The organism is uncultured Dokdonia sp., assembly GCF_937910895.1.
GTDB lineage: Bacteria > Bacteroidota > Bacteroidia > Flavobacteriales > Flavobacteriaceae > Dokdonia.
This window is the reverse complement of sequence record NZ_CALEMI010000161.1, coordinates 1-57,671: the sequence shown is the minus strand read 5'-3', so window position 1 is coordinate 57,671 and position 57,671 is coordinate 1. Positions and strand designations below refer to the sequence as shown.

The following is a 57,671-nucleotide window of genomic DNA, read 5'->3' as shown; positions in this document are numbered from 1 at the left end:
GTGGCGGGAATCAATCAATTACCAATCAGATTCCTCCTATCTGGATTGTGAATGGTACGCCTTATCAAGATCCACCTAACTTTTTAGATGTGCAACAGATCGCGAGTATTTCGGTATTAAAATCATCGATGGCGACTTCTCGTTATGGTAGTCTAGCTGCAGGTGGTGCCTTTTTAATCAAGACCAAAGAGGTTAGTTTTCAAGACAAGGCAAAGAAGGCTGAGAAGTCTGCTTTGGTCAGTGGTAATGAATATACCGAGTCCTCTACCCGAACCTTAGATACGTCTAGCTTGCCAGAATACATTCTTCGATTACGAGCGATTCCGAATCTACAAGAGCAGTTTGAGTTGTATCAGCGTATGTCTAGAACCCAAGAATCTCCCTTAGAATTTTATGTAGATGTGGCAAATTATTTTGATGGTATCAACAAGAAGATGGCAGATAAGGTGAGAGCCGATCTTGCGTATATTTCAAGGAATAATACAAAAGCACTGCGTACGCTGTGTTACATCTATGAAGCGGCTGGTGATTATGAAAAAGCGGCTTTGGTGTATGAGCGTATTTTAAAGGTAGCCCCATCAGAAGCGCAGTCGTATAGAGATTTAGCATTGGTGTATCAAGAGATTGGCAAGTACAATGAGGCTTTGGAGTTATACTACAATATGCTCGGAGAGCAGATCAAGGGAGTTAACTTTAAGGGATTAGAAAAGTCATTAAAAAGTGAGCTGAGCCATTTGTTAGCCTTACATAAGGATCAGGTGGATTATGAGCGTTTTCCTAATGAGTGGTTACGTACCGATTTTGATATAGATATCCGTATGGTGATTGATTGGTCAGATCGTACGGTGCCTTTTGAGTTTCAGTTTGTGAACCCTGAGAAGAAGTTTTTTAAGTGGACACATACGTTACAGGAGAGTAGAGAACGTCTGGAAGAAGAGCAGGCACAGGGATATCAATCGGAAGCGTTTATTATAGATGACGCACCTCCTGGAGAGTGGCTGATTAACATCCAATATTTAGGAGACGAAGGTGATTATGTATTGCCTCCCTTCTTAAAATATACAGTATACAAAAATTACGGTACCCCACAGGAGACCAAAGAAATCAAGGTAGTGAAACTCTTTAAACAATCTGATAAAGTAACGCTAGGGAAAGTGGTTTTATGATTTTTTACGCTTTCGCGAAAGCGTAAACAGAACCTATCAAATTTTGGAATGTATACTTATAACTTCCCTTCCCACTCCGCATAAAACTGTTGTAGAAACGCCTCCATATATTGGTGGCGTTTTTCTGCTATAGCACATCCTGTCTTTGTGTTCATTTTATCTTTAAGAAGTAATAATTTCTCATAAAAATGATTAATGGTAGGCGCTGTTGATGCTTTGTATTGCTCAGGAGTCATCTCAAGATCAGGCGCAATAGACGGATCATACATCTTTCTATTTTTAAACCCACCATAATTAAATGTTCTGGCAATTCCGATAGCTCCTAGTGCATCTAATCGATCTGCATCTTGTACCACATCTAGTTCTGGAGAGGTAAATGTTTGCTGTGTATTTCCTCCTTTAAAAGAGATATTTTTTATAATCTGTACGACATGTTCTATTACGGCACTATCGGTGTTTTGGCTTAGTAAAAACTCACTTGCCATTTTCGGAGCGATGGTTTCGTCTCCATCAAAGAACTTTGAATCTGCAATATCATGTAATAAAGCACCTAGAGCAACAATAAGGGAGTTTACATTTTCGCTCTGAGCGATATGAATCGCATTTTTATACACCCGTTCTATATGAAACCAATCGTGACCTCCTTCGGCAGTGGCAAGTGTTCTCTTTACAAAAGAAATGGTAGTATCTATAAGTTGTTGATCTGTCATGTTTGCTACTAAGCGTATTTTTTTTGCGAAAGCATAAAAATATAGAAACCTTTTGTAAAAGGAAACTTAGTTAATAATGACTTTTTTTATATGACGATCATTTCCTGATACGACCTCCAAAAAATAAATACCAGTAGCATAGGATTGTACATCAATGATACTATTTTTTTCTTGTGTGTTTTTTGAAAGTAATTGTTCTCCTAACGTATTATAAAGACGAATGATTACTTGAGAAGAACTGATATTTTGAAGGCTTATGTTTAAGTAATCGCTAGAAGGGTTAGGACTTATAAATGACAGTAATGTGTTTGGGTCTTCAACACTAAGTATTTCTTGTATAGCATTAATTGCATTTTCCATATTAGGCAGAGGTCCTATATGCACGCCTTCTCCTTGAGGGATTCCCGTTTCTACTAATAAATCCCTTAATTGAACACTAGAAAGGAATTCAGCAGTAAGATCATGATAATACCCTTGTAAAACAGCTACACAACCAGAGACAATAGCTGTGGCAGAACTGGTTCCTGCAAATCCATATCTATAGGTTTGATTTATATCATTCCCTATTTCAATATCACCTATTCCAGTTGTAAAGACCTCAAAGCCCCAACCTTGCACATCTACTCTACTTCCAAAATTACTAAAAGATAATGCCTCATGATTAGTATCTGGAGTACCAGCTCCTATTATAATAGCGCCACTATCTCCACGATCTATATATTCCTGATAAAATGGATCGTCAAGATTCAGGGATCCATTTCCTGCCGCTGCTACAATAATAATTCCAGCATCGGTTGCTGCTTTGGTTAGATCCCACACGACTTGTTCATATTCTCCAGGTTCAAAATCAATTGTTTGGATTTCAAAAACAATAATGTCTCCTATAGTGGCATCTTCTATAGCACTTGAAATGGCGCGTACTCTATCTATATTTTCTTCTTGCGTCCATTCAGGATATAATATAAATTCTTCTGCACCATACCCAAGTCCACTTGCGCCATAAAATCCTCTATCAGATATTATAATCCCAGCCACAGATGTTCCGTGGTTTTGAAAAAGCTCAGGGACATCTGGATGAACGGTAAATCCCTCTTCAATCGTTACATTTTGATCATTCAAATCTTCATGATTCATATTGAGTCCGTACTCAATATCTTTAATATGAATACCTGACCCAATAATTCCGAGACTCCAAGCATACCTCATATCTACACCAGGATCGCTTTCTATATATCCTTGTTCTAACTCAAAATTTGGTGTTACTGGAGGAATATCACTAGGAGGAAGCATAGGTGTAGAAATGCTCTTATAACAATAGACTACATAAGGAAGCGCTTTCAAACCTTTAACCAATGCATCTATATCCTGATTTGGATTTACAGATTCAATTTTAAAAATATTCTTTAGAGAGTGTCCATTTTTTGATAAATCTTCTATTTTTTCATTGGACAAAGCAAGCCCTTTTTTTATAGTAAAGCTATATTGAGATTGCAATGCGTCAAAACCTGAGATATCAGAAAAATTTTCTGTGTTTTGAAGATTAATATTTGGATCAAACTTGATGTAGATATAATCTTGATTTTGGCTATAAATAGTACTACATACGAAGTAAAAAACAGCGACTACTAATGAACGCATATTTATATAGATTTAGAGTAAAGAGGAATAAGATACAAATTATATCTTATTAAAGATTCTATGATGATTGCTACAGAAATGTAATTCCATAAAAAAACCGCTCTATAAAAGAGCGGTCTTTATCATTTCTCAAAGATTGACTAGCAATGCTCGTCAAAAGCTTCGATAAGATTTTCTGCGATCATCTCTGCAGGACGACCTTCAATGTGATGACGTTCTAGCATGTGTACAAGCTCTCCGTCTTTAAATAAAGCCATAGAAGGGCTAGAAGGAGGGAACGGAACCATAAAACTACGAGCAAGATCTGTTGCTTCACCATCTACACCTGCAAATACGGTATAGATATTATCTGGTTTTTTTCCGTTTTGTATAGCATGAACGGCTGCTGGACGTGCATTACGAGCAGCACAACCACAAACAGAATTTACAACCATAAGGGTTGTTCCTTCTTTTTTCATCGCTGCGTGTACGTCGTCTGTTGTATGTAATTCTGTGAAGCCATTTTTGGTAAGGTCTTCACGCATTGGTTTTACTAAATCTGCTGGATACATAATCAATTTATTTTGAGTACAAAGGTACAAAAAGTGTTCCTTACTATTTATAGTGTAATTATGTCAGGCAATTTGTATAGACTATGCAATGCTAGCAAATTCTCATTCTTATTTTTAACAAGTCTATCTTTCTTTTACAAAGAACCTTATCATAATAAGAAAATAAATTTAAAGTATTAATATATAGTTAATTAACTTTTGTTTAGTCTTGCTCATAATCAATATTTATTATTTTAAAGAAACTAAAAAATCTATTAATTATGAAAAATTTATTGAAAATTGGAAGAAGTTTAAGTACGACAGAGTTAAAAGAAATTACAGCAGGTCGCAATGTACTCACTCATGAAGGAGATTGCAGTCCATATTCATGCCCAAGTGGTTATGCTTGTAATGTTTATGGAGACGAATGCATTCCGAATGGTGGTGGCGGTGGCGGCGATATTTGCCCAGAGAATGTAGGGATGCAATGCTAAGAATAGAATATTTATTTTATTACGGGTGTACCTTTTTGAAGGTACACCCATTTTTTATCAAAAAAGCCACAGAATGATGTTGCTTCTTTTAAATCATCAAAATTTTTATAGCTGACAGTTATTTTTCGTAACAACCACAGGAATCTTACGTCATATATACTAGAACCCTTATTTTTGTGGTTCTTTATACATTAGGTAAAATTATACATGGTTAAATATATAGGCGCAGTTATTGGATTTTTCGTACGTGGCGTATTTGGTGCTTTAGCGGGCTATTTAATAGGAAGCCTCATTGATAAGTTACTATCACCAAATAAAGACGGTCAAGCAAGAAGAGGTTTTAAAGATATTTTTGAGCAAGCGACACAGCAAAACGTTTCCCCAGGAGATTTTGAATTAAACTTACTTTCACTCGCCTCTATTGTCATCAAGGCAGATGGTACCGTAAGCCAGACAGAACTAGACTATGCCCGTCAGTACTTTGTAAGAGCCTACGGAAAAGAACGTGCCAATGCCACCTTTAGAACCTTTAACGAAGTCATTAAAAATCGAGATGTATCTGCAGCGCGCATCTGTCAGTACCTAAATATGCGTACACGCTATGAAGTACGCTTACAGATTTTACACTTTTTATTTGGAATTGCACAAGCCGATGGGAATGTGAGCGAACCAGAAGTAAAGGTAATGTCTGAAATTGCAGGCTTTTTTAGAATCAACCATCAGGATTTTGAAAGTATCAAAGCCATGTTCTTTAAAAATGCCGATAGTGCTTACAAAATCTTAGAAATACAAAAAGACGCTACCAATGACGAGGTGAAAAAAGCCTTTCGTACCATGGCAAAAAAATACCATCCTGATAAGTTAATGGATATGGATGAAGCCTATCGTGAAGGTGCTGAAGAGAAATTTAGAAAAGTACAAGAAGCTTACGAAACGATCCAGAAGGAACGTGGGATGTAGAGCCCTCACAAGCCCTCACCCCTAAATCCCCTCTCCCAAAGAGAGAAGGGACTTTTCATTCCCACGAAGGTGGGAATCTCATTTTTTGTTTACGATAAAAAAATAGAGTAACACTCTATTTTATACAAGTTATTTCTAATACTGTCCGCTTTCGCGAAATTTTTCTTAGATTAATTCAAAATTTGAGATCACATAATCTATTTTGAAAAGAACTAAAATACATACAACCAAAAAATTAGAAAAGGTCGTTAAGAAACTCATTGTAAATGACCAAAATGCGGATTGCGGACTATTAGGAAAATGGAATGCCACCATTTTTTATGTAGATCGGAAAAAATGTTGGCTTTTCACAAATGGATTGACCGTATATAATGTCATCCTGACAAACATCAAAGCCTCAGATTTAGGTGCTATTGAAGAGATTTTTAAAAACACATTCTATACCCAACTTATTTACGATGGTATCGTCATTGAGTTTGAATATTTGGACGCAATCGTTGGCAAGCTTGATTTTATGAAAACTGATAATGATAGAAGGATGACAGGATTTCAGAATCAAAGGCTTTATGAACTTGACTTATGGAAGGATCAGTTCGGAAGCTTAGATACGATGCCTATAAAAGAACTCACAAGTCGAATGAATAGTGGTATCATTCACATTGGAAAAAGCCGAAGGATGGAGGATTATACAGATGCGATTGCAGAAATGAAAAAGCGGTTAGCAAAGTAAAAAACACAATAGATTTGTAGAGAAAATTTATATAAAGAGCCTCAATTCGTTTCCTAACCTAAAGCCTCACTTAAGGAAGAGGGCTTTTAAAAACGACTATCTTTACACCCATTAAAAATTAATTTGTTAAATTGATAATTCTCTTTGGTAAAATGTATATTTTTAGTTTTAATCATTAAAAATCATCAAATGAAAAAACAAAAACAAAATATGTTAGGTTTTAAAAAGTTTAAAGTAGCTTCTATAGGCAAAGAAAATAGCAAGATTATTATTGGAGGTAATGATGACTCAACAGTAATAACAGATTCTTCATTAGCGTGTAATCCTAACACTACTTCAAAAATATGTGAGCTACTTAACAAATTTAAGTAGGATCATTATTGTCCAATTTATAGTATTTTAGTTTTTGCACAAAAGAAATGCTGTAAATAAAAATGCACTTTTTATTGGACATCACACTATCAAATAATAATTAAATCTTATTAGTTGGATTTGAGCATTTTGTACAGTAATATTATACTTCCTATAATATGTTTAGAGATTATCAATCTGGCTACTATCAGTGTTTTTAGCGGTATTCTAAAGGAGTTGGAAATAATTTTAAAAAAAAAGGGGATATTCATAATCGGAACAACCGACTAAACACTGCCTTCACAAACTCCTTTTTAGGTAAGCTCCAGATAATCTGTAATTCTTCTTTAAATGTCGTTTCATCATCCAGAAACCTAAAAATCCGATCGGTTGAATTGTTTTTAAACATCTCTGCAAAAATAGGCCCTCCTAAATGATTTTTACGATACAACACATCTACAAGCAGTAAATCATACCACCAGAAACGTGTCCGCTTAGAGAACAAACGTAAATCTTTTTCTGTTTTTAAAAATTCAACAAGCGCGGCTGTCTTTTTTAACGTGTGTTTAAAGGTAAATCCTGTACTTGCTTTGGTCCACCCACCGGCGCTCCCGATGTGTAGAATATTTTTAGAAGCTTGCGTATCAAAACGATACGAAGACATAGGAATATTCCCTCGCTCTTTACGTTCAATGTGATATTGCAATATCCCTTTTTCTTTTAAGTATGTTTCAATAGCGGTTTCATATTCGGTGTCTTCGAGAAGGTCTTTAGAAAACAACGTGTACTCAAATAAGGCTTGCGTTGTTGAGGTGGGGAGCACATACATAAATCTACAATTTCCCTTTTGTGGCACGGTAAAATCCATAAAGGTGGCTGCATCAGGATCAAAAGTAGGAGTCTTTGTTTTGATAAACCACCCAATAAAATGCTGTTTAAGATATTGATGCTGTGTCTGGTTAGAAAGCACTTCTGAATTCAGAATACTATTAAATACTTTCCCGCCCGAAAGCCTTTTTTTATCTGTAATGATCACCACTTGGTCTGACTGATTTTCAACAGACAGGACGGTTTCCTGTAAAAAGGAAATATGTGGTTTTGTGGCTACGTACGCTTTCGCGAAAGCGTAAAAATCATCTCCTTCAATTTTTTTATACTGATAGGGTTTTATCGCAATATCATCTGAAAATACAGGACTTTTAAAACGTATGGTGGACCAGCGATGAGAAACAATCTCTTCAAAAATATCAGGTTGAGATTCCCAAAAACACCAGGTACGGTCGTTTTCTTTTTTTGCAGACTGATCTATAATAAGAATAGAAGTGGTATCAAAAAATGCATCTTGAGCCATCCGATAAGCTAAAGTCAGCCCAGAAAGACCACCACCAATAATGATATAATCATAGTGAGTTTGCACAGCACGAAGTTACGTATTTTCTCTTATCTCTGTATTGCTTTTCCTAAAGGGAGCAGGGACTTTTTTTGAATAATACAGAAACAATCTATAAGTCTCAAAGGTCATTATTGCTAAAATTTAGGAGCTGAGTCTTCTACTTTAGTAAGAGGGGTTAGGGTTGTGTTTTAAAAATAAATATCCTGCGCCTGTCTAAACGTGTTGGAGTGAGCGTCTATAATGATTTTGATGTCCGGAGAATAGCCACCCCCCATACTACACTGCACAGGGATTTGAAGATCATGACAGGTTTGTAACACATACCGATCTCTTTCCAGACAACCTTGAAGCGTGCACCCTAATTTTCCTAGTTTGTCACTCGCAAGAATATCAACACCACAGAGGTAAAAGATAAAATCAGGTTGCTCTTGTGAGATAAGTTGTGGAAGGGTGTCTTTTAAAATTTTGAGATAGGTTGCATCATCAGTATTGGTGTCTAAAGCAATATCAAGATCAGAGGTTTCTTTTTTAAACGGATAATTTGCTTGACCGTGCATAGAAAATGTAAACACGGTAGGATCATCCTGAAAAATTTCTGCGGTACCATTGCCTTGATGTACATCTAGATCGACAATGAGTATTTTTTTGGCAAGTCCTTGTGCTTGTAAATACCGAGCCCCAATCGCCTGATCATTGAGCATGCAAAAAGCTTCTCCGTGATCTGTGTAGGCATGGTGGGTGCCTCCCGCAATATTCATCGCGATGCCGTGCTCTAGTGCATATTCACATCCCAAGATGGTACCCTGCGCAATGATGAGTTCGCGTTGTACCAGCTCTTCAGAAAGAGGAAACCCTATCTTCCGAGCTTCTCGACGCTCAATGGTTAATGCTTTCAAGTTGGTAAGATAGTCTTGGGTATGACAACGCAAAACATGCACATCGTCTATGACTGTAGGTTCAAAAAAATTGTCTTGGGTGCAAGTCCCTTCATGTAGAAGTTGACGTGGCAGCAAATCATATTTTGCCATAGGAAATCGATGTCCGTCGGGTAAGTGATGTTTATAAATGGGGTGAAAGGCGATTTTGAGCATTTATTATCTTCCGCTGTAAAAAGAGATTTCCCCAGTCTTTATGTTTAAATATCCATATACGTACTCGTCTTTGACTTTAAAAAACGCATTTATCTTTTTAAAATCAGCCTTTTGAGAAATAGCCCCAAGACTAGCAAAAATGGAAGGTTCTAAAGGTTTTGAAATAAAATTAAAATCCTTATCAAAGTAGGCGTGAATTTCGTTTCGAGTTGCAAGGTCTGTATAAGACATGAGAGGAGGAAGAAGTATTCCAGCTCCATTGAACTCGACAGGTGACAAGAGACCTGACTCAGATGCTAGGGCTCTGGTAGCTCCAATAACTATTAAAAATGTATCATCAATTTCTTTAACAGAAATTCCTTTTGTTCCTCTTGTATTATTTTTCAGTGTTTTTTTAGTTTTTAGTAATGCATACTGATCTTCTTTCGTGAGCGTAGTATCTATCGTTGGATTCTCAAAAAACAAATCTTCTTTTTTGTTAAATGATATTTCTTTAATTTTCTTTCGCTCTCTCACATTCCATAAATCAATATATAATTCATTTGCATTAGTAGATAGCATATATATCGTATCTCCATCTAAAAATGAATTTGTTCTTGTGACTAATGAGGAATTACCTAATGCTCTTTTTGCAAAAGCTGTCACATCGCCTTCAAAAGTGTTGAGATCTACCGTAACGATGTATGTAAAAAGTGGATTTCCGTCTGTCGTAAGAGTAAGTACTGAATCATTAAGGTATATTTTTGAGAAATGACCACTAGCAGAAGAAGGGGTTGGAAATACATTTGTTATTTTAGGGATTGAGAAATGAAAATCATTTGTAAACAACATGTTGCTATACAAGTTAGATTCTCTTCTCTTTTCATCCCTAAAATAATCAGGGAGAACTACTTCTTTTCTAGACACATTATTTTCGGCATCTATTTGATATATCACTAGGGTAGATGATTTTAGTAGGATATTGATCAAATAAAAATTAGTAGTGTAGGTAAAAGCTTGGAGAAAGTATTCGTTGTTCCTTGAGAGGTTTCTTTCGTATGAATCATTTGAAGTACCACCACTAACCCTCAGACTTTGTATAAAGGTTTTTTTTGCAATAGGTATTTCAATGTATGTAGTGTTTGATGTATTGTTATCAAAATCAAAGGTTAATATATCTAACATTTTATCTTCCTCATGTAAAAAATAGAGTGTATACGTATTGTTTATATATGCTTTTTCTACCAGTTCCCTACCTGAATTAGCATTATAATCAATAGTTAGTTGATTTTTCACTTGATATGTTGCATCTACTTGAAGAGCAGTAATTGTATTGTTTTTTATAATTACAGAAGCAAATTCCTGTTCTTGATCATTTGGAATCGCAAAAAAGGCATCACTTTTTACAAAATCTTCATTTTCTGGCAATGTTAATGTAGGCTCTTGAGCTGCACTCAAAAAGGAACTAAGAATTAAAAACAGGAAGACAAATACTCTCATAGATTTTAGTTAAATAGGATTATGTGTTGTTAGTATCGTTTTAGATGGATATGTTACTAGAAAACAATATACTAAAATAAAGATAGTAAATCGAATCCACTCATAAATAGGATTTTAAAATAGCACGCATCCTTACCTATATACTTTATACGCTACTGTCTGCCGACAGGCAGGTTCACGAAATATTAACCTCGACTATCTCGCTATCAGAAACCGACGCTATCTGTTAATGAGTGTTTATTAATAGAATGGTAAGCGATTTTGAGCACGTTCTAAAATGTAAAGAAATTGAGGGTGTTTGTTTTCGCGTTAAGCGCGCCCCAAATATAAGAGTCTTTAAGTTTAAACACGGTTTGTATGACTTTTGGAGATGTTTCTTGTGTAAACTCACCGATCTCATCAAAAACATTGAGCGGTATTTCTGCATCAGGAACAAACTGTAAATCACGATCAAGTACCATTTGAAAACGAGCACTTTTAGTATACGTATATGCATTGTATTGATAATAAGTTGCATTTGCAATTCCAGTAATAACACCACTTACAAGAGCTCCTGCAAGTCCTCCTCCAACGACAAAAAAACCAGGACCTCCGTTACTTATTTCTTGGGTAGCCCCCAAAGTAATAATATAGTGATCATTTTCTTTAAAAACCGTAATAGCAGGATTGGATGTGGCTACTTTACGTAAAAACTTAGACGTTTTTTCGAGTTCGCGATAAGAATCTAATTGACCTCCTTCCTGTATAATAGGCGTGTTTTTAAAGGTAATAGGAGTTCCTTTTCGAGCCGAAAAGGAAGCTAGATTTTCCATTGAATCTAGGTTATAAATAGAAAAATCCATCTCATCAGAAGAGACTTTTAACGTAAAAAGCTTGTCTTCAAAAATAAAGGAGTTAGATCTAGCGCTGATAATATCCTTATCAAAAGAAGCTTTAGAAATGGTTTGAGTACTAGACGTGTTATTTTCTAAATCAAATTGTAAATAAAAGGTAGTATTCTTTGAAGAATCTATCGTAAGGGTCACAAGTGCTTCCTCTTGATAGAATTTAACGTTCGACTTTGAAGATTCTAAGGCAATAGGTGATTCACTATCTATAATAGCGACTTCTCTCGAAAAAGAACCCTGTAGCAAACGATCTAGATTAGGAATGGTACGTCTTCCTCCTCCAAAATCAACATCTTCAAAAGAGAATGTTTGTGTAGTTATGGTTCCTTCTGAGTCCATCACATATACTTCAAACGTAGATGTATCTCGTTGTACCGTAAATAAATAGTGTTTGCCATTGTAGGTTAACGATTCCAATATGCGATCTCCTTTTATATCGAGTTTGGCTTCTTGAAGATTAAATGATTTATATGTAAAATCTAATGTAACAATCGCCCATTTCTTTTTGTTTGTACTAGACAGAAATAATGTATAGGTACCATTCTCTTGGATGTATCCTCCTATATTTGGATATTTTTTTGCAAAATTAGGAAATGAAAATCCTTCTGCCGTTTCTTTCCCATTTTCATCAAACTGATAGACAGACAATTGCTTTGAGTCTTCTATAAAAATTAAAAAAGTATCATTTTCTGGAAATACAGCCGAAAAAAGCTGGGTTGGTTTTTTGCCGAGTGTGTTTACGTTATGATCAAAACTTAGAAAAGGCTCTTGAGCGATCACTAGTTGGGATAAAAAAAACAAAAAAAGAAAGATAAGACCTCTCATAAGTATAGTAGATAATATGATTTTAGGATGATGTATGTAATTTTAATTGAATCCGCTTTCGCGAAATGTCAACCTCCAATACTTTGACAATAATTTGTTGTTGCAGACTTACATGCGCCGAAACATCCGACACAAAACCATCGGCGAGGTTTGAAATATGAATCAGTCCACTTTCTTTGATTCCAATATCGACAAAGCATCCAAAATTAGTCACATTATTCACAATGCCAGGAAGTAATTGTCCAGGTTGTAAATCTTCAATCGTTCTAATATTTTGGTTAAACGTAAACACTTTGGCTTTTTCTCTGATGTCAAGCCCTGGTTTTTCTAGTTCTGTGATAATATCAGTCAGTGTAGGCAATCCCACATCTTCAGTAACATATTTTTGGAGATCAATGGCCTGTAAACGTTTATTATTTCCAATCATTTCAGCAACAGAAATCTTCTGATCTTTAGCTATTTTTTCTACAAGTTTGTAGCGTTCTGGATGTACTGAGGAGTCATCCAGCGGATTTTTAGCATCTTTAATTCTGAGGAAACCTGCTGCTTGCTCAAAGGCTTTTCCACCGAGACGTGGTACTTTTTTGATGGCAACTCTGGAGGTAAAGGGTCCCTCGCTTTCGCGAAAGCGTACCACTCCTTCTGCCAATTTAGGTCCAATCCCTGACACATAACTTAGCAGTGGTGCACTTGCGGTATTGACATTGACCCCAACGCTATTCACACACATTTCGACCACGCGATCCAAGCTATTTTTAAGTGCCGTTTGGTCTACATCGTGCTGATATTGACCCACACCAATGGATTTAGCATCTATCTTCACCAATTCCGCCAGCGGATCAGCGAGGCGTCTTCCAATCGAAACCGCACCACGTACCGTCACGTCGTAATTAGGAAACTCATCTCTCGCAATTTTGGAAGCCGAGTAAATCGAAGCACCCGCTTCGCTTACCACAAACACTTGCATCTCATTTTTAAAATGAATGCGTTTGACAAGGCGTTCGGTCTCACGAGACGCAGTTCCATTTCCGATGGCAATCGCTTCTATTTTATAGGCGTCTGTCAGCGAACTCAGTTTCTTAATCGCTCCTTTGTCGTCGTTTTTGGGTGCATGTGGATAGATGGTCTCATTGTGTAACAAACCGCCCTGTGCGTCTAGACAAACCACTTTACAACCCGTTCTAAAGCCTGGGTCAATGGCGAGAATGCGTTTTTCTCCCAATGGCGAACCGAGTAGGAGTTGTTTGAGGTTTTTAGCAAATACTTGAATCGCGGTTTCATCAGCTTTCTTTTTGGCTTCCGAGAGCGCTTCATTGGATAAAGAAGGAAGCAATAAGCGCTTATACGCATCTTTGATGGCGAGTTCGATGTGTGTGGCACATTCGTTATGAGATCGGATGAGTTTGCGTTCTATTTTTTCTAGCGCACGATCGTCATCAATTGTTATTTTTACACGAATATAGCCTTCATTTTCAGCACGCAAAATAGCGAGTAAGCGATGTGAAGGACATCGGTTTAAAGACTCAGACCAATTGAAGTAATCTCTAAATTTTTGCGCTTTCTCATCCGTTTCTTTGGTCTTGATGACTTTGGTTTCTATGAGTGCAAAACACTCTAATTGTTGGCGAATTCCTGTACGTATATCGGCACGTTCATTAATCCACTCAGAAATAATATGGCGGGCACCTTCTAGAGCGTCTTCAGCAGAAGGGACTTCACTGTTCGTATAGCGCTGTGCAAGTCCGTCGAGATCATTTGCATTCTGGCTCATGATCATTTTAGCCAAGGGTTCTAATCCGTTTTTACGAGCGGTCTCTGCTTTGGTCTTGCGTTTCTTCTTATAAGGAAGGTAGAGGTCTTCTAGGGTAGTTAGATCTTGTGCCGTGTTTACTTTAGATCGTAATTCGTCTGTTAATACATTTTGTTCTTCCAGCGCTTTTAAGATGGTTGCTTTACGCTTTTCCAGTGTTTCAAATTGCTCTTTAAACGTGATAATCTGACCAATCTCCACTTCATCCAGATTCCCCGTAGCTTCTTTCCGGTAGCGAGCAATAAAAGGTAAGGTACAATCTTCGGCGAGGAGTTTTAGGGTGTTTTTGATACCGGATTCTGGAAGTTGGGTGTGTTTCTGGATGTACTGTAGCAAGGACTCTTTTTTTATGGGTATTCATTCAAAAGTAACTAAAAATTAATGTTTATCCTTTTATTTATATTGGACTTTAGTATTTTTAATTTTTGAATGAAAAAACAATATCCATTTCATAAGAATATTCAAAATCATTTCTGGATAGCTTTAGGGCTCAGTATATGGGTATTTGTTTTTTTATACTTTTCTGAACCTTTTGATATATATAGATTTTCGGCTAGCGAAAAATTAACATTATTGCCTATTTATGGATTGATAGAAGGGCTTTGTTATGTAGTTCCCTTGGTATATCAATATCGTATTACAAAAAGACAGAAATTCTGGTATTTTAAAAACGAAGGAATCTATTTGGTTTTAGTCGTCTGTATAGGAACATTAATTAATTATTTGTTTTATAAATATGCCGTAGTTCTAGGTGAAGAAGGAGTGTATTCCTATTTTGAATATACAAAACTAGTATATTTACCAGGTCTTACGATCATACTTCCTTTTGTTATAATCACTCGTTTCATCATTGGTAAGTTTTCAGAACGCATACAGTTAGAAGATCAAATTACTATCAAAGGACAAGGCCAATATGATTTTATACAGCTTGATTTTCATGAACTTTTATTTGTGCAATCTTCAGATAATTATGTAGAGGTTTATTTTTTTAAAGGAGAAACAATTGAAAAAAAGTTGGTAAGAAGCGCTATTTCTGAAATAGAAAAATCGTTTCCAGAGTTGATTAAAACACACCGATCTTTTTTGATTAACCCAATACATTTTAAACAATACCATATAGAGAATAAAAAGCTATTTGTTGATATAGGGTATACAACACATATTCCTGTTTCTAGAGGATTACAAGGTGATGTGAAAAGTAAATTACAACTCGCCACAAATAAGTAACATTTCGCCACAATCCCACTGTATTATAGGTTTACACGTGTAATAGAATATAGTTTTGTCGTCAGTAATCAATTATAAAATTAACAACTGATGATGAAAAAAGCAATTCTTTTACTTCTTATTTTATGTTTACAATCGTGTCATTATGGACGTATGATTCGGTATTATAAAGCCGATATAGATGATCATAAAATTTTCCCATATACAGAGGTAAATACTGGAGAGAATACGTTTTATTTTAAAGACGGAAGTACAACAGACGAAGCAAAAAAATTAGATACGCTTTCCTTTTCTGTAGATGGAAAACGATATGCGATGGATAAAGTGCTGGATATCCATTCAGAAACGACAGCATTTTTAGTCATAAAGGATGATGCGATTGTGTTTGAGAATTATTATGAAGGCTATAAAAGAGATTCTATTTCTAATATTTTCTCCGTATCAAAATCGGTAACCTCGTTGTTGGTGGGTATAGCTATCGATGAAGGAAAAATAGAAAGTGTACACGACCCGATTACCAAATACATTCCAGAGCTCAACGACGCCGATCCTTTATTTAAGAAACTGACGTTAGCGCATTTGTTAGACATGCGTGCAGGATTAGAATTTGACGAAAGTTATAGCAGTCCGTTTGATGAAGTAAGCCGATTGTATTATGGGAAGAAACAGCTCAAGCAAATTTCCAAGATGAAATTTAATTATCAACCAGGGACACATCACGAGTATCAAAGTGTATGCACGACCTTGCTTGGTATTGCGGTAGAGCGTGTCACGGGAATGCAACTTGGGAAATACCTAGAAACCAAATTGTGGATTCCCTTGGAAATGGAAAATCCTGCTACATGGAGTTATGACGATGAGAAGAATAAAAATACCAAAGCCTTTTGCTGTCTGAATACGACGGCGATTGATTTGGCTAAAATTGCCCGTCTCATGATCTATAAAGGCGAGTATAATGGCAAGCAAATTGTCTCAAAAGCATGGGTAGAAAAGCTAGTAACACCCAATAAAGAAAATGATTGTTATCAATACCAATGGTATAGTAAAAATTGCGAGGAAGATTTTTATGCCTTAGGGATTTTAGGTCAACAAGTATATGTCTCTCCCAGTGAAGACCTCATTATTGTACGTCTTGGAAAGTCTTGGACGAGTAACGATGTGTTTATTTCTCGGATTAAGGAGGTATTATAAGGGTAAAATAATATAAAGGTGTAGTAATTACTACACCTTTATATTATTAACTAATCGTCTCCCCATTCTTCACTCCATCTGTATCAGGATTTAAAAACACCAATTTCCCATTGGCATCTTCAGTCATAAGGATCATGCCTTGGCTTTCGACACCGCGTAACGCACGTGGCGCTAAGTTGACCAATACCGTTACTTTTTTTCCAATAACCTCTTCGGCAGTGAAGCTTTCTGCGATTCCAGAAACAATGGTACGTACGTCAATACCTGTATCTACTGTAAGTTTTAAAAGCTTTTTGGTTTTCGGCATTTTTTCAGCTTCTATAATGGTGCCCACACGCATATCGATTTTTGAAAAATCTTCAAAACCTATGGTCTCTTTTTGAGGCTCGGCAACGGCATTCTCAGCTTCGTTTGCTTTTTTACTAGCTTCCAATTTTTCTAATTGTTTTTGGATATCAGCATCTTCTATTTTTGAGAAGAGGAGTTCAGATGTTCCGCAGGTGTGTCCTGCAGGCAACAGACCCCCTCTGTCTGCCTCATCGGCAGACATCTCCCCCTGGTAGGGGGAGAAGCCATATATATCGTTCCAACTCAAGGCTGGAAGTGATTGGGTGTTCAGAATCACTTTTAACTTTTTAGAAGTAAAAGGCAAAAACGGTTCGCTGAGCACAGCTAATGCGGTAGCGATTTGAAGGGCGACATACATCACGGTTTTGGTACGCTCTTCGTCGGTTTTGATGGTTTTCCAAGGCTCTTCATCGGCGAGGTATTTGTTTCCTAATCGCGCTAGGTTGATGAGGCTGTTTTGGCTTTCGCGAAAGCGGTATTTTTCCAAACTACTTCCTATCACAGCTGGATAGGCACGTATTTCTTCCAAGGTTTGTAAATCTACTTCATTAAAAGTATCCGGCGTAGGCACGACACCGTCATAATATTTTTGTGTCAACACCGCTACACGGTTAATGAAGTTTCCAAAAGTAGCTACAAGTTCGTTATTATTACGTTGTTGAAAGTCCTTCCACGTAAAATCATTGTCTTTTCCTTCAGGTGCATTTGCTGTGAGTACATAACGCAATACATCCTGTTTCTCAGGAAAATCTTCAAGGTACTCGTGTAGCCAAACCGCCCAATTTTTGGAAGTAGACAGTTTACGCCCTTCTAGATTTAAAAACTCATTGGCAGGTACATTATCAGGTAAGATATAATCGCCATGTCCTTTAAGCATCGCAGGGAAAATAATGCAGTGAAACACAATATTATCCTTCCCAATAAAGTGAATGAGTTTGGTGTTTTTATCTTTCCAATATGGTTCCCAGTCTTTTCCTTCACGGGCCGCCCATTCTTTGGTGGCAGAGATATAACCGATAGGGGCATCAAACCAAACGTAGAGTACTTTTCCTTCGGCACCTTCGACTGGCACAGGGATTCCCCAATCGAGATCACGGGTTACGGCACGAGGGCGTAAACCATCATCGATCCATGATTTGCATTGTCCGTAGACATTGGTTTTCCAATCTTTTTTATGGCCTTTTAAAATCCATTCTCTAAAGAATTCGTCATATTGATCTAAGGGTAAAAACCAATGTTTGGTTTCTTTAAGCGAAGGTACCGCTCCAGAAATCGCACTTTTAGGATTGATCAAATCGGTGGCATTATGGGAAGTTCCACAGTTTTCACACTGATCGCCATACGCTTCTTCAAAGCCACATTTAGGACAGGTACCTGTCACAAACCGATCGGCTAAAAATTGTTCTGCTTCGACGTCGTATAATTGCGCATTCGTTTCTTCTAGGAATTTTCCTTGATCATACATCGTCTTAAAAAAGTCGGATGCAGTCTCATGATGAATCTTCGCCGTGGTACGCGAGTAATTATCAAACGTAATCCCAAAATCAAGAAAGGATTGCTTGATAATCGCATGGTACTTATCAACGACATCTTGAGGAGTAATGCCTTCTTTTTTTGCTTTGATGGTAATAGGAACACCATGCTCATCACTTCCACACACAAAAGCAACATCGGCACCTTGCATACGGAGATAGCGTGCATAAATATCGGCAGGAACGTACACGCCTGCGAGATGACCTATATGTATGGGACCGTTGGTATACGGTAAAGCAGCGGTAATGGTATATCTTTGAGACATTAACTATGATTTAAAGGCACAAAAATAAGAAAACAAACGGCTAAGGGAGCATCCCGAGGGACAAATGAATTGTGTCTACACTAGTTTAATGGATTTTGGGTTCACTTTCGTGAAAGCGGATAAAGAATTAACTCCAAAAAAGAGTGTGATCACTTTATATTTTTACTGCGTACTGTAACTGAAAACTAGTGACTAGACCTATTTCACCAGAATAGACTTACTATAACTTTTCCCATTAAAAGAAATACGATAGATATATTGTCCTGTTCGTAAACGGGTACGCACAGATTGCTTCACATTCAAACGTTGCGGACCTTCCAGACTAAACTCGTCTTTCAATTTCCCTACTTCCTGTCCTAATAAATTGAATAAGGAGACTGTGACTCTAGCGGTAGTGGGCATGGTAAATTCAATAAAGGTTTGATCACCTTGATAGGTGGCTAGGTGTTGGAAGCCAGTGGTAGCAAAATCAGTAACCCCTAAAGCCGTGCAGCTAAATCCTAAGTCTAGTGGCTCATAAGTCTGTCCAAATAGAATCTGATCAACAAGACTTTCATCGATGCATAACCACTGTTTTAAAACCGTGGCATATACTTGTCTGAAATCGGTGGTGAAGGCAGGATTTCCGGTTTGATCAGGGTCTTGAATATCGGGATGTGTCCCTACAAAACCTTGGTCGTTGAGACCGTCGCCAAACATTAAGATAGGAGAAGCGGTTCCGTGATCGGTACCATTGGAGCCATTTTCTTCAATACGACGGCCAAACTCAGAAAAGGTCATAGAGAGTACATTTTCTCCCATCCCTGTGCTATTCAGGTCGTCGTAAAAATTCTTTACGGAGGCAGACAGGTCACTTAGGAGTTCGCCGTGATTCTCTAGTTGGTTGGCATGGGTGTCAAAACTCCCCAGCGTTACCAGATATACTTGCGTTCCGAGCCCTCCTTTGATCATTCTTGCGACAATGGCAAGTTGCCGAGCGAGTTGTCCAGCGCCATATTCTACCGCATTACTTGCACTCTCATAAGCTTCATTGATCGTGCTTGCATAGGTAAATGAGGTGTTAATTACACTCCGCATAAATCCTAATTGATCTCCAAACGTACAATCAGGGATATTGGTCACGTCGTGCAGTACGCCATTTTCTGCAATATCTTCTAATTGTTGTGGATTCGCAACAGAAAACGCATAGCCTGCTTCATCTCCATCAAAAATTAAATTTCCGCTACTTCCAATCTGAATGGCTGGTGGTATATCGGGTGGATTGATTAAAAAGTCAGGATATAAATCTTCAAAATAGCGACCCAAAACACCGGTATCATCTATCTCATCAGGTTGCGCTGATGCCCAAATATCAGATCCTCTAAAATGCGAGAGACTTTGATCTGGGTAGCCTACACCGTGTACCACCTTCATCTGACCATTTCCCCATAAGGATTGTAATGGATCCATCGAAGGAGGAATGCCAAAATCTGGAGAGAGATTATAGAGATCATTTTCTTGATAGCGTATCGTAGGTCTACTTTGTGCATAGAAGTCATAATCGTAAATAGGCACAATGGTGTTAAGACCATCATTTCCTCCTTTTAATCGGATTAACACGAGGATACGGTCACTATCTGCATTTGCAAGAGCGGTTGTTAGTCGAGAGGGTGACGCTGCAGAGAGGTTGGTGCCTCCTACCATAATAGATCCTGTTCCTACAAGACCCAGGGCTTGCATAAAGGAACGTCTACTCCACGTAGTATGTTCTTGATCGTGATGTTGATCGGTAATTTTTGCAGAAGGGCCTTCAAATAACTTTTGCCCTTTTTGTGCTTTTTCTTTTGAGTTGTGATCGTGATTACACATAATACAGGCTATTTAAGTTGAAATTCAGGCATTCTAAGGATATGGAATAAGAGCAGAAGTACCTGGTATGGGGCAGATTCCCACCCAAGATTCCAAAGGCCGTCATCATAATAATTATCAGGGATCTCCCATCTAAAGACTGAAGTGGCAATATCATAATCTGTTTCTGTATGCAAAGGCCTAGACATTAAAAAGTCAATAATGGATCGGGTAATAAATGCAGGATCATTACTATCACCAGAGAGGTTAATAGCAAAATTTCGAAATTGTTCCTCACTAAAATTCCAATGATTGTACAGAAGAATCTTTACGCCTTCCCATCGTCCAGCCAATGTGCTACTATTGATCCAGTCCCGATTGCGTTGCCATCCCGCGACATCCACGGGTTGAAAAATATTTTGTCCTGTAATCTCATTGAGATAAATGATAAAATTAGTAAACTGATTGTCTGTATTATCATATTCAAAACCCGTTTCTCTTATAAAGGTTGTCGTAAGATCATACGGACTTTTGATGATAAGTCCAGAGGCATCAAGATCAAAAAAGTGTTCGCTTTTAAATAACTGCTCTAGTACAGGTGCTATTTCAAAATCATTAGCAAGAAAGGTAGCTGCCATTGCATTGACAATCTCTTGATTGGTATCGGGGCTTACAAAATAATTGTATAGCTTTTCACATATAAAAGGCGCAATTACATCAGCTTTTTGCTCAAAAAGAATGTTAATCACATCATCATACCCCCAAGGACCTTCTTGCTCAAAAATAATTTTATTAGAATTGTCAAAGGTGGAATCATCAAAAGTGATAGGGTTTCCAGTAACACCGTCACCAAAATGATTATAACCTGTTAATGCTCTGGAAGTTTCTTCGATATCGGTTTGGGTATATCCGTTATTAAGACCTAATGTAAAAAGCTCATAGAGTTCGCGAGCATAGTTTTCGTTAGGACTATTATTGGTGTTTTCAAACCCATTTAAAAAGAGTAACATAGCAGATGAGGTGCCTACAGCACTCACAAAATCTTTAAAATTCCCTAATGCGTATGTATGCATTAAATCCCAATATTGATATAAATAGGGAGCATAAAAATAGGTTTCTATTTGTGTGACAAAATGATTAAACCAGAAAAATGCTAGTCGATTTTTTAGATTCCCATTAATAAACTCAAGTGAGGTTTGACTGTACCATTCATTAATCTGAGCATTATTTTGCTCATTATAATCCGTATAGTTATTAATATTCCAAAATCCCCATTCGGGTTGTGGAGGCGTAGGCGTAGTGATTGCTTCTTGAATGAGCGTGTCAATGAGTTCGCTTGGACTTCCTAAAATCCCAATATTTAATGTGGCATCTGTCGCTCCATAATGTAAACGTCTATAGACGTGTTTCACTTTAGGAATATCCCAAGGATTATCAGTATCTGGGACGTAAGGAGAAATGGAAGCGAGGTTACAAGAAGTAAGAATTTCCATAGGCAGTAGGGTTTGGTTACATTAAAAGTAGGTAAATCATTATAAACAAACAATTTATTAACCTTTGACAGTTCAAAAACGAAAAAGTTTAATTGTTTCGTATACTAGGACGCATAAAACCATACTATGGTTACACCTACTTCATTAATATACGGTATAGAGTTCCTTTTTGGATTTTTAGTACCCATCAATTTTTCTCATAAAGAATCAAGACTTCTAATATTGTTTTTTACATCTCGTGTTAACCTTTTTAAAAATTTCTCATTAAGAGTGGATTCAAATAAGAATAATTTTAAAAATAAATAACAATGAAGGCACTATTCAAAATACTCACTTTTTTATTCCTTTTCGCGACAGCAAATGCGACAGAATGGGGAGGTACTTATAACACAAACTTTGGAGAGGTTAAGCTTGTTCAAAAAGGAAATTTAATTGTAGGAACCTATGCAGATAAGGGACATGTATTAGTTCATACTATTACTGGGAATACAGTGGAAGGGATTTTTTTTAATAACAATAAATTAGGAGATTTTAAGTGGACAAAAAACGGAAGTAAAATTACGGGTAAGTGGGCTTGGAAAGGAGATCCGTTAATTGAGAATTGGTCTGGAGAAGCCGTAAGAACTACTTCTTTTGAAAAGTATGAAGGTATATGGGAAACCACTTATGGAAATATACAATTTATACAAAATAAGCATAACATGATGGCAGGAACTTATGGTGCAAATGGATTTATTTATGGGAAATACAATCCTACCACAAAAATTTTAAGAGGCACCTATTCTAATGAAGGTAACGGAAACTTCAAACCGTTTCAAATGAAATTCAATGGATATTCCTTTACAGGAAAATTTGAAGAAAGAGATTGGGGTAGTTGGAATGGCTCTAAAAAATCTAGGTACGCTAAGATTGTGGTCAAACTACAAACCTTAAAACTATATAAATCTAATGGTGTAGGAGGTGCAGAAAAAGGCAAAGTAAACATTTTTGCTAAAATCTTTGACAGTCCTATCAATAAGATAGATACTTATTTATTACACAGTACACAAAATATTGTATTGAGTGAAGGACAATCTAAAGACTATGCAAATACAGAAATTGAATTCCCTGTACTCATTTATAAGAATAAACTTGTAGAAGCAGAAGATCTTAGTCTACAATTTCAATATAATGAATATCGAAGGGTGAATAATGCCTTAGACACCTATCAAGCAGACACTGTTGATTTACAAGAAATTACTCGATTTCTTACAGGCGATAAGCCACTTTCAAGTTATGCAAATGGTCCCGACGGGCGTAAACGTTTAGCAAACTCTACACATACGTTTTGGCTTAAAGAATACCCTAGCAATAATTCTAGAAATGTGCGTGGTTATGGATTTGTAAACTTTAATGAAAAACAAAAATGGGGATACTTCTATACAGTAGCTCTAAAACCACTTTAATATTAATATATATATCATGAAAACATACATAACAACAGGAATCATGGCATCCATCATCTTTATAACATGGATGGCTGCAACACCATCCAAAACAATAATGACTACGGCTGTTTTAAACACAATCGAAGCGTCACAGGTGGAAGGTAAAATTCAGATAGACGGAAAAAGTACTATCACAACAGAGTTGGAAGCAGGAAATGTTGTAGAATTATTTAAAAAGTTCAAAACAGGTAATTTTCCTATCATCTTTTCTTTTGACGGGAAAGATTTACGCAAAGATGATCAAGGAAGAGGAGTCGTACTTTTTGAATTTGAAACACAACTCTATAAAGAAGGCAAGCTTATAGGAACTATCAAAAGAGCACCGATGCCTTTCTTTCCAGGAGAAATGTTAGAACCTGTCGAAGCCTTTGATATCATTCATCTATTGACCTATGCACAAGGCAATCCGCTTAAAAAAGAATATCCAGGAAAGTTAGAAAAAGGAAAGTATACTGTAGTATTACAAGCAAATCCAGTAGGTGCCGCAGGTACTATTGAGAAAGCTCAAGTTATTATTTGGATTTAAAAAAGTAACGGCAAGAAATTAGTAGGTCAATGTGTTGTCCCTTTTCCAAATCGTTGGTACTCATCTATGAGTACTAACGATTTTTGGTTATTTTGATTCTGAGAAATATAGTAACTTGTACGTCTAAACGATACTTCCATTGATAACACCACCATTTCTTAAAAAAGGAGACCGTGTAGCGCTTGTTGCAACGGCTCGTCAAATTTCGTTAGAAGAACTTGAAGATGGGATTCAACTTATTAAAAGTTGGGGACTCGTTCCTGTGATTGGAAAAACCATTGGTGCTTCAGACAACCAATATGCAGGGACAGATATTGAGCGCGCTCGTGATTTTCAAGAAATGCTAGATAATCCTGAGATTAAAGCGATATGGTGTGCCCGAGGCGGTTATGGTTCAGTGCGTATTATTGACCAAATCGACTTTTACAAATTTGTAAAATACCCGAAGTGGATTGTTGGCTATTCGGATGTGACCGTGTTTCACAACCATTTGCATAAGATTGGTTTCAAAACCATTCATGGAACGATGCCTGTGAGTGTGAAGGAGAATACCGCTTTCGCGAAAGCGTCCTTAAAAAAATCCCTTTTTGGCGAACAACCTGATATTACCTACGAGACTTCTCACCCTCTAAATAGACTAGGCACAGCCAAAGGTCAGCTTGTAGGTGGGAATCTATCCATGCTCTATTCTATGTGCGGAAGCAATTCTGAACTAGATACCGAAGGGAAAGTACTTTTTATAGAAGATCTAGATGAATACCTTTATCATATAGACCGAATGGTTATGAACCTGAAACGCAATAAAATGCTAGATCACCTTGCTGGACTTATCGTAGGGGGGATGACCAAAATGCATGACAATCGGATTCCTTTTGGGAAGACCGCACAAGAAATTGTAATGGATGCGATAGGCGAATGTACCTATCCCGTTGCTTTTGATTTTCCAGCGGGTCACGTAGATGATAATCGTGCGATGATTATGGGAGCAGAAGTAACGCTAGAAGTGACAAATAAACAAACAATCCTTACCTATGTATAGAATTTTGCTACTTTGTTTATTATTTTGCGTCTCTTGTCAAGAAAAAGAACCTTGTGACTATATAGAATCCTATTATCAAGATGTATATAAAGCTGAACTTGCTTATTGGGAAAAAGACTATCAGAAAGCCTACGATCTATTAAAAGAAGTCGAATCTCGCTGCGGACTTTTAAATCAGTCTATCACTCGAGAACCCGAAATGATGGCTAAACTAAGTATTAAAGTAGGGAAGCCACAAGCAGCATTTCCATATATAGAACGTATGCTGAAAGAAGGAATGTCTTTTAACTCCTTTGTAAATAATGATGTGTTTAACATTCTTCACGAGTATGAAGAATGGCGATACCTAGAAAGAAATGCAGCTCGATTTGCTACTGAATTTAAAGAAGGGATTGATAAAGAACTACGAGAAGAAGTGATTGCCATGAACAACTTAGATCAAGTAGTGCGACAAAAGCCTGTGGATTATGTCGAAATGAAAAGAATAGATAGCATTCATCAACTTCGTATCAAAGAGATTTTTAAAGCGTATGGATATCCCTCTACTAAGATTTTAGGGAAAGACAATATACAAATGGGAGAGCGAGTTGGATTAAGAACATTATTTTTTCATTTTGATGATACGACCTATTTTAAACCTATTCTTCATGCCATGATACGTAATGGAGAAGCTCCCGCAGACATTTTAGGAACAATGCTCGATAGTCAGCAACGACCAAGGGGTGTTTTTGACTATGGTATTTATGACAATGTAGATAGTAGTCGCATTAAAAATTTTAAAAATTTAGACGAGAGACGAATTTCTGTAGGATTACCTCCATGGAAACTAAAAAAGAAAGTAGATTCTTTGCGAAGAGCGTATTACAATACTCAATACTAATGAAAGACCCGATATTTTATGTTTAAGGTGAAAGATCAACCCGAGATAGAAAAGGAATAATAACTATAAGATTCCCGCCTTCGCGGAAATGAAAATGAAGTTCAAATGACACACAACGAACTAGGAGAATGGGGTGAAGAATACGCCACCTTGTATTTAATCAAACAAGGGTATACCATTTTGGATCGTAACTGGTTTTACAATAAAGCAGAGATCGATATTGTTTGTCAAAAAGAAAAAGGAACGCTTGTGGTGGTGGAGGTGAAAACGAGAAACTCCGAGTTTTTTGGAGACCCTCAAACATTCGTAACTCCTGCTAAAATTAAAAACATTGTAAAAGTAACCGATGAATATGTGGTCTCCAATGATCTTGACGTTGAGGTTCGCTTTGATATTATTGCCATTCTTAAAAATGAGAAACAAGAGGAACTCACTCATTTTGAAGATGCTTTTTATCATTTTTAGATTTTTTACATATACGCTTTCGCGAAAGCGTATTAAGAATACACAGGGATATATCGTATCATCGTACCCACATAGACTCATAAGTTGTCCCAAATAAAGACCCGCAAACTTTGATTTCTTATATTTCTAAATTTAAATGCTAAAGTGCTTTACTATTAGTGATTTAAGCTAGATATTGTCAAAGGGATTACTTTCCAATTCCAGAAAATATATGAATGAAACTTACGTAAACATGTCATTTACACTGCTAGATGTTGTTTTATTTTTAGGGGTGAGTCAGGGAATTTTTCTGGCCATCACTTTACGCTTTATAGACAATCGCAATAAAGCAGCCAATGATGTATTATCTATAGCTATAAGTATTGCGGTGATCATGCTTTTTGGACGTGTCGTGGCTTTTAGGATACAAGCACCTTGGGTGTATTATGTAGCGGGTCTGGTAGACGTGACTATTTTTCTTTTTGGTCCTTTGATCTATTGCTATATACGACGTCTTATTTTTAAGGAAAAACCAACATTCAAGCTTTCTTTTTGGCACTACTTACCAGCTATTATACACATCATTATTACGTTAGGGATATACGTAGCGTCAGAAGAAATAATGGCTTTTCTTAAGGAAATACGCTTCGTATCCTATTTTTGGTTCTTTGCAGAAATGGGAGGCCTTCTAAGTTTTCTCTGTTATACAATCGCTTCTTTTCAACTCTTTAAGAAACACAAAAAAGTGATGGAGCATCAAGTGTCTTATGTGCTTGTGATACGACGTTATGTTGGATGGGTACTAGGAGCCGTAGCTTTGTTTACGGTATTGTGGTTAGCTAGTTTCCTAGGGATGGTTTTTAAACTATCAAGTATAAGCACAGTCCTCAATTATGCGGTGATGTGGGTCTCTATTCCGTTGTTTATTTATATTGTTGGTTATTATAGTTTACGTCAGCCAGAAATTTTTAGAATGCTGCTACAACCTAAAAACAAAGATGAAAAAGCACGTTTGAAACCAGACGAAATACAACAACTACAAAAACGATTAAAATTCTTTATTCAAGAGGAAGCGATTTATAAAACATCCGATCTTTCTCTTAAAACACTGGCCGAAAAATTAAACACGTCTCCCAATAATCTATCTTGGTTATTGAATCAGATTTATCAAAAATCCTTTTATGATTACATCAATACGCATCGTGTACAGGATGTATTAGAAAGTATTGATCGGGAATTACATCTCAAACAGACCTTATTAGCCATTGCTTTTGACGCTGGCTTTAACTCAAAGTCAACCTTTAATAAAGCCTTTAAAAATGTGACTTCACAGACCCCTAGTGAATATATAAAAAGCCGAAAAGTAGCATAATATAGGGTTAGACTTGTACTCGTGCACCCATACTGTCGTAGGATAAAATGATTGGTTTTTAATTTGGACTTCATCAATATAACCCAGATCACGCATTAGAAAATCTATTCCGTCTTGAAGATGCTTCAAAATATACCATTATAGTACGTTTTTGAGTTTAACCATAGCAGTGCTATGCTAAAACTCAGAAAGCATCATATTTTATCACTTCTTTAAGCCTCATCGTGAAGTTCTATCACGTAATCTGGATTTAAAAACCGAACAGTTTATGAAAACAATTACGACGCTTTATATGCTATTATTCTCTATACTAATGCATACACAAACGGTCACAACGGTGACCGAAGGCTCCTTTTGTGATGGGATGGGTATTACTTCAAACGGAGATATTTATGTCTCCAATTTTCAAGAAAATGATGTATTTATCTATGCGCTTGCCACTAGCAATGTCACCACCTTTGCTACGGGTTTTACAAATCCCAACGGAATCGGAGTTATCGACGATGATCGGATTTATATCTGTGAAGCTGGCGGTGGCACCATTCATATTTACAACACTAATGGGGATGTATTAGATACAATCACAGGTCTTACTAATCCAATTGGGATAAAATACGATGCCCAAGAGGATCAACTGCTATGGGTTTCGTACAATCAGAGTAGCCTGAATAGCTTAGATCCTGACACCAATGAAACTGAAATCCTCATTCAAGGCGCTCCTCTTAATGGCCCTTCTGGAATTGCTTTTATAGGAGATCAAACGTATATTTCTAATTATAATGATCGTAAAATTTTTAGATTAGAAGACAATGATACGCTCACAGAAATCGCACAATTACCTGCAAGTGCTGCTCAAAGCAATGTATTAGGATTTTTTACTTCAAAAGGAGATTTTTTATATGGAACTCAAATAGGAGAACATCGCATCTATCAAATTAATCCTGAGACAGGAGAAGTTATCTTATTTGCAGGAAGTTCACTTGGTAATGAAGATGGCAATCTAGATACGGCAACGTTTAATTTTTCGAATGGTATTTTAGGAGGTGACACCAATGATCGTATCTATATCTCAGAAGTAGGAACATCTAATCTTCGTATTATCGAAAATGTGAGTTTGAATGTGGACGCTTTCGCGAAAGCGGAAACCACCATACACCTATTTTCTAATCCACAAAGTGATCCCATCACGATTAAAGGTGAATTAATAAAAGCTGAAACCATACATACGTATATATGTATCTTCTGGACAATTGGCAAAAACGACCGAAGGTACTATCCAAGCAGGTTTTTTTAGAAGCAACATTACATACCAGTGCGTGGAGTAAAAAGTCTATCTCATTAAAATTTAAGCTGGAGAAACCGTAGTGACTAGAAAAGCGATTAAATAATAAGATGATTGATTATATGTTCTTGCAGTAATTTCACATAGATATTTTAACAAAATAAATAGATTTTTTATTAAGGAAATGCTAATGTTTGCAGATACACGTTTGTTTGTAGAATATATGCTATCAAAGTTATATATTTGCTCCAAATAACCTATTACGTGTCTTTTAGACATGAGTAAATTCATTAGTGAAACGCTGTTTTAAAGATATGCAAAAGCAATATATTTAAAATACCTAGTTAAACTAATCCCGCTTTTTCAGCGGGATTTAAGGTCTAATACCTTGAAGTTTGTTTTGGAAAATTAAAAAAATATTCCGTTGAATGCCTCGAGGATTTGTTCCGATAATTGTTTACTGAAAACCAAAAAGTGAAGATGATGCTATAGTGATTTTTTTAAAATAGTGAGGGTCCTTCAAATAAGAATTGTTGGCACCACACCTAAAATCATCTAGTAATATCATATTTGTTTTAGTGAGATAAAATTAAGTGAGAGAAGACTGATGATTATCTGGCCAAGGGAATTAATTTTCCCTTGGCTTTTTTTTACAACCGTCTCTACTCCATAGTGCTCGTATTATGACTAACTATCTACTTGTGCTTTGATGGTCTCTATCACTTTTAAAATAATAGCGACATTTAATCCTTGAACTAGAATACTCGCAGGACTCGCAACGATAGAAAAGATGATTGTCAAAAACATCCCACCTATAACGATTTGCATTAATCCTGTCGCTTTTGGGAGCTGCCCTAAGCCTTTTAACTTAAGTAAGGCATATCCAAAAAAGAGATACATCAGGCCATAAAAAACGCAAAAGATAATCGCATACGCAGCTTCTGGTACATACTTAAAATACATATCCATAATCGAATAAAGGATCATCAATGTATTTACCGCTATAAAAAGTATGGATACTACTTTTAGAAAGTAACTTTTAAAAAGTTCTCCTATAAGGACAAAGGCTCTCATGTGTAATGCAAACATTACAATAGAGACAATTCCTAAGGTGATATAAAAGATCCCTCCAAAATAATAATCTCCTTCTGAAATATAATAACTGTCTTCAATAAACTGAAAGACAAAACAGATCATACTTATAATCCCTGTAATCCATCCTACGTTTAATTGTTTAAATAAGAACGAGACGTCTTTGGAAGGATCTATTTCAAGAAGCATCGCCTCTTTAACTTTGGTTTCAAATACCGAGTTTTGTTGCAAATCATCTAAATCTCTATCAAGTGCAGCAAGTATGGTTTTGATGGTATAAATTCTAGGAGAGACTTCTCCTGCCTCTATACGCTGTATAGTACGTACAGAGATATTACATTGTTCTACAAGTTCTTCTTGTGTAAATCCTTTTTGTTGACGCAATTCTACTATTTTACGTCCTAATTCTGGTTGTTTCATCATAATTATTTTTGCCTTGTACGATGCATGCCTCAATATACAAGAAGTTTCATACTACAATAGTACACAGGCTTTGATAATTGTTTCACTTTTTATCTCGAATTTAACCCGTCATTTACCCGTCATTGTAGTGATAATAGCCTATCACAGGATATTCGAAACATGGTTTAGTATTCAAGAAAAAGGCTCTCCGTAACGGAAAGCCTTTTTCTAATATAAGATCATACGATCTATTATTTTTCTTCTGGCATCAGGATCGCTAAGAAGTAATTGTCATCAAGAAACTTTTGAGCCACTTTCTGAACATCTTTTGCTGTAAGATCATTCACTCTTTTTTCATAGTCTGTAACATAAGTGTCATCACGATCCTCTTGATCTAAAGATACAAGGCTATTGATCCAGAAACTATTGGTTTTTATTTGCTCTTTACGCGCGACGAGATAGGTCTCTTTTACTTTGGCAAGATCTTCTTGGGTGACGCCATTTTTTTTGATCTTTTCCACTTCGCCAAGCGCTGCAGCCACAAGTTTATCTACATTTTCTGGTCCACAAGGAAAAGAGATTGAAAAATCAAAATCGGTAAATGTGATTTTACTAAGACTTCCTCGTGCACTAACTCCATATACACCGCCTTCTTCTTCACGAAGTTTTTCTACAAGCTTGATCGTAAGTACTTCGCCAAGCGCCATCGCGGCAAGTTCTGTTTTTCTATCATATTTTGTTTCTTCTCTCCAGAGGATCGTCACATTACTTTTAGGATCGGTTCCTTTATTAACGACAAACTTTTCATACGTATCTTTTTCTCTAAACTTGGTAGGGATGTATTTTTCATTACTATTCAATCCAGGTAAAGAGGCTATATACGCTTTCGCGAAAGCGGCCACCTTCTCCTCATCTACATTACCTACAAGGTAAAAATGAAAATCTCCAGCATCTGCATACCGTTCTTTAAATTTTGCGTAGGCTAAATCATAATCGGCAGCATCATATTTTTCTGGTGTTGGAAAACCAGTATATCGCGGGTTTCCTTCATTTCTCTTATTACCTAATTTGTCTTGAAAGTAAAAATTAGGATTTGCCATTAAGTTTCCTAAAAAGCTTTTTTGTTTTGAAACAAAAGATTGGTAGGCTTCTTCATCCTTATTGATGTCTGTAAAATACAAGTGTACCATTTGGAATAGGATTTCCAAATCTTTAGGTGCCGCCGATCCTCTAAAATTCTCTGAAGAATTTGATAAAAAAGGAGACACATTGGCAATCTTTCCACTCATAAATTTTGACATATCCGTAAGAGAGAGACCGCCTATTCCTGCTTGTGTGATTCCTCCATTGGCAAGACTCGTAGCGAGTAACTCCTCATCAGAGTATAAGCTTGTTCCTCCAAAACTAAATGCCTGAAAAAGTACTTCATCATTTTTGAAATCGGTCTTTTTGATAGTCACTTTTGCACCATTAGAAAGTGTCATGGTAGTGGTTCCTAATTCTTCATTTTTTGTGGTAGAAACTATCGTACCCGCTGGAGGTAATTCTTCAATTAAAGAAGCACGTACTGCTTCATCTTCATACGGTTTGATATCTGAATTCTCTACTTCTTTGATAAGAGCCAGCACCTGATCTTCGGTTGCTTTAGGAAGTCCTTCTTTCTCAGGACCTGTAAGTGTGATCACACGGTTGTCATTATGTATAAAGACATTAATCAGATCACTTATTTCTTCAATGGTAATCGTGTTTAACAAGCGCTGTGTGGTTGCATATTCCCATTCAATACCAGGGATAGGTTCTTGCTCTAGGTAATTATTTACATACTCTCCTACAATACGACCGCTCTCTATTTTATCACGATCATTATAAGCTTTTTCTAGGCTAGCTAGAATACTTTTTTTAGCGCGATCTAATTCTCCTTGTTGGAAACCATAACGCTTTACACGCTCGTTCTCCATAAGCAATGCCTTAAGACCATCTAATTGTCCTTCGGCACTTGTTTGCGCGATAGACTGGTACGCATTTTTTGTTCTTGCATACGTCCCGCCGTAGTATGAGAATCCAAAAATAAATGGTGGATTGGGACTATTACGAAGCTCTGCAAGTCTATTATTAATAAGCTGCGAAAAAAGATTACGAACTAAGCCTTCTCTATAATCATCAATGGTGACGGTAGGCTGTGCATTTTTACGATCCTTGTACATGATATTAACACGACTAAAAGCTGCCTCTGGATCAGAAGCGATAGCAATAAGTGTTTCTTCATGGTTAGGAAGTTGGTAGCTTTCACGTTCTTGTCCGTTAACGGTAGCTGGTATTTTTCCAAAATGATCTTTGATCTTTTGTTCCATCGTTTCTACGTCAAGATCTCCTACAGCCACAACAGCCATTAATTCTGGACGATACCATGTTTTATAATAATTGCGTACATCGTCATACGTAAAGTTTTCAAGATTTTCTTTAGTGCCTATTGGTAGGCGATCTGCGTATTTTGACCCATACATCATTTTTGGTAAGGTCTCACGCATCATACGTTCTTCTGCACCTAGACGTAATCGCAACTCTTCAAGGACAACGCCACGTTCTCCATCGATAGCTTCTTCAGAAAGGGTAGTGTTATGTGCCCAATCTTCTATGATTTGAAATCCTTTTTCCAACTTTTCGGGATCATCACTAGGAATAGGAAGAATATATACAGTCTCGTCAAAACTTGTATAAGCATTAAGATCTGCGCCAAATTTTACACCAATGCTTTGTAAGTAGTCTACCAAATCATTTTTCTGAAAATTCTTTGTGCCGTTAAAATTCATGTGCTCCATAAAATGTGCAAGTCCTAACTGACGCTCTGTCTCCATAATAGACCCAGCATTTACCGCAAGACGAAGCTCTACCTTATCTTCTGGCTTTCCATTATTACGTATATAATAAGTAAGACCGTTAGAAAGTGTACCCACTTTTACATTAGGATCTGTAGGAATTTCTGCTATAGGAATAGTGGTTGAGGTTTGTAAATCTCCTGATTTTTGTGCAAAGACAAAACTCGTAGTAACTAACAGACTAAGAAATAGTGTAAGATGTTTTTTCATTTAGCGAAAATATTTGATGATTAAATCATATTAGAACTATAAATTTAGTTTATAACGATGAATGTTAACGTGAAAAAATGCATAAAATTTTTAAAATCATTCTTAAATCTCACTATTAAGTGCTGAAAATCTATTTTATACGCGCCTGCCTGCCGCAAGCAGCTTCGCGAAAGCATATATACGTTCAAACATCAAAAAATATCCAAGATCATCTTACCCTAGAACTATTTCTTCTCAAAAAAATTGATTTTACAAAACCGAGGCGCAATTTTACTCGTATGTTTTTCCGAAATAAATCAGAAGAAATCTATGAAAATTTTTATGAGTTTGGTATGCTTATGCTTAACCACAGCACTATACGGACAACGTTTACAAGGAATTGTACTTAACCAAGAAGGAAAACAAACCCCTATAGATTATGTGGGAATCTTTAATAAAAATACAGGACAACATAGTCACAGCAATAGCGACGGAAGTTTCATACTCCCAAAAACAACAGTAGGAGATTCTATTTATTTTTCTAGACTAGGGTACACCACCGTAGTTACAGTAATTTCTCAAAAAGATGTTACAACGCCTATTACCATTTATATGGAGGCTTCAAGTATCTCATTAGATCAAATAGAACTTACCTCAGAGATTGATATATTAAGTCGTATTACAGATATAGATGTACAGAACAATCCCGTAAAATCTTCTCAAGAAATCTTGACAAAGGTACCAGGGCTTATTATAGGACAGCATGCCGGAGGCGGAAAAGCAGAACAGATTTTCTTGCGAGGTTTTGATGTTGATCATGGGACTGATGTCGCCATAAGTGTAGATGGTATGCCTGTTAATATGCCTTCTCACGCACATGGACAAGGTTATGCCGATTTGCATTTTGTGATTCCAGAAACGATAAAAAATGTCGGCTTTGGGAAAGGACCGTATTATGCTGATAAAGGAAATTTTAATACCGCAGGTTTTGTGAATTTAAAACTGCTAGATGCCGTAGAAAACACTTATATCGCTGCCGAAGCTGGACAATTTGATACCTCCCGATTTGTCGGACTTTTCCCTGTGTTGAACACTCAAAAGAGTACGGCTTACATAGGGTCAGAATTATACCTTACAGACGGTCCTGTAGAGTCTCCACAGAATTTTAACCGAATCAACCTTATAGGAAAATACCAGTATACAGATTTTGGAAATCAAATAGTCGAACTTACAGCTTCTCATTTTCAAAGTAAATGGGATGCTTCTGGACAGATTCCTATACGAGCGGTTGAGCAAGGATTGATTTCTAGATTTGGAGCGATAGATGATACAGAAGGGGGGAATACAAGTCGTACCAATCTTGCATTGAATCACACAAAATTTATGACAGATAACAGTATGCTAAAAACCAACGCCTATGTAAGTCAGTATGATTTTGAATTATACTCTAATTTTACCTTCTTTTTAGAAGATCCAGAAAATGGCGATCAGATTCGGCAAAAGGAAGATAGAATTCTTTTTGGGGCTAATACAACGTATGAGCAAAAAAATATTTCGCTATCTGAAACAATTGAGTTTGAATATCAAGCAGGCATCGGGTTTCGGTATGACGATGTGAATGATGTAGAGCTTTCTGAAACACTCAATAGACAAATTACCTTAAACAGAATTTCTTTTGGAGATGTAGATGAAGTAAATACCTACGGTTTTTTAAATACCGAATTTGAAATGGGTAAGTGGAAATTTAATCCGTCCCTTCGACTCGACTATTTTAAGTTTGATTATGAAAATAAACTGAGCGAACAATATGATAGACAAAGCCAAAGCAAAGTAGCGGTCAGTCCAAAATTTAATGTGGTATACTCGGCAAATCAAGACGTGCAGTTATTTTTTAAATCAGGCATAGGTTTTCATTCTAATGATGCAAGAGTAGTCATTGCAAATCAAGGAGAAGATATTTTACCCGCTGCTTATGGAGTAGATTTAGGAACGATTATAAAACCTTTTGATCGCTTTGTTGTCAATGCCGCTGTATGGAGTTTATTTTTGGACCAAGAATTTGTGTATGTAGGAGATGCTGGCATTGTAGAACCTAGTGGAAAATCGCGTAGGCTTGGGGTTGAACTAGGCGCACGGTATCAAGTAACAGATTGGTTGTATACCTATTCAGATATCAACTATACGTATGCAAGAAGTACCGACGAGCCAGATGGTGCCGATTTGATTCCACTTGCACCAGACTTAACGGCTGTGGGTGGTATTACCGTTGATAATGTAGGTCCTTTTTCTGGATCGCTTTCTTATCGTTTTATAGATGATCGTGCAGCAAACGAAGATAACTCTATCGTAGCTGATGGCTATTTTGTCACCGATGTGAACCTCAATTATACCCGTAAAAACTGGACGTACAGTCTTATTGTAGAAAACCTTTTTGACACCCAATGGAATGAAACGCAATTTGCTACAGAAAGCAGATTATTTAATGAATCAGCTCCAGTAGAAGAAATCCATTTTACACCAGGAACCCCTTTTTACCTAAGAGGGAAAATTGCAGTAACGTTTTAGGGATGGTACGCTTTCGCGAAAGCGAAATATACATCACAACCCAAAGTAATACGCTACCTGTATCCAATACCTATGATCGGGGGCGCTATTGATAAAGGAATCTATTCTGTAATCAACACCTACTTCAATTTTGTTCTTGTTTTTGAGATTATAACCTAATGTGGGTGTGAGGCGTATTTCGATATCATTTGCCTGATCTCTCAAAATCCCTAAATACTCATTGCTAATTTTAAAATAGAATTCGCTTGGATCTACTGATTGACCTTCTAAAGCAATATCTGAAGAAATGCGATAACGTGCTCTAAATGTAGGAGCGCGTCCTTCTCTAAAAGTTTGATCGGTTCGAAAACGATGTGCCACACGATAGGTCTCATGATAATCGATCAGAACATATTGTTGTATCAATCGATGCGATGTGTTTTGATCTTCTTCTATTCGGGTGAGGTATCCAGCTCCGATACTATTACTTACGCCCACCGTACGAGAAACGATGGTAGTGACATCCGTTAGGGTATAAAATGTCGAATTTTCTACTTGAAACGTAGAACTCCCTTCTGCAAGTTCAATACGGGGAGCAATCTCTAGATTGACTGACCAGAGGTTTTCAAACTTCTTTTTAATATTCAGTTTTGGGATAACACCTATGTTTGTAACACTCTGTGACTGCACACCAAAAGAAGCAAGTAGGCAAAAGACGAGGATGTAGTGTACCTTTTTCAAAATCTAAGAATATCAGTATCGCGCGTGATGATTTCCTTTTTTTCTATTTTTTGACCGTTTTTATCAAATTGAAATTCAAACAATAACACTTTACTTTCTGTTCTAGTACGAACGATTAACTCGTAAATTTGTGTGATATTTTTATGTTCCGTATCAAGAGTGGGGAAGTCAGCGGTCTGTCTCCATGCGATTAATACATCAGGATCTCCCGTGTATTGACGTTGTACTTTCTCAATATTAAAAGCATCATAATGTTCTTTGAGATAAGATTTTATTTTTTCTTGAATAGTTTCTTCTAACGAATTGAAAGAAACGTTTTGTTCAATATCTTCAAGTGCCCCGTCATCAGAAAACTCAATACTATACTTCTCGCCTTTCAACTTAAATTTTGCTTCTACAGACGTGACATTAAGCCCTTGTTCTTGATACCACTTTATTCTTTTATCAATATTAAAAGCAGCTATAAAGTCAAGTGCCTGTTGCGGAACTTCAGAGGCGTTTATTCTATACTCGCGTTCATATTTTTTTTGCGCATAGCTTCCCAATGATATACAGAGACAGAAATAGAGAATGAATACTTTCATGAACGTATATTTAGATTGCTTCTTTGGCTTTAGGCATGAGCGGTTGTAGTATTTCAAATACTTTTAGGATAGACGTCGCATTCCCAAATTTAAGTAATAATCGGGATCCCGTTCGCGTTTTCTTTTCTTCCAGTTTGACACGATACGCATATTCTTGCACAAATTGCAAGACTTTTGTAAAAGCATCACTTTGATAAAAGGGAGAGGTTTGATCTGAGATAAAGAAACCAATAAATTTATCATTTTTCATGACCACTTTTTCAAGTCCTATTTTGGTCGCAATCCATTTGATGCGAACGGAGTTTAAAAGGTCTTTTGCTTCGTCAGGCAATGGTCCAAAACGGTCGATGAGTTTGGCTTCAAAAACGGCCAATTCATCTTCATTTTTGGTCTCATTCAGTTGCGTGTACAGATTCAGACGTTCTGAAATATTATTGATGTAGTCGTCTGGGAAAAGCAAACTAAAATCAGTATCAATGACCGTATCTTTTACATAGTCTTTATTTGCTTTCGCGAAAGCGTTCTCTTCCTCATATAAGTCAGCAAACTCGTTTTCTTTGAGTTCTTCGATGGCTTCGTTTAAGATTTTTTGGTAGGTGTCAAACCCTATTTCGTTAATAAAGCCGCTTTGTTCACCGCCTAACAAATCTCCCGCTCCGCGAATCTCAAGATCCTTCATCGCAATGTTAAATCCACTTCCAAGCACAGAAAACTGTTCGAGTGCCGAGATTCGTTTGCGCGCATCTTCTGTCATCACGCTATAAGGCGGCGTGATAAAATAACAGAATGCTTTTTTATTACTTCGCCCGACACGCCCTCGCATTTGGTGGAGGTCAGACAGTCCAAAATTATTGGCATTATTGATAAAAATCGTGTTTGCATTGGGTACATCAAGTCCACTTTCTACAATCGTGGTAGAGACGAGCACATCAAACTCTCCGTCCATAAAAGAAAGCATCAGTCCTTCAAGTTTCTTCCCTTCCATCTGACCATGTCCTATGGCCACTTTGGCATCAGGCACGAGACGTTGTATCAACCCCGCGACTTCTTTGATATTCTGAATCCGATTATGAATAAAAAATACCTGTCCGCCGCGTTGAATCTCATAACTAATGGCATCTCTTATGGTTTCTTCAGAAAAACGAATCACACTACTTTCTATCGGATATCGGTTAGGCGGTGCGGTGGTAATGGTACTTAAATCACGCGCTGCCATGAGACTAAACTGTAACGTTCTTGGAATAGGCGTTGCGGTTAGCGTGAGTGTGTCTACGTTTTCACTAATGGTTTTGAGTTTGTCTTTTACGGCAACCCCAAATTTTTGTTCTTCATCAATAACGAGTAGTCCTAGGTCTTTAAAGACCACGTTTTTACTCGTGAGTTGGTGGGTGCCTATCACAATATCTACAGCACCACTCGTAAGTCCTTCTAGAACATCTCGTTTTTGTTTTGCCGATCGGAAACGATTCAGATATTCGATACGAACAGGAAAATCTTTAAGTCGTTCTCTAAAAGTCTTCGCATGCTGAAATGCAAGAATGGTTGTAGGAACCAGTACAGCTACCTGTTTTCCATTATCTACCGCTTTAAAAGCCGCACGTATGGCGACTTCTGTTTTTCCAAATCCTACATCACCACAAACGAGCCTGTCCATAGGGCGATCACTTTCCATATCTCTCTTTACATCTTCTGTCGCGCTACTTTGATCGGGCGTATCTTCGTAAATAAAACTCGCTTCGAGTTCATGTTGCATGTGTGTATCAGGACCAAAAGCATATCCTTTTTGTAATCTGCGTTTTGCATATAATTTAATCAGATTAAACGCAATATGCTTGACACGAGATTTTGTTTTGGCTTTTAGTTTTTTCCACGCCTGACTTCCTAATTTATAAATCTGAGGAGCCTTCCCGTCTTTACCAGTAAACTTGGTGATTTTATGAAGGGAGTGAATACTCAGGTACAGGATGTCTCGCTCTCCATACATCAACTTAATCGCTTCTTGCTTTTTGCCTTCTACGTCTATTTTTTGAAGACCGCCAAATTTCCCAATCCCATGATCAATATGCGTGACATAATCACCCACTTTAAGATTGGTGAGTTCCTTAAGAGTAATGGCTTGCTTCTTAGCGTACCCATTTTTGAGATTAAACTTATGGTAGCGTTCAAAAATCTGATGATCGGTATAAAGTGCGATTTTCAGATCGTCATCTATAAATCCTTGATATAAAGAAATAATCACGGTTTCATATTGAGTCACATTACTTTGCGCATCGGCAAAAATATCCTTAAAACGTTTGGCTTGTTGCTCGCTTACACATGAAATGTAATTTTTATAGCCCGCCTCGTGATTATCGTTTAGATTCTGAATCAGCAAATCAAACTGTTTATTAAATGACGGCTGTGGTTGCTGATTAAATGCGACTAAAGTATGTACAGAAACATCAGGTACCGTAGTGCTGATATCTACAGTTTGGAAACTTTCAAGTTGTGATTGTAAAAGCGATCCTTCGCAAAATAATTCACTAGGTGTACTGCGTTTTACTTCAGAAGTAAGTTTGGTAAAGGCTTCTTCCGCTTTCGCGAAATTTTTATCAATCTGATCATAAAATAGCGATCGGTTTTTGATAAAGACGAGCGTATTATTTGCAATGTATTTAAGAAACGTATCTCGTTTTTCTTCTAATGCCTTGTTTTCTACATTAGGCATCACTGCCATTTTCTTTACTTGATCTGAAGAAAGTTGTGTCTCCACATCAAACGTACGGATGCTATCCACTTCATCGCCAAAAAACTCAATTCGGTACGGCTCGTCGTGACTAAAAGAAAACACATCTACAATCCCTCCACGCACTGAAAATTCGCCAGGCTCTGAGACAAAATCGACGCGTTTAAAATGGTACTCAAAAAGCATCTCGTTGATAAAATCTATAGACAACTTATCGCCTACGCTTACTTTCAAGGTCTGCCGGTCTAATTCTCTACGCGTCACTACTTGTTCAAATAGCGCATCTGGGTACGTCACAATCAACGCCGACTTCTTCTTACTATTGATCCGATTTAAAACCTCTGCTCTTAATAGGATATTGGCATTATCGGTTTCTTCAATTTGATACGGTCTTCTATAACTGCCTGGATAGAATAAGACGTTGGCTTCTTTACGTAATTGCTCCAAATCATTTAAGTAATAGGCTGCTTCTTCTTTATCATTGAGAATGAGAAGAATGGGGCGTTCAATGTGTTCATACACAGCACTAATGATATAAGATAAGGAAGAGCCTATCAGACCTTTGGCGTGTATGTTTTGATGATTTTGGGCAATAGCATCCTGCAATTTCAGGAGTTGCTGAGATTGTGCAAGGTGTTGCGAGAGTGTAGTCGTACTCAAGTGTGATTTAATTTATGACAAAGATACGGGCTAATTCCGCTTTCGCGAAAGCGGAAATGGAAAATAAATGATCGTTTTTGAATCCTTCCTTTTTAGTAAGAGGGTTAGGGGTGTGTTTTATGAGTTGAATTAAAATCCCAATCCCCGAAGGGGGCACTATTTTAGTTTACCTTATATATACTAATAACCAATAACGAGCTCTTGCCCTAAGCGAGGGAAGGTGGCTGTATTGAGGCACGAACTACAGACGGAAGGGAGAGAAGCTCCATCAAAATTTAAAGAACTTTGATACTTAAAAATAGCGTACTACTCTAAATTAGAGTGTTACTCTATTTTTAATAAAAGCATCTCGTAGGTAAGTTTACTTATGCAATCGCTCTTGTAACTTAATATGTGGGGCAGTATTTCTGTTATTAAAAGCGTGTAAAGAGATTATAATTAGTAAGACTATAGCACCGCAAAGTGCATAATACGCAATGCTTTCTATATTATCTTTATGGCGGATATAAATAGCAACAAGCGCCCAAACGGCAACAAGCGCAAACTCACGCATATTACGTAACCAGACCATAAATGCATTAATCAATACAGCAATGGTAATCATCACCATGGTCCAGATAATTTGTGTAAACGCATCACCCGTAAACTCAATACTTGCAAAAAAGGCACTGAAGTTGGCGATGGTAGCCACGGCAATCCAACCGGCATAAATACAAATAGGCCACCAGACAAATGCAATGACTTCTATGGGTGCATCCCAGCGTTCCATATTTGTTTTTCGTATAACTTGTAAGAGACTGATTAAAATTCCGAGCATAATGACGACAGATAGTCCTACGTATCCGTAGGTAAATGCTACGACCCAACTAGCGTTACAAACATTTGCGATAGTAAACCACCAACCTGTTTGTTCGATAAATGGAGATTCTTTTTTACTAAAAAACGCTCTCCGTATTTGAAACAAGGCATAGCCGACAAGCATCAAAAAGATAAGACCCCAAATAGCAAAGGCGTATCCAGCAGGGGTGAACAGGTTTTCATATTGATCACTCATCTCGCCTATGGTCGTATCATTCCACCGTTGTGATTGAGACAAACCGTTTACTAAGAGAACGAGAATGACAGAAAATAGGTTTACAATGGCAAGTGTCTTTTTCATAGTTCTTAATTTAATTTTTATAAAGGGAAGTTCGCTTTCGTATTTCGGCTAACTCAGGATAAGCTTCACTTTCGCGAACCTGCCTGCCGGCAGGATCGTAATCAAAAAGTATAGGAATCTAATATACGTCCTGAATCCTAAAACAACAATTTATGCAAATTTTTCGCAAAGTGCTATCGTCTCTTTTACATCTTGAAAACTCGTACGCGGATTAATTAAGCACATCCTCAGAACTACTTGCCCATTTAACACCGTAGTCACAAGAAAGGCTTCTTTGGAGGCAAGGACACTTTCAGAGATTTTTTGATTTAAGGCATCTAGTTCTTTTTCAGAAAGTTTGTTGCCAATAGGGTTATATCTAAAATTAATAATCGCCAACGTTGCTGGAGAAACGATTTCCCATTTTGAACTTTTACGAAGGAGTTTCTCCGTTTTTTCGGCAAGTTTTATGTTATATGAAATCGCATTTCTAAACGCTTCTAATCCGAAGGTTTTAAGAGACATATAAAACTTCAACGCTCTAAAACGCCGTGTGAGTTGAACGCCGTGATCATAAAAATTAATCTCAGATTCGTTGCCCTCAATATCTCTCAGGTATTCTGGTTTTTCTACAAAGGTACTTTTCAGGTATTTGTGATTACGGATTAAAAGACAACCCATTTCATAGGGTTGGAAAAACCATTTGTGTGGATCTACCGTGATCGAATCTGCTTTTGAAATTCCTTTGAGGAGTTCTTTTCCTTTTTTGTCTAAAATGGCAGCACCTCCATACGCACCGTCAATATGAAACCAGAGTTTTTCTTCTTTACAAATAGTCGCAATCTCTGTAAGCGGATCTACAGTTCCTGTATTGGTAGTTCCCGCAGTTGCAATCACGCAAAAAGGCTGTAGTCCTTCCAGGCGATCTCTGGCAATCGCATTTTTAAGTTTTATCGTAGAAAATTTGAATTCGGAGTCTGTTGGGATCAAACGGATTTGTTCTTTTCTAAATCCAATAGTTCTGATGGCTTTTATATTACTAGAATGTGCTTGATCAGACAAATAAATAATCCCTTTTGAAAAATCATCACCACACATTACACCTCGTGCTGTGACAATCGCCGTTAGATTTGCCATAGAGCCACCGCTGGTAAAAATACCTCCTCCTTTTTTAAGAGGAAGCCCAAAGATTTTAAGCAACCAACTTATCGTCACAATTTCTAGCTCGGCTGCAGGTGGTGATTGTGACCATCCGCCTGAGAATACATTGTATCCTGTCGCCAATGTATCTGCCATCGCACTGATGTAATTACTAGGACCAGGTACAAACGAAAAGAATTTAGGATGTGTAGCAATCGCTCCTTTTTCCATTACTTTTTCAATGACAAAATCCAACACTTCTTTTGGATCTGAAGGCTTTTCTGGCGCTTCTTCCAAGAATAGGTTATCCATCTCCTTACGGCTTCCCGTAGCGATAGGACTTTTATCCTGAAGGGTATCATAATGAGCCACTACAGCATCAACAACGCTATATCCATAGGCTGTCATTTCTTCTTTAGAAAGTTCTAAAGTGTCTTTGTTCATTTCAGAAAATTTAAATAGACGGCAAAGGTAGGCTATTGCTCAGACCATTAAAATTTTTTAGAACCTTGTTTTCTTTAAAGAATTTAAATCGATAGTATCTTTATAGCGTTATCATTTTTATCTAATAGAACTGTAGAATTGATCACAAACATTTAATTTTGAAAAAAAAGAAATGGGATATACACATTATGATGTTTTTGTTATAGGTACAGGAAGTGCAGGACAACAAGTAGCAGAAGCCTGTGCAAAAGAAGGAATGAACGTAGCCGTTGCAGATGCTAGAGAATATGGTGGCACGTGTCCCAATAGAGGTTGTGATCCTAAAAAAGTACTTGTAAATGCTAGTGAGTTGATTGGACGTACATCAGATATGGCTGCAGTAGGCATTACAGATACAGTTCAAATAAATTGGGAAGCACTTCAGACCTTTAAAAAGAAGTTTGTCTCCGCAGTACCTATAAGAACAGAAGAAGATTTTAAGAAATTGGGAATTACTATGTATCATCAATCTCCTGAATTTCTTTCTGAAAATATGCTTACTGTAGAGGGAAAGAAGATCACTTTCGATAAAATTGTGATTGCCACAGGACGTATTCCCAGACCACTAGACTTTAAAGGATCTTATTTACTTTCTGTTTCTGATGATTTTCTGGATTTGCCTAGTTTGCCTAAGAGTATGATTTTTATAGGTGCTGGATATATTGCGTTGGAGTTTGCGCACATCGCAGCCAGATGTGGCGTAGATGTGACCATTGTAGAACAAGGAGATCGAATTCTTAGCATCATGGATTCAACATTAACAGACCATTTGTTGGAAGTTTCCAAGTGCATCGGGATCAACTTTATATTTGATGCTACGACTAGCCAAATTGAAGAATTACGTAAAAACAAACGTCTTCACTATACCCAAAACGGCGAAGAAAAATCAGTAAAAGCACGTGTAATTTTTAATACGACAGGTCGTGTACCAGCAACTAAAGCTCTGAATCTTGACAAAGGAACTATTGCCTTTTCCGAAAAAGGGGTAACGGTTAATGAATATTTACAAAGCACTACCAATAAAAACGTATATGCGTGCGGTGATGTAGCTGATAGCGGTGCATTACCACTAACACCTCTTTCTGGGCTAGAAGGAAAACACGTCGCTGAGCAGATTCTGAAAAACACGCACAAGAAATATACATTTTCTGTGATCCCAACAGCGGTTTTTACATATCCTCAAGTGGCAAGCGTTGGAATCTCTGAAAAACAGGCAAAAGAAAAAGGAATTTCTTATACCGTAAAAGAAGGGTTTGTGCCTGAATGGTTTAGTACCAAACGTATGAATGCACAAGCGTATTATTATAAAACCATCATAGATTCAGATACAGATACCATTTTAGGAACTTCTATATTGGCACCAGAAGCAAGTGAAATGATTGATATTTTTTCACTCGCTATCCACCATAAAATGACACGGACTGCTTTTAGAGAAACGATTTTCACGTATCCAAGTTTTGGAAGTGATACCTTATCTATGGTTTAAAAACAAGCGACAAATTTTTCAAAATCTTCTACGGTATTATACACGTGTGGAGCGACTCTAATGGCTTTCCCACGGATCCCCACAGATATACCGCTTTCGCGAAAGCGGTCTTTAACAGCATCCATTGTGATATGATCAGGGAGGTACACACCAAAGAGATGTTTTGACCGATAGTTGGCGTGCTCTATAAAACAGCCTTTGTCTCGTAATTGTTGGACGGCTTTTGCAGAAATTGAATCACAATACGTTTGAATGTTTTGAACGCCCCATTCCAATAATTGTTCAATGGCTCTAATTTGCATAGGGAGAAGTATAAAATTACTCGATTCTCCTACAGAAAACCGATCGGCTTTAGGCTTGTACTCGTCTTGATAGTTAATTAGCTGACTAAAATCTTCGCTGTTTTTTCTATTGATCCAATTGTATTCGAGCGGTTGTCCGTCATTAAACGAATCGGCATAATATGCCATGCCAATAGCATACGGACCCAATAACCATTTGTAACCACCTACGATCAAAGCGTCAGGCTGAATCTCCTTCACAGAAAAAGGAAGCGCACCCACACTTTGGGTACCGTCAATGATTAATTTAGCGCCGACTTCGTGTGCTTTTTTACGTATTTCTACCAGATCAAATAAAGTGCCGTCTGCCCAATGAATATGACCCATGGCGACTACTTTTGTATTCAGATTAATCGCTTCAAGAATGGATTGATTCCATAACTTCCCTCGGTTTTCAAACGTATTTGGAGGTGCTACTACCTTTATGATGGCACCCGTTGCGTTTGCTTTTTCGCGCCAAGCGTACACATTACTAGGAAATTGCTCATCTATCAAGAGAATTTCATCTCCTTGTTGTAGATCTATATTTTTTGCCACCGTCGCAATCCCATACGACACCGAAGGAATAATCGCACAGTTCTGCTCATCTGCTGCATCAATAAGGGTAGCAAAACGCTGCTTGACTAGGGTACGATTGGTAAAGAAATCTGACTGAGAAATAGTGGTCGGATTGTTCTTTTTTAAAACACTTTCTACTCCTATTTCGGCAACACTTTTTAATTGTGGGGACATATAAGCACCGTTGATATAGGTACTATCTTCAGGAAGCGAAAAGAGGTGTTTCTGGTGTTGCATATAGGATATATTATCGCATGAATAAAAATGAATTTAAAAGTAATTTATTTACGAGCGTTTATATCTTATAGTATTCTTAATTTTAATTACTTAAATTCATCTCTTAATTTAGATTAAAAAGTAACGGATTCATGAACGTATTTGCAGAGACCAAACATCTGATTCTTCGAGAAATTGTCATAGAGGACGCGGGTTTCATGTATGATCTCGATAGTAACCCTTTAGTGCATACATATCTAGGAAATAAACCCATTTCATGTATAGGGAAGGCACGATATTATATAGATTATATCCGGATGCAATATGAAAAATACGGCATAGGACGTTGGGCGGCTATTGAGAAATCAAGTGGTGATTGGATCGGATGGACAGGGCTCAAGATGAACACGGAGTGGACACTGAATGGTCATACCAACTTTTATGATATAGGCTACCGATTGATGCCTCAATATTGGGGAAAAGGCTACGCTACCGAATCGGCTATCGCAACGAGAGATTACTTCTTTGAGCATTTCCCAAATCAAAAACTATGTGGGATAGCCGAATTAGGAAACGGCGCTTCCTGCCGTGTGCTAGAAAAAATAGGACTAGAGCGCAAAGCAGATTTTTTTTATGAACCTGAAAACTTGAAGTTAGCTTGGTTTGAATTGGAAAAATAGAATGACTATTTGATCAATAATTTTTTAGTTGTAATTGTAGTGCCATTTTGGACTTTTATAAAGTACAAGCCTTTTGATAAATTAGAAACATCTATAATCGTATCTATACTAGAGATTATGGCTTTGCTATGTAAGCGTCCTCTTGTATCATAAATATGGTAAGAACTGGCTTGCTGATGTGTAGGTAAGAATATATGGGTTGCTGTTTTTGCTGGGTTTGGAGAAATCATTATCTCACGATTGCCATCTACATTTGAAACGGTAAGTGTATTCTCAAAGTAAGTACACAAAACTTGAAAAACATCTTCTTCTACCGTATAATAAGAGGAGTTTTCACCAAGCTCGTATCCGTTCCAAATACCATTAATGAGTAATGTAAATGATATGTTTTGTTGGGTGTTAAAATAGGCGTCGCTTACCAATCCAAATGCTTCTCCCGGATGACCAATAAAAGAGTCATATTCTCCAAGGTTACAGATTTGATCTCCTGTGTTTACATTGGCATGATGCAGTCCTAATCCCCATCGATTAAAGAGACCAAAATAGTTATCTCCATTGGCGCCATCATAATCCCAAGCAATGGTTTTCATTTCTTGAAGTGCCTCTGGGTTTATAGTAAGGGCGGTGTCTATTCCGTCTGTTTCTAGGTAATTTAAAAAAGTACCTGTACCTTCTGCTGAGATACGTAAGCTACCTTGTGGACCAAAATAAACACCATTGGTTCCAGGCACATACTCTCCAATATTTAACGGGTCAGGAATCACACCTTGATAATTATCTGCTTGTGGTTGCCATCCTCCGTTGTTACGATACAGTACTGCCACATCATTAATATCTGTAAGATCTCTAACATTATAGCTGGCATCAATTCCTAACGGATTGAGAATCGCATTTTTCATATAGATATCAAACCGCTCGTCACTTATTTTTTCAATGAGTGTTCCTATAAGTCCAAAATTGATATTGCTATACGCAAAGAAAGTTCCAGGCGTTTCAGTTCGCCACATATTAGTCGTATAGTAATCTCCATCAGAGAGGAGTACTTCTGTGATGTTAGGCACGGGAAGTTGGTTAAATGTCGCTTGTAGAAAAGGGTTATATCCTGTTCCATCTTGCAAGCTACTGGTATGTGACAAGACCATTCTAAAGGTAATCGGTGTATCAGGATATTGCGGACTACGTAATGTGTATCCCAAATACTCCGAGACATCATCATCCAGATCAAAGAGTCCATCACTATATAATTTGATAAGCCCTAAAGCCGTCACCGATTTTGATACAGAAGCAATACGATATTTGGTATCTGCATTTATAGGGAGGTCTCTATCAAAATCCCGCAACCCAAAATGAAATTGTTCTGAAGTATCGTTGGTTGAAACCCATACCGACATCCCCATAAGTTGATAGGCATCAAAAACAGTTTCTAATTGACTTTGAATATTTTGAGACGTACTTATCAAGGAGATAAGTAAACTTATAATCAAACTTCCTTTTTTAAACATTTATAAATGTCCTTATTTCCAGGTTTGCCCATTTAAGGTTAAGGCAGCTTTGAGCACATCTTTTTGACTGATTTGCCCTACGAGTTTTCCGTTTTCTACGATAGGAAAACGACGACGTTTGGAGTTAACAAATTTATTGGCAGCATCAAAAACATTCATGTTTCCGTCAATGGTTTCGACTTCTTTTACCATGTATTTTTCTACAATCATGTCTTCCATAGGCATATTGTAATAGCGACTTTCTGAGATTTGCTTCATACAATCCCCTTCAGAGATGATCCCCATGAGTTCGTTGTTTTCATTCACAACAGGACCTCCTGAAATTTTATTTTTAATTAGTAAATTCATGACTTCTAGGACAGATTGATCTGACCTGAACGTGATTAATTTTCTAGTCATATAATCACTTACTTTTATATCTGTAGGGTTCCCTTTTGTAGGTTTGGCACGACGTCCCGTAAAACTTTTGATTCCCATAACTAGCTGTTTTGTGTGTGAGTAATTCCTCTTAAAGTTAATGAATTAAAAGGAGATTATGTGGTTTATGCTTTCGCGAAAGCGGAAACATCTTCAAAAATTGTATTTTTAGGATAACTAAACCAACCTTATATGAAACGTATTATTCACATTTTTTCTATTGTTCTTATTATAGCATTAGTTTCTGTAGCCTTCAACTCCTTAATGCCAAAAGATATAAGCGGTCTTGAAACACCAGCCACCGAATTTTCTACGGCACGTGCATTACAACACTTAGAGGTTATAGCAAAAGAACCTCATTTTGTAGGAACTAAAGCACATGCAGACGTACGAGAATATATTGTACAAGAACTTAAAAAATTAGGATTAGAGACCCAAGTACAAGAAGGTTTTACGTTTAGTGAATGGAGAGGGTATGGCAGTTTGGTAAAGCCTCAAAATATTCTGGCTCGTATTAAAGGAACGGGAGATGGGAAGGCGCTTCTGCTTATGTCTCATTATGATAGTGCGCCACATAGTTCATCTCACGGAGCTAGTGATGCAGGTTCTGGGGTTGTGACTATTTTAGAAAGTGTACGAGCTTATCTTGCAAGCGGAGCTAAACCCAAAAACGATATTATTATTTGTATTACAGATGCAGAAGAACTCGGACTTGATGGTGCTGCACTTTTTGTAAATGAACACCCTTGGGCAAAAGATGTAGGACTTGCGCTTAATTTTGAAGCTCGTGGTAGTGGTGGGCCTTCCAATATGATTGTAGAAACCAATGGAGGAAATGCCAATCTTATCAAAGGATTTATGGAAGCAGATGTGGAATATCCTGTGGCTACCTCACTGATGTATAGTATTTATAAAATGCTTCCTAATGATACGGATTCTACTGTTTTAAGAGAAGATGGAGATATAGACGGGTTTTTCTTTGCATTTATAGATGATCATTATGATTATCATACCATTAATGATACGACTGAAAATCTAGATAGAAATAGCTTAGAACATCAAGGAAGTTATTTAATGCCATTACTACATTATTATGCAAATGCAGATCTGTCCAATATAAAATCAAATGAAGATTACGTGTACTTTGATACCGCTGTTGCTACCTTTGTTGCCTATCCTTTTTCATGGATTTGGCCGATGCTTATTTTGGCGATAGTTCTTTTTGTTGTTCTCTTAATTCATGGACTGAGAAAGAAAAGACTTTATAAAAAGGAAATCGGAAAAGGGTTTGGCGCTTTTATGTTGAGTCTTATACTAGGAGGAGGTTTGATGTATTTATTTTGGGGACTGATTAAAATACTATATCCATCTTACAATGAGATCCTTCCTGTATTTATATATAACGGTCATTGGTATACGATTGCTTTTGTTCTTTTAGGGCTGAGTTTGTGTTTTGGGATCTATCACAAAATGGTAAAAGCAGAACATACCGCAAGTTCGTTGATAGCACCCCTTACCATTTGGTTGCTTATTAATATAGCATTAGCACTCAAACTTCAAGGAGCCGCTTTCTTTATTATCCCAGTTTATTTTGGGTTATTAGCGCTGTTCTTATTGATACGACAAATCAATCCTAGTGTAACCCTTATGGTGTTATTGTCAGCGCCCGCCATTTTCCTGTTTGCACCTTTGATACAATTCTTTCCTGTAGGCTTAGGACCTGATATGCTATATGCATCGGTTATTTTTGTAGTGTTACTCTTTGGATTATTACTGCCTGTTTTTGGATTTTTTAGAAATAAAAAAGCAGTAGGGATTTTGAGTTTATTAGTTGCTGTTGTTTTCTTAGGAGTTGCACATGCTAAATCAAGCCCTTCTCCAGAAAGACAACAACCTAATAGCTTATTATATTATCACCATGTAGAGACCAATAAAGCCTATTGGGCAACTTATAATACTGAAATAGACGATTGGACACGAGGATATTTAGGAGATACTCCAGAAAAGGCGACGGCGTATATTGGAAATGCTGCAGGGAGCAAATACAATACGCCATATTCGTATGCAAAAGAAACCTCGGTAATCAAGCTACCAGAAAGTAAGATTCGTGTATCTCAGGACACAGTGATAGGAGATTTGGCGTATACAACGATGACCATTGTACCACAACGAACGATACACCAAATACGATTATATACAGATATAGATACACCATTCCGATACCTGTCATACAACGGAAAAGTATTTAAACCAGACAGTACCGAGACCTTATATAAAAAGCGAGGAAGTAATGGAATTTTAAGTTACTATATGACACTAGGAGATTCTTTGGAGTTTACGTATGCAGTGCCTAAAGAGGTAACGCCTACATTCACTCTTAAAGAGTTTTCTTATGACTTATTAGATAATCCTAGTTTTACGATATCGGCGCGACCTAAAACAACAAAACCAACACCATTTGTGACCAATGACGCTGTGATTGTAGAGCGTAAGATTGATGTTTCAGAAGTGCTTAGAAAGAGTCCAGAAGTAAAAAACGATACGATTGTTGTTGATTTGAATTAAAAATAGAATATGGATGTACTCGCTTTCGCGAACCTGCCTGACGGCAGACAGGAGCTTGTAACGGCAAAAAATAGAATTAAAAGTTTAGTAAAAAACAATAATGAGATTCCCGCCTTCGCGGGAATGAAAAGAAAAAGGATTGAATAAAAGAATCACAATTGCGGGATTAGGATGGTTAGGAAAAGCGTTTGCAGCTACGCTTATTAATGTAGGATACACTGTAAAAGGAAGTGTCACCGATACCAATAAAGCAAAAGAGCTTTCAGAAAAAGGAATTACGGCACATCCTATAGTCATCACCGAAGGAGGAGTGACGGGTAAAATAGACACCTTATTGTCAGATACCGATGTATTGGTTATTATGATTCCGCCTGGTTTGAGAAGAAACTCAGGAGCTAATTATGCGCTTAAAATGGCACATTTTTTACACGAAATAGAAAAAACGTCTATTCGTAAAGTTATTTTAGTAAGCAGTACGTCTGTGTATGATGATGATCAAGGACACGTCACAGAAAAGGATATTCCTAAACCAAAAAGTAATGCTGGAAAACAGCTATATGATGTAGAGCAACTGTTTTTTAATACGCCTGCATTTGAAACCACGATTGTTCGTTTTGGAGGATTGTTTGGTGGAAGCCGTAATCCTGTAAAATTTCTAGCAGGAAGAACGGGATTAAGTAATGGAGATGCTCCTGTCAATATGATCCATCGGGAGGATTGTATCGGTATCTTGATCTCTATTATTCAGAAAAATGCTTTTGGGCATATCTTTAATGCAGTCTCTCCTCAGCATCCTACAAAACGGGATTATTATACTGCGCAGGCAGAAAAATTAGATTTAACACCACCTGAATATGATAAAGAAGGAGATACGATATTTAAAAAAGTAGATAGCACCTCTGTAGCTGAGGTTTTAGGATATACCTTCAAAGTAGCGTTGTAAATAGCACCGTATTTCAGAGTGAGATACACTTTATTCCAAAGAAAAACCACCTCGTGCTTGAGGTGGTTTTTTATGCTCCTACCTAACGGTAGGCAGGTTCGCGAAAGCGTACACTTTAGCTTACTTATGTTTTGTTTTACCAGATACGAACACGTTTTTCTGGCGCTAAATACATTGAGTCTCCTTCTTTAATATCAAATGCTTCATAAAAAGCATCTACATTTAGAAGCGGTTGTGTAGCACGTACTTTTCCTGGAGAATGAGGATCTGTTTTTACTTGTGTACGTAATGCTTCATCACGACTCTTAGTTCTCCATACCGTTGCCCAAGACATAAAGAAACGTTGCTCTGGTGTAAAGCCATCAATATCATCTGGACGTCCATTTTCTTTATAGAATTTTTGAAGACCATCATAAGCACCAAGAACACCTCCTAAATCTCCAATATTTTCTCCTAAGGTAAACTTACCGTTTACATATACACTATCTAATACTTCAAGATTGCTATACTGCTCTGCGAGTGCATTTCCTCTTTCTGTAAAGGCTTTAAGATCATCTTCTGTCCACCAGTTTTTAAGGTTTCCATCACCGTCAAAACGCGCACCACTATCATCAAATGCATGAGAGATCTCATGTCCAATAACAGCTCCAATTCCTCCATAGTTCACAGCTTCATCTGCTGTATAGTTATAGAAAGGAGGTTGTAAAATAGCTGCCGGGAACACAATCTCGTTATTAAGCGGATTGAAATATGCGTTTACGGTTTGAGGAGACATTCCCCATTTAGACTTGTCTACAGGTTCTCCTATTTCTGCATAGTTTTTATCTTGTCCCCATTTACCTACAGCAATCATATTTTCAAAATACGTTTTATCTGCAGATACTTCCATGGCGCTATAATCCTCCCATTTGTCTGGATATGCAATTTTTACAGTAAACTTATCTAGTTTTTCGATCGCTTTTGTTTTTGTTTCCTCACCCATCCAATCTAATTTTTGGATGCGTGATTTATACGCCTCAATCACATTTTTGATCATAGTTTCTGCACTTTCCTTAGCTTCTGGTGGAAACTTAGCATCTACATATAATTGTCCTAGGGCTTCTCCCACGGTATTATTTACAGTAGCAAGTGCACGCTCGTCTGCAGGGCGTTGCTTTTCTGCACCACTTAAATACTTGCTATAAAATTCCCAGTTTGCAGTTTCTATATCTGTAGATAATAATCCTGCAGCACTGTTGAATGTATCCCATTTTACCAATGTCTTAAGATCTTCAATAGGTGTTTCTTTAAGGAAGGTGTCTAGTGCTTCTGTATAACGTAATTGAGTTACGATAAGCGTGTCAAACTTTTTAGTGATTCCTATATCAGAAATCATTTTGTTGATGTCTAAAGAAGAAAGCATAGCGTCTACTTCTTTTATAGAGCGAGGGTTATTATAATTACGTGCATCACGACTCTGTACTTTATCAAGACGAGGTTCTGCAAGTTGTGTCTCCATGGCAAGAATTTTTTTAGCAGCTTCTTGAGCATCTGCCTCACTATCGCCTATCATTTGGAGCATACGAGCGATATGCTTTTTATACTCTTCACGAATCTCTTTTGATTTTTGATCTTGCTCCAGGTAGTAATCACGATCTGGTAGTCCAAGACCATTTGCTCCTAAATATACAGCATTCATTGCACTATTATTTAGGTCTCCTTGTACACCTATACCTATAAATGGAGAGCTTACCGATGGATTTTTTGCAAGTACTGTTTGTAGATCAGTAAGATTTTTAATGCTTTCTATTTCTTCTAAAGCAGGTTTAAGTGGTGTAACTCCTGCTTTATTACGAGCAACAGTATCTAGTTTTGTGTCAAAAATAGCTAATGCTTTTGCTTGATCAGTTTCAGGGGTATATGTACCGCTTGCCTTTGCTTCGGCAAGTATTTTTAATACATCAGCATCCGTAGATTTGCGTAATACACTAAAACCTCCCCAGCTCGTTCTATCTGCAGGGATTTCAGTATTTTTCATCCAACTACCATTTACGTAGTTGTAAAAATCATTTTTAGGACTTACTGATGTGTCCATATTTTCTAGAACAATACCAGGTATTTTTTCTGTAGTAACCGCTGTATCTTTTTGTGCTGTCTCTTGTTTACAACTTGTCAAAGCAATAGTACAAAAAGCTAGAATAGCGACTGTTTTTATTAGTTTCATATCTGTTTTTAGGTTTCTTTAATTATGGTGAATAAGACGTAGATTTCTATATTTTGTTACAAGGAAGGGGCAAAAGCCTACTTATATTATGTAATGATTTGATAAACAATACATATAGATTATTGTTTGCTCATTTTTTCCATCTGAATACGATCCCATTCTTTTTTCATCTCTGTGACCTTCGTTACGTTTTCATTAGGGATAGCTATAGACAACACATAATGTTTTACTTTCCAGACACCATTTTCTTTTTTTACAACACCAGAACCTCTGCAAATACCCATTTGTGTTTTAAGATGCTCGTCAAACCAAGCGGTGTCTTCGTTGGTGTCTAGATAGATATTACGTTCTAAGGTTGTAAATGTCCACGCTTTTCCTTTATCAAAATACGGTTTTGAAAAAGATCTGAATTCGGTATTTTGCCAATTTTCAGTGGCATCAGTTCCTATAAAAACAGCATCATTGGTCATCATACCAAAATAAGCATCAAAATCTGCATCTGCAGCCGCTTTATGCCAAGAGACGAGCATGGTGTCAATCGTTTCTTTTTCTGATGCATTTTGAGCGATTCCTATGGTGGTAAAAAAGCTTATAAGGATAAATAAAAGGGTACGTATCATTGGTTTGGTTTAAAGATTTTTACAGGTGGTTTTCCTCTGGGAGTAGGTTTTTCTAATTGTGTAGTATCTACAGGAGCAGTGACTTCTTGATCGAGCTGTTTGAGCATTTCCTCTATCGTTAAAGCAAAGCCTTCATTGATCTGAAGATTTAGATTCTGAAATGCATTTTTAAGTTCAACAACAGCTTTTGCGATTTCTTCAGGGTTAGGATCGCTTTTTTGCACATAATTATTTGCTATTTTTAGTTTTGTCTCTACTGATAACAGTCTAGCTTTTACAGCAGGTGTCTCTAAGTTATCTGGTGTGAGATCTACCACCTCTTCTTCTGCTTCTGCTTCTCCCTGACCGTCAAACGTCGAAATCAAAATAGATAATTGATTTTTTGCTGTTCCTAAGGATACTCCTTGTAAGCTATCTAATCGCTTGGAAAGGTTTTGGTATAATGACCAATTCTTAACAGCCTCTTGCGCTTTTGGGGTAAGGCGTAAAGAAGGTTTGAGTCCTTGTGTACTTTTAGGAATTGTCATTGTATCTGTAGCAACGACATTTGTTGTCTCTGACTCTTGGTTTTGTGCCTGTTTCTTTTCACAGGCATTGAGAAAGAAAAATGTACTTAATAGGTATATGAGTATACGCAGTTTCATAAGGATTTAAAAAATTGATAGACAAAAGTAGCCTAAATAGGAATATACAAGAAAAATTTATGATTATGTTTGCTTTTGTATACGCTTTCGCGAAAGCGTACTTTTAGTGAAAACAATTTTAGATGAAATCAAGAATATTAATTATAGGTGCTTGCGGGCAAATTGGGACAGAACTTACGTTGGCATTAAGTAAGCGATTTGGGAAAGATAAAGTCGTGGCTAGTGATATACGTGAGGGAAATGAAGAGATGATGAAAAGTGCTCACTTTGAGCTACTAGATGCCACAGATATGCAAGCTGTTGAGGATCTTATTTTCAGATATAAAGTAGAGACTGTGTATTTGATGGCGGCGATGTTAAGTGCGATTGCAGAGCGTTTTCCTGCAAAGGCGTGGGATTTGAATATGAATTCGCTCTTTCATGTCTTGAATTTAGCAAAAGATAAAAAGATCAAAAAAGTATTCTGGCCTTCTAGTATTGCTGTTTTTGGAGAAACTACCCCAGCTCAAAATACTCCTCAAACAACGGTAATGGAGCCTTCTACGGTGTATGGAATTTCTAAACAAACGGGAGAGCGTTGGTGTGAGTATTACCATAAAAAGTACGGAGTGGATGTACGTAGTGTCAGGTATCCAGGATTGATCAGTTATACAACAGAGCCTGGTGGTGGGACTACAGATTATGCGGTAGATATTTATCACAGAGCTTTAAAGCATAGTCAATACCGCTGTTTTTTAAAAGAAGGAACAGTTCTTCCTATGATGTACATGGAGGATGCTATAAAGGCAACGATAGCAATCATGGATGCAACAGATGAAGATGTAAAAATACGATCTTCTTATAATCTTGCAGCTGTTAGTTATGCTCCCGAAGATGTAGCTGCTAGTATTCAAAAGCATATTCCAGATTTTGAAATAAGTTACGAGCCAGACTTTAGACAAGCTATTGCCGATAGTTGGCCCCAAAGCATAGATGATAGTGAGGCAAGACGTGATTGGGGGTGGTCACATAGCTTTGGTCTAGAGGAGATTACAAAAACGATGCTTGATAATTTAAAAGATAGATATACAGAATAGTTTCTTCTTTTTAAAAAGAAACTCTAAAACTGAAATTAGGAGTTAATCCAAGAGATTTGTTCTCGATCCTAGAGATGCTACTGTCATCATTTACAATAAAGTAAGTGTTGAGTATGTTTTCTCTATTTAATATATTCCATAAAGAGATTCCAACTTTCCCTTTTGCTTTTCCTTTTAGATGAAAAGAATATGTTGACGAAAAATCGGTTCGAACGTAGTCATTAACCCGCTCGCTATTAGGAGATCTATATACGATTTCTCTAGCAAAAGGACTTTCTCCATCAGGTAAAGTAGTGACATTACCAGAACGCCAATTAACACCAAGAGCAAATTTTAAATGATTACCTATAGTATAGGCTCCTGCAAAAGTTAATGCGTGTGTAATATCTGCATTATTGCGGAAAGAATTTCTATCGTTTAAGGTGTCAAATTCATAATAGTTTTCACTAAAAGAATAGCTTAACCAAGTGCTTAAGTTTCTAAATCGTTTGTTGATAAGAAAATCAATACCTTTTACTTCATATCCTCCAGTGTCATTCACAAACTGAAATTGGTTTTGAAATCCTTGACTTCTAGCTGTGATTCCATCTACCTTTTTAAGATAGCCTTCTGCGGTAACTAATAGTTTGTTTTTAGTATACTGTACACCTATAGATGCTTGCTTACTTTTAATAATAGGAATCGTGCTGTCATTTGCAAGTACCCAACGCCGACTCTCAACACCAATGAAATCATTTTGCCGATCTATAATTTGTGAAGTCGTCTGACTTTTTAATTCTCCTAAAATTTCTAACTTAAAATCGGTAAGAAATTCTTGACTAAAGCTGACTCTAGGTTCTAAAAGAAGTTTGTCAAATTTTCTAAAATA

At 37.1% G+C, this 57,671-nt stretch carries 45 protein-coding genes and 1 pseudogene (1 of these 46 running past the window's edge); 21 read left to right on the top strand and 25 right to left on the bottom strand.

Translation table 11 applies throughout. From position 1 onward, the window contains the following. A protein-coding gene (locus Q0505_RS20280) for a carboxypeptidase-like regulatory domain-containing protein (RefSeq protein ID WP_299217155.1) crosses the window boundary here: on the top strand, window positions 1-1,166 show its final stretch. It extends 2,779 nt beyond the left edge of the window; the window shows 1,166 of its 3,945 coding nt (coding positions 2,780-3,945); its start codon lies off the left edge, out of view; the stop codon is at window positions 1,164-1,166. A gap of 56 nt (window positions 1,167-1,222) precedes the next feature. On the opposite strand, the gene Q0505_RS20275 is transcribed toward Q0505_RS20280, so the two are convergent. From Q0505_RS20275 to Q0505_RS20265, 3 genes are all read right to left on the bottom strand, one after another. Beyond that, entirely contained in the window at window positions 1,223-1,876 is a 654-nt protein-coding gene (locus tag Q0505_RS20275) for an HD domain-containing protein (protein ID WP_299217152.1), read from the bottom strand. A gap of 66 nt (window positions 1,877-1,942) precedes the next feature. Next, window positions 1,943-3,514 (bottom strand): S8/S53 family peptidase, encoded by a 1,572-nt coding sequence (locus Q0505_RS20270; RefSeq protein ID WP_299217149.1) that lies wholly within the window; start codon window positions 3,512-3,514, stop codon window positions 1,943-1,945. A 140-nt stretch (window positions 3,515-3,654) separates the two neighbouring features. Further along, the gene (locus Q0505_RS20265; RefSeq protein ID WP_299217146.1) at window positions 3,655-4,065 is read right to left on the bottom strand and encodes a BrxA/BrxB family bacilliredoxin; all 411 of its coding nucleotides are present in this window, start codon (window positions 4,063-4,065) and stop codon (window positions 3,655-3,657) included. A 272-nt stretch (window positions 4,066-4,337) separates the two neighbouring features. Between Q0505_RS20265 and Q0505_RS20260 the strand changes: the two genes are divergently transcribed. From Q0505_RS20260 to Q0505_RS20245, 4 genes are all read left to right on the top strand, one after another. Continuing rightward, window positions 4,338-4,538, top strand: coding sequence for a hypothetical protein (locus Q0505_RS20260; protein ID WP_299217144.1), 201 nt, complete (start codon window positions 4,338-4,340; stop codon window positions 4,536-4,538). A 207-nt stretch (window positions 4,539-4,745) separates the two neighbouring features. Then, window positions 4,746-5,498: a TerB family tellurite resistance protein gene (locus tag Q0505_RS20255; RefSeq protein WP_299217141.1), complete on the top strand. Its 753-nt coding sequence runs from the start codon at window positions 4,746-4,748 to the stop codon at window positions 5,496-5,498. Window positions 5,499-5,700: 202 nt separating this feature from the next. After that, window positions 5,701-6,228 carry a hypothetical protein gene (locus Q0505_RS20250; protein ID WP_299217138.1) on the top strand — a complete coding sequence of 176 codons (528 nt, stop codon included), beginning with the start codon at window positions 5,701-5,703 and terminating at the stop codon, window positions 6,226-6,228. Between the two features lie 189 nt (window positions 6,229-6,417). Continuing rightward, window positions 6,418-6,600 (top strand): hypothetical protein, encoded by a 183-nt coding sequence (locus Q0505_RS20245; RefSeq protein ID WP_299217135.1) that lies wholly within the window; start codon window positions 6,418-6,420, stop codon window positions 6,598-6,600. Window positions 6,601-6,847: 247 nt separating this feature from the next. Here the strand turns inward: Q0505_RS20245 and Q0505_RS20240 are convergent, their stop codons facing one another. The 5 genes from Q0505_RS20240 to Q0505_RS20220 all read right to left on the bottom strand — a co-directional run bounded on the left by Q0505_RS20240 (window position 6,848) and on the right by Q0505_RS20220 (window position 14,400). Then, the gene (locus Q0505_RS20240) at window positions 6,848-7,996 is read right to left on the bottom strand and encodes a lycopene cyclase family protein (RefSeq protein ID WP_299217132.1); all 1,149 of its coding nucleotides are present in this window, start codon (window positions 7,994-7,996) and stop codon (window positions 6,848-6,850) included. A gap of 164 nt (window positions 7,997-8,160) precedes the next feature. Beyond that, complete coding sequence (locus tag Q0505_RS20235; protein WP_299217128.1) at window positions 8,161-9,063, bottom strand: histone deacetylase; 903 nt, start codon at window positions 9,061-9,063, stop codon at window positions 8,161-8,163. 3 nt (window positions 9,064-9,066) lie between these two features. Further along, entirely contained in the window at window positions 9,067-10,542 is a 1,476-nt protein-coding gene (locus tag Q0505_RS20230) for a hypothetical protein (protein WP_299217126.1), read from the bottom strand. A 272-nt stretch (window positions 10,543-10,814) separates the two neighbouring features. Then, window positions 10,815-12,230, bottom strand: coding sequence for a hypothetical protein (locus tag Q0505_RS20225; protein WP_299217123.1), 1,416 nt, complete (start codon window positions 12,228-12,230; stop codon window positions 10,815-10,817). A gap of 46 nt (window positions 12,231-12,276) precedes the next feature. Beyond that, window positions 12,277-14,400: a Tex family protein gene (locus Q0505_RS20220; RefSeq protein ID WP_299217121.1), complete on the bottom strand. Its 2,124-nt coding sequence runs from the start codon at window positions 14,398-14,400 to the stop codon at window positions 12,277-12,279. Window positions 14,401-14,493: 93 nt separating this feature from the next. Between Q0505_RS20220 and Q0505_RS20215 the strand changes: the two genes are divergently transcribed. Then, entirely contained in the window at window positions 14,494-15,291 is a 798-nt protein-coding gene (locus tag Q0505_RS20215) for a LytTR family transcriptional regulator DNA-binding domain-containing protein (protein WP_299217118.1), read from the top strand. 90 nt (window positions 15,292-15,381) lie between these two features. Then, window positions 15,382-16,482 carry a serine hydrolase gene (locus Q0505_RS20210; RefSeq protein ID WP_299217115.1) on the top strand — a complete coding sequence of 367 codons (1,101 nt, stop codon included), beginning with the start codon at window positions 15,382-15,384 and terminating at the stop codon, window positions 16,480-16,482. A gap of 46 nt (window positions 16,483-16,528) precedes the next feature. Here the strand turns inward: Q0505_RS20210 and metG are convergent, their stop codons facing one another. From metG to Q0505_RS20195, 3 genes are all read right to left on the bottom strand, one after another. Next, window positions 16,529-18,628, bottom strand: coding sequence for a methionine--tRNA ligase (metG, locus tag Q0505_RS20205; RefSeq protein WP_299217112.1), 2,100 nt, complete (start codon window positions 18,626-18,628; stop codon window positions 16,529-16,531). Window positions 18,629-18,826: 198 nt separating this feature from the next. Continuing rightward, window positions 18,827-20,476: a DUF1501 domain-containing protein gene (locus tag Q0505_RS20200; RefSeq protein WP_299217109.1), complete on the bottom strand. Its 1,650-nt coding sequence runs from the start codon at window positions 20,474-20,476 to the stop codon at window positions 18,827-18,829. An 8-nt stretch (window positions 20,477-20,484) separates the two neighbouring features. Next, the gene (locus Q0505_RS20195) at window positions 20,485-21,948 is read right to left on the bottom strand and encodes a DUF1800 domain-containing protein (RefSeq protein WP_299217106.1); all 1,464 of its coding nucleotides are present in this window, start codon (window positions 21,946-21,948) and stop codon (window positions 20,485-20,487) included. Between the two features lie 308 nt (window positions 21,949-22,256). Here Q0505_RS20195 and Q0505_RS20190 point away from each other — a divergent pair, with 308 nt between their 5' ends. From Q0505_RS20190 to Q0505_RS20160, 7 genes are all read left to right on the top strand, one after another. Next, window positions 22,257-23,393: a hypothetical protein gene (locus tag Q0505_RS20190; RefSeq protein ID WP_299217103.1), complete on the top strand. Its 1,137-nt coding sequence runs from the start codon at window positions 22,257-22,259 to the stop codon at window positions 23,391-23,393. A gap of 16 nt (window positions 23,394-23,409) precedes the next feature. Beyond that, complete coding sequence (locus Q0505_RS20185) at window positions 23,410-23,961, top strand: hypothetical protein (protein WP_299217101.1); 552 nt, start codon at window positions 23,410-23,412, stop codon at window positions 23,959-23,961. 139 nt (window positions 23,962-24,100) lie between these two features. Further along, window positions 24,101-25,000, top strand: coding sequence for an LD-carboxypeptidase (locus tag Q0505_RS20180; RefSeq protein WP_299217098.1), 900 nt, complete (start codon window positions 24,101-24,103; stop codon window positions 24,998-25,000). Beyond that, a complete protein-coding gene (locus Q0505_RS20175; RefSeq protein ID WP_299217095.1) occupies window positions 24,993-25,880 on the top strand; it encodes a hypothetical protein in 888 nt (295 codons plus the stop codon). The genes Q0505_RS20180 and Q0505_RS20175 overlap by 8 nt, the downstream gene beginning before the upstream one ends. 105 nt (window positions 25,881-25,985) lie before the next feature. Next, a complete protein-coding gene (locus Q0505_RS20170; protein WP_299217092.1) occupies window positions 25,986-26,345 on the top strand; it encodes a YraN family protein in 360 nt (119 codons plus the stop codon). 232 nt (window positions 26,346-26,577) lie between these two features. Next, entirely contained in the window at window positions 26,578-27,696 is a 1,119-nt protein-coding gene (locus Q0505_RS20165; RefSeq protein ID WP_299217089.1) for an AraC family transcriptional regulator, read from the top strand. Window positions 27,697-27,964: 268 nt separating this feature from the next. Next, window positions 27,965-28,990, top strand: coding sequence for a hypothetical protein (locus Q0505_RS20160; protein ID WP_299217086.1), 1,026 nt, complete (start codon window positions 27,965-27,967; stop codon window positions 28,988-28,990). A 675-nt stretch (window positions 28,991-29,665) separates the two neighbouring features. On the opposite strand, the gene Q0505_RS20155 is transcribed toward Q0505_RS20160, so the two are convergent. Both Q0505_RS20155 and Q0505_RS20150 read right to left on the bottom strand, forming a co-directional pair. Further along, the gene (locus tag Q0505_RS20155) at window positions 29,666-30,493 is read right to left on the bottom strand and encodes a helix-turn-helix transcriptional regulator (RefSeq protein ID WP_299217083.1); all 828 of its coding nucleotides are present in this window, start codon (window positions 30,491-30,493) and stop codon (window positions 29,666-29,668) included. A 230-nt stretch (window positions 30,494-30,723) separates the two neighbouring features. Beyond that, complete coding sequence (locus Q0505_RS20150) at window positions 30,724-33,558, bottom strand: pitrilysin family protein (protein ID WP_299217080.1); 2,835 nt, start codon at window positions 33,556-33,558, stop codon at window positions 30,724-30,726. Between the two features lie 309 nt (window positions 33,559-33,867). Between Q0505_RS20150 and Q0505_RS20145 the strand changes: the two genes are divergently transcribed. Further along, window positions 33,868-36,102: a TonB-dependent receptor plug domain-containing protein gene (locus Q0505_RS20145; RefSeq protein WP_299217077.1), complete on the top strand. Its 2,235-nt coding sequence runs from the start codon at window positions 33,868-33,870 to the stop codon at window positions 36,100-36,102. A 33-nt stretch (window positions 36,103-36,135) separates the two neighbouring features. On the opposite strand, the gene Q0505_RS20140 is transcribed toward Q0505_RS20145, so the two are convergent. From Q0505_RS20140 to Q0505_RS20120, 5 genes are all read right to left on the bottom strand, one after another. Then, on the bottom strand, window positions 36,136-36,822 hold the full coding sequence (locus Q0505_RS20140; RefSeq protein WP_299217074.1) for a DUF2490 domain-containing protein: 687 nt from the start codon (window positions 36,820-36,822) through the stop codon (window positions 36,136-36,138). Continuing rightward, on the bottom strand, window positions 36,819-37,406 hold the full coding sequence (locus Q0505_RS20135; RefSeq protein ID WP_299217071.1) for a hypothetical protein: 588 nt from the start codon (window positions 37,404-37,406) through the stop codon (window positions 36,819-36,821). Before Q0505_RS20135 ends, Q0505_RS20140 begins: the two co-directional genes overlap by 4 nt. A gap of 10 nt (window positions 37,407-37,416) precedes the next feature. After that, entirely contained in the window at window positions 37,417-40,791 is a 3,375-nt protein-coding gene (gene mfd / locus Q0505_RS20130) for a transcription-repair coupling factor (protein WP_299217068.1), read from the bottom strand. 361 nt (window positions 40,792-41,152) lie between these two features. Beyond that, window positions 41,153-41,950, bottom strand: coding sequence for a tryptophan-rich sensory protein (locus tag Q0505_RS20125; protein WP_299217065.1), 798 nt, complete (start codon window positions 41,948-41,950; stop codon window positions 41,153-41,155). 150 nt (window positions 41,951-42,100) lie between these two features. Continuing rightward, complete coding sequence (locus Q0505_RS20120) at window positions 42,101-43,513, bottom strand: aminotransferase class V-fold PLP-dependent enzyme (protein ID WP_299217063.1); 1,413 nt, start codon at window positions 43,511-43,513, stop codon at window positions 42,101-42,103. Window positions 43,514-43,685: 172 nt separating this feature from the next. On the opposite strand from Q0505_RS20120, the gene Q0505_RS20115 reads away from it, so the two are divergent. Further along, on the top strand, window positions 43,686-45,038 hold the full coding sequence (locus Q0505_RS20115; protein WP_299217060.1) for an NAD(P)/FAD-dependent oxidoreductase: 1,353 nt from the start codon (window positions 43,686-43,688) through the stop codon (window positions 45,036-45,038). Here the strand turns inward: Q0505_RS20115 and Q0505_RS20110 are convergent. Further along, window positions 45,035-46,174, bottom strand: a complete 1,140-nt coding sequence (locus tag Q0505_RS20110; protein ID WP_299217057.1) for an aminotransferase class V-fold PLP-dependent enzyme — start codon at window positions 46,172-46,174, stop codon at window positions 45,035-45,037. The genes Q0505_RS20115 and Q0505_RS20110 overlap by 4 nt on opposite strands. A gap of 131 nt (window positions 46,175-46,305) precedes the next feature. Between Q0505_RS20110 and Q0505_RS20105 the strand changes: the two genes are divergently transcribed. Beyond that, a complete protein-coding gene (locus tag Q0505_RS20105) occupies window positions 46,306-46,833 on the top strand; it encodes a GNAT family N-acetyltransferase (protein WP_299217054.1) in 528 nt (175 codons plus the stop codon). A gap of 5 nt (window positions 46,834-46,838) precedes the next feature. Here Q0505_RS20105 and Q0505_RS20100 read toward each other — a convergent pair whose 3' ends face one another. Further along, entirely contained in the window at window positions 46,839-48,335 is a 1,497-nt protein-coding gene (locus Q0505_RS20100) for a serine hydrolase (RefSeq protein ID WP_299217051.1), read from the bottom strand. Between the two features lie 12 nt (window positions 48,336-48,347). After that, the gene (locus Q0505_RS20095) at window positions 48,348-48,812 is read right to left on the bottom strand and encodes a CBS domain-containing protein (protein ID WP_299217048.1); all 465 of its coding nucleotides are present in this window, start codon (window positions 48,810-48,812) and stop codon (window positions 48,348-48,350) included. 132 nt (window positions 48,813-48,944) lie between these two features. Between Q0505_RS20095 and Q0505_RS20090 the strand changes: the two genes are divergently transcribed. The 3 genes from Q0505_RS20090 to Q0505_RS20080 are packed head-to-tail and all read left to right on the top strand — an operon-like array spanning window position 48,945 to window position 52,260. Then, window positions 48,945-51,317: a M28 family peptidase gene (locus tag Q0505_RS20090; RefSeq protein WP_299217045.1), complete on the top strand. Its 2,373-nt coding sequence runs from the start codon at window positions 48,945-48,947 to the stop codon at window positions 51,315-51,317. Between the two features lie 9 nt (window positions 51,318-51,326). Then, window positions 51,327-51,464 carry a hypothetical protein gene (locus Q0505_RS20085; protein ID WP_299217042.1) on the top strand — a complete coding sequence of 46 codons (138 nt, stop codon included), beginning with the start codon at window positions 51,327-51,329 and terminating at the stop codon, window positions 51,462-51,464. Further along, entirely contained in the window at window positions 51,457-52,260 is an 804-nt protein-coding gene (locus tag Q0505_RS20080; RefSeq protein ID WP_299217039.1) for an NAD(P)H-binding protein, read from the top strand. Before Q0505_RS20085 ends, Q0505_RS20080 begins: the two co-directional genes overlap by 8 nt. A 136-nt stretch (window positions 52,261-52,396) precedes the next feature. Here Q0505_RS20080 and Q0505_RS20075 read toward each other — a convergent pair whose 3' ends face one another. The 3 genes from Q0505_RS20075 to Q0505_RS20065 form a co-directional block, all read right to left on the bottom strand. Then, window positions 52,397-54,463: a M13 family metallopeptidase gene (locus Q0505_RS20075; RefSeq protein WP_299217037.1), complete on the bottom strand. Its 2,067-nt coding sequence runs from the start codon at window positions 54,461-54,463 to the stop codon at window positions 52,397-52,399. Between the two features lie 119 nt (window positions 54,464-54,582). Beyond that, window positions 54,583-55,083: a nuclear transport factor 2 family protein gene (locus Q0505_RS20070; protein ID WP_299217034.1), complete on the bottom strand. Its 501-nt coding sequence runs from the start codon at window positions 55,081-55,083 to the stop codon at window positions 54,583-54,585. Next, window positions 55,080-55,727, bottom strand: coding sequence for a hypothetical protein (locus tag Q0505_RS20065; protein ID WP_299217031.1), 648 nt, complete (start codon window positions 55,725-55,727; stop codon window positions 55,080-55,082). Before Q0505_RS20065 ends, Q0505_RS20070 begins: the two co-directional genes overlap by 4 nt. Before the next feature lie 122 nt (window positions 55,728-55,849). Here Q0505_RS20065 and Q0505_RS20060 point away from each other — a divergent pair, with 122 nt between their 5' ends. Next, window positions 55,850-56,803: an NAD-dependent epimerase/dehydratase family protein gene (locus tag Q0505_RS20060; RefSeq protein WP_299217028.1), complete on the top strand. Its 954-nt coding sequence runs from the start codon at window positions 55,850-55,852 to the stop codon at window positions 56,801-56,803. Window positions 56,804-56,813: 10 nt separating this feature from the next. On the opposite strand, the pseudogene Q0505_RS20055 reads toward Q0505_RS20060, so the two are convergent. Continuing rightward, window positions 56,814-57,671: pseudogene (locus Q0505_RS20055) on the bottom strand (TonB-dependent receptor); the annotation flags it as partial.

Excerpts from the sequence above, each read along its gene's own strand:
- Q0505_RS20275 (WP_299217152.1), bottom strand. The coding sequence starts at position 1,876 with ATGACAGATCAACAACTTATAGATACTACCATTTCTTTTGTAAAGAGA.
- Q0505_RS20270 (WP_299217149.1), bottom strand. The coding sequence starts at position 3,514 with ATGCGTTCATTAGTAGTCGCTGTTTTTTACTTCGTATGTAGTACTATT.
- Q0505_RS20265 (WP_299217146.1), bottom strand. The coding sequence starts at position 4,065 with ATGTATCCAGCAGATTTAGTAAAACCAATGCGTGAAGACCTTACCAAA.
- Q0505_RS20255 (WP_299217141.1), top strand. The coding sequence starts at position 4,746 with ATGGTTAAATATATAGGCGCAGTTATTGGATTTTTCGTACGTGGCGTA.
- Q0505_RS20245 (WP_299217135.1), top strand. The coding sequence starts at position 6,418 with ATGAAAAAACAAAAACAAAATATGTTAGGTTTTAAAAAGTTTAAAGTA.
- Q0505_RS20235 (WP_299217128.1), bottom strand. The coding sequence starts at position 9,063 with ATGCTCAAAATCGCCTTTCACCCCATTTATAAACATCACTTACCCGAC.
- Q0505_RS20230 (WP_299217126.1), bottom strand. The coding sequence starts at position 10,542 with ATGAGAGTATTTGTCTTCCTGTTTTTAATTCTTAGTTCCTTTTTGAGT.
- Q0505_RS20215 (WP_299217118.1), top strand. The coding sequence starts at position 14,494 with ATGAAAAAACAATATCCATTTCATAAGAATATTCAAAATCATTTCTGG.
- Q0505_RS20210 (WP_299217115.1), top strand. The coding sequence starts at position 15,382 with ATGATGAAAAAAGCAATTCTTTTACTTCTTATTTTATGTTTACAATCG.
- metG (WP_299217112.1), bottom strand. The coding sequence starts at position 18,628 with ATGTCTCAAAGATATACCATTACCGCTGCTTTACCGTATACCAACGGT.
- Q0505_RS20200 (WP_299217109.1), bottom strand. The coding sequence starts at position 20,476 with ATGTGTAATCACGATCACAACTCAAAAGAAAAAGCACAAAAAGGGCAA.
- Q0505_RS20195 (WP_299217106.1), bottom strand. The coding sequence starts at position 21,948 with ATGGAAATTCTTACTTCTTGTAACCTCGCTTCCATTTCTCCTTACGTC.
- Q0505_RS20190 (WP_299217103.1), top strand. The coding sequence starts at position 22,257 with ATGAAGGCACTATTCAAAATACTCACTTTTTTATTCCTTTTCGCGACA.
- Q0505_RS20185 (WP_299217101.1), top strand. The coding sequence starts at position 23,410 with ATGAAAACATACATAACAACAGGAATCATGGCATCCATCATCTTTATA.
- Q0505_RS20175 (WP_299217095.1), top strand. The coding sequence starts at position 24,993 with ATGTATAGAATTTTGCTACTTTGTTTATTATTTTGCGTCTCTTGTCAA.
- Q0505_RS20170 (WP_299217092.1), top strand. The coding sequence starts at position 25,986 with ATGACACACAACGAACTAGGAGAATGGGGTGAAGAATACGCCACCTTG.
- Q0505_RS20165 (WP_299217089.1), top strand. The coding sequence starts at position 26,578 with ATGTCATTTACACTGCTAGATGTTGTTTTATTTTTAGGGGTGAGTCAG.
- Q0505_RS20160 (WP_299217086.1), top strand. The coding sequence starts at position 27,965 with ATGAAAACAATTACGACGCTTTATATGCTATTATTCTCTATACTAATG.
- Q0505_RS20155 (WP_299217083.1), bottom strand. The coding sequence starts at position 30,493 with ATGATGAAACAACCAGAATTAGGACGTAAAATAGTAGAATTGCGTCAA.
- Q0505_RS20150 (WP_299217080.1), bottom strand. The coding sequence starts at position 33,558 with ATGAAAAAACATCTTACACTATTTCTTAGTCTGTTAGTTACTACGAGT.
- Q0505_RS20145 (WP_299217077.1), top strand. The coding sequence starts at position 33,868 with ATGAAAATTTTTATGAGTTTGGTATGCTTATGCTTAACCACAGCACTA.
- Q0505_RS20135 (WP_299217071.1), bottom strand. The coding sequence starts at position 37,406 with ATGAAAGTATTCATTCTCTATTTCTGTCTCTGTATATCATTGGGAAGC.
- Q0505_RS20125 (WP_299217065.1), bottom strand. The coding sequence starts at position 41,950 with ATGAAAAAGACACTTGCCATTGTAAACCTATTTTCTGTCATTCTCGTT.
- Q0505_RS20120 (WP_299217063.1), bottom strand. The coding sequence starts at position 43,513 with ATGAACAAAGACACTTTAGAACTTTCTAAAGAAGAAATGACAGCCTAT.
- Q0505_RS20115 (WP_299217060.1), top strand. The coding sequence starts at position 43,686 with ATGGGATATACACATTATGATGTTTTTGTTATAGGTACAGGAAGTGCA.
- Q0505_RS20110 (WP_299217057.1), bottom strand. The coding sequence starts at position 46,174 with ATGCAACACCAGAAACACCTCTTTTCGCTTCCTGAAGATAGTACCTAT.
- Q0505_RS20105 (WP_299217054.1), top strand. The coding sequence starts at position 46,306 with ATGAACGTATTTGCAGAGACCAAACATCTGATTCTTCGAGAAATTGTC.
- Q0505_RS20100 (WP_299217051.1), bottom strand. The coding sequence starts at position 48,335 with ATGTTTAAAAAAGGAAGTTTGATTATAAGTTTACTTATCTCCTTGATA.
- Q0505_RS20095 (WP_299217048.1), bottom strand. The coding sequence starts at position 48,812 with ATGGGAATCAAAAGTTTTACGGGACGTCGTGCCAAACCTACAAAAGGG.
- Q0505_RS20090 (WP_299217045.1), top strand. The coding sequence starts at position 48,945 with ATGAAACGTATTATTCACATTTTTTCTATTGTTCTTATTATAGCATTA.
- Q0505_RS20085 (WP_299217042.1), top strand. The coding sequence starts at position 51,327 with ATGGATGTACTCGCTTTCGCGAACCTGCCTGACGGCAGACAGGAGCTT.
- Q0505_RS20075 (WP_299217037.1), bottom strand. The coding sequence starts at position 54,463 with ATGAAACTAATAAAAACAGTCGCTATTCTAGCTTTTTGTACTATTGCT.
- Q0505_RS20070 (WP_299217034.1), bottom strand. The coding sequence starts at position 55,083 with ATGATACGTACCCTTTTATTTATCCTTATAAGCTTTTTTACCACCATA.
- Q0505_RS20065 (WP_299217031.1), bottom strand. The coding sequence starts at position 55,727 with ATGAAACTGCGTATACTCATATACCTATTAAGTACATTTTTCTTTCTC.
- Q0505_RS20060 (WP_299217028.1), top strand. The coding sequence starts at position 55,850 with ATGAAATCAAGAATATTAATTATAGGTGCTTGCGGGCAAATTGGGACA.